The organism is Sphingomonas sp. BL-S-28 (assembly GCF_055521515.1).
Genome location: NZ_CM145483.1, coordinates 1,874,174 through 1,931,844, shown reverse-complemented (window position 1 = coordinate 1,931,844; position 57,671 = coordinate 1,874,174). Strand labels below are relative to the sequence as shown.

At 66.5% G+C, this 57,671-nt stretch carries 38 protein-coding genes and 2 riboswitches (2 of these 40 running past the window's edge); of the genes, 19 read left to right on the top strand and 19 right to left on the bottom strand.

What is annotated here, in order from left to right:
- Both ACZ1JC_RS08165 and ACZ1JC_RS08160 read right to left on the bottom strand, forming a co-directional pair.
- A protein-coding gene (locus ACZ1JC_RS08165) for a hypothetical protein (protein ID WP_465140042.1) crosses the window boundary here: on the bottom strand, window positions 1-9,193 show its 5' portion. The gene continues 8,984 nt to the left of window position 1, outside the view; 9,193 of the gene's 18,177 nt are visible here — the first part of the coding sequence; the start codon lies at window positions 9,191-9,193; its stop codon lies off the left edge, out of view.
- A 246-nt stretch (window positions 9,194-9,439) separates the two neighbouring features.
- Complete coding sequence (locus tag ACZ1JC_RS08160) at window positions 9,440-10,240, bottom strand: SapC family protein (RefSeq protein ID WP_465140043.1); 801 nt, start codon at window positions 10,238-10,240, stop codon at window positions 9,440-9,442.
- Between the two features lie 477 nt (window positions 10,241-10,717).
- Here ACZ1JC_RS08160 and ACZ1JC_RS08155 point away from each other — a divergent pair, with 477 nt between their 5' ends.
- Window positions 10,718-11,017 (top strand): hypothetical protein, encoded by a 300-nt coding sequence (locus ACZ1JC_RS08155; RefSeq protein ID WP_465140044.1) that lies wholly within the window; start codon window positions 10,718-10,720, stop codon window positions 11,015-11,017.
- Between the two features lie 9 nt (window positions 11,018-11,026).
- On the opposite strand, the gene ACZ1JC_RS08150 is transcribed toward ACZ1JC_RS08155, so the two are convergent.
- The 4 genes from ACZ1JC_RS08150 to ACZ1JC_RS08135 are packed head-to-tail and all read right to left on the bottom strand — an operon-like array spanning window position 11,027 to window position 14,026.
- Window positions 11,027-12,139 carry a DUF2235 domain-containing protein gene (locus tag ACZ1JC_RS08150; protein WP_465140045.1) on the bottom strand — a complete coding sequence of 371 codons (1,113 nt, stop codon included), beginning with the start codon at window positions 12,137-12,139 and terminating at the stop codon, window positions 11,027-11,029.
- 38 nt (window positions 12,140-12,177) lie between these two features.
- Window positions 12,178-12,690 (bottom strand): GNAT family N-acetyltransferase, encoded by a 513-nt coding sequence (locus ACZ1JC_RS08145; protein WP_465140046.1) that lies wholly within the window; start codon window positions 12,688-12,690, stop codon window positions 12,178-12,180.
- Window positions 12,691-12,749: 59 nt separating this feature from the next.
- Window positions 12,750-13,220, bottom strand: a complete 471-nt coding sequence (locus tag ACZ1JC_RS08140; protein ID WP_465140047.1) for an EF-hand domain-containing protein — start codon at window positions 13,218-13,220, stop codon at window positions 12,750-12,752.
- Between the two features lie 8 nt (window positions 13,221-13,228).
- Window positions 13,229-14,026 (bottom strand): DUF4198 domain-containing protein, encoded by a 798-nt coding sequence (locus ACZ1JC_RS08135; protein WP_465140048.1) that lies wholly within the window; start codon window positions 14,024-14,026, stop codon window positions 13,229-13,231.
- Between the two features lie 203 nt (window positions 14,027-14,229).
- On the opposite strand from ACZ1JC_RS08135, the gene ACZ1JC_RS08130 reads away from it, so the two are divergent.
- From ACZ1JC_RS08130 to ACZ1JC_RS08120, 3 genes are read left to right on the top strand one after another with little or no spacing between them, the layout of a single operon-like run.
- Window positions 14,230-16,464 carry a TonB-dependent hemoglobin/transferrin/lactoferrin family receptor gene (locus ACZ1JC_RS08130; protein ID WP_465140049.1) on the top strand — a complete coding sequence of 745 codons (2,235 nt, stop codon included), beginning with the start codon at window positions 14,230-14,232 and terminating at the stop codon, window positions 16,462-16,464.
- A gap of 27 nt (window positions 16,465-16,491) precedes the next feature.
- Window positions 16,492-17,094 (top strand): biliverdin-producing heme oxygenase, encoded by a 603-nt coding sequence (locus ACZ1JC_RS08125; RefSeq protein WP_465140050.1) that lies wholly within the window; start codon window positions 16,492-16,494, stop codon window positions 17,092-17,094.
- Between the two features lie 49 nt (window positions 17,095-17,143).
- Window positions 17,144-17,530, top strand: a complete 387-nt coding sequence (locus ACZ1JC_RS08120) for a YbaN family protein (protein WP_465140051.1) — start codon at window positions 17,144-17,146, stop codon at window positions 17,528-17,530.
- A 223-nt stretch (window positions 17,531-17,753) separates the two neighbouring features.
- Here ACZ1JC_RS08120 and ACZ1JC_RS08115 read toward each other — a convergent pair whose 3' ends face one another.
- Both ACZ1JC_RS08115 and ACZ1JC_RS08110 read right to left on the bottom strand, forming a co-directional pair.
- The gene (locus ACZ1JC_RS08115; protein WP_465140052.1) at window positions 17,754-18,353 is read right to left on the bottom strand and encodes a class GN sortase; all 600 of its coding nucleotides are present in this window, start codon (window positions 18,351-18,353) and stop codon (window positions 17,754-17,756) included.
- On the bottom strand, window positions 18,350-20,479 hold the full coding sequence (locus ACZ1JC_RS08110) for a marine proteobacterial sortase target protein (RefSeq protein ID WP_465140053.1): 2,130 nt from the start codon (window positions 20,477-20,479) through the stop codon (window positions 18,350-18,352). The genes ACZ1JC_RS08115 and ACZ1JC_RS08110 overlap by 4 nt, the downstream gene beginning before the upstream one ends.
- Before the next feature lie 161 nt (window positions 20,480-20,640).
- Here ACZ1JC_RS08110 and ACZ1JC_RS08105 point away from each other — a divergent pair, with 161 nt between their 5' ends.
- The gene (locus ACZ1JC_RS08105) at window positions 20,641-21,429 is read left to right on the top strand and encodes a helix-turn-helix domain-containing protein (protein WP_465140054.1); all 789 of its coding nucleotides are present in this window, start codon (window positions 20,641-20,643) and stop codon (window positions 21,427-21,429) included.
- A gap of 19 nt (window positions 21,430-21,448) precedes the next feature.
- Here the strand turns inward: ACZ1JC_RS08105 and ACZ1JC_RS08100 are convergent, their stop codons facing one another.
- The 3 genes from ACZ1JC_RS08100 to ACZ1JC_RS08090 are packed head-to-tail and all read right to left on the bottom strand — an operon-like array spanning window position 21,449 to window position 23,573.
- On the bottom strand, window positions 21,449-21,718 hold the full coding sequence (locus ACZ1JC_RS08100) for a DUF3325 domain-containing protein (protein WP_465140055.1): 270 nt from the start codon (window positions 21,716-21,718) through the stop codon (window positions 21,449-21,451).
- Window positions 21,715-23,265 carry a PepSY-associated TM helix domain-containing protein gene (locus tag ACZ1JC_RS08095; RefSeq protein ID WP_465140056.1) on the bottom strand — a complete coding sequence of 517 codons (1,551 nt, stop codon included), beginning with the start codon at window positions 23,263-23,265 and terminating at the stop codon, window positions 21,715-21,717. The genes ACZ1JC_RS08100 and ACZ1JC_RS08095 overlap by 4 nt, the downstream gene beginning before the upstream one ends.
- Window positions 23,262-23,573, bottom strand: coding sequence for a hypothetical protein (locus tag ACZ1JC_RS08090; RefSeq protein ID WP_465140057.1), 312 nt, complete (start codon window positions 23,571-23,573; stop codon window positions 23,262-23,264). The genes ACZ1JC_RS08095 and ACZ1JC_RS08090 overlap by 4 nt, the downstream gene beginning before the upstream one ends.
- Window positions 23,574-23,912: 339 nt before the next feature.
- Window positions 23,913-24,158: riboswitch (cobalamin riboswitch) on the top strand.
- Between the two features lie 199 nt (window positions 24,159-24,357).
- Here ACZ1JC_RS08090 and cobW point away from each other — a divergent pair.
- From cobW to bluB, 4 genes are read left to right on the top strand one after another with little or no spacing between them, the layout of a single operon-like run.
- Window positions 24,358-25,407: a cobalamin biosynthesis protein CobW gene (gene cobW / locus ACZ1JC_RS08085; RefSeq protein ID WP_465140058.1), complete on the top strand. Its 1,050-nt coding sequence runs from the start codon at window positions 24,358-24,360 to the stop codon at window positions 25,405-25,407.
- Window positions 25,407-29,201 carry a cobaltochelatase subunit CobN gene (cobN, locus tag ACZ1JC_RS08080; RefSeq protein ID WP_465140059.1) on the top strand — a complete coding sequence of 1,265 codons (3,795 nt, stop codon included), beginning with the start codon at window positions 25,407-25,409 and terminating at the stop codon, window positions 29,199-29,201. Before cobW ends, cobN begins: the two co-directional genes overlap by 1 nt.
- A gap of 2 nt (window positions 29,202-29,203) precedes the next feature.
- A complete protein-coding gene (gene cobO / locus ACZ1JC_RS08075) occupies window positions 29,204-29,809 on the top strand; it encodes a cob(I)yrinic acid a,c-diamide adenosyltransferase (protein WP_086491580.1) in 606 nt (201 codons plus the stop codon).
- A gap of 1 nt (window position 29,810) precedes the next feature.
- Window positions 29,811-30,446 (top strand): 5,6-dimethylbenzimidazole synthase, encoded by a 636-nt coding sequence (gene bluB, locus ACZ1JC_RS08070; RefSeq protein WP_465140060.1) that lies wholly within the window; start codon window positions 29,811-29,813, stop codon window positions 30,444-30,446.
- On the opposite strand, the gene ACZ1JC_RS08065 is transcribed toward bluB, so the two are convergent.
- Window positions 30,433-31,314, bottom strand: coding sequence for an ABC transporter substrate-binding protein (locus tag ACZ1JC_RS08065; protein WP_465140061.1), 882 nt, complete (start codon window positions 31,312-31,314; stop codon window positions 30,433-30,435). The genes bluB and ACZ1JC_RS08065 overlap by 14 nt on opposite strands.
- A gap of 71 nt (window positions 31,315-31,385) precedes the next feature.
- Between ACZ1JC_RS08065 and ACZ1JC_RS08060 the strand changes: the two genes are divergently transcribed.
- Both ACZ1JC_RS08060 and ACZ1JC_RS08055 read left to right on the top strand, forming a co-directional pair.
- Entirely contained in the window at window positions 31,386-32,399 is a 1,014-nt protein-coding gene (locus ACZ1JC_RS08060) for a FecCD family ABC transporter permease (RefSeq protein WP_465140062.1), read from the top strand.
- Window positions 32,393-33,175: an ABC transporter ATP-binding protein gene (locus ACZ1JC_RS08055; RefSeq protein WP_465140063.1), complete on the top strand. Its 783-nt coding sequence runs from the start codon at window positions 32,393-32,395 to the stop codon at window positions 33,173-33,175. Before ACZ1JC_RS08060 ends, ACZ1JC_RS08055 begins: the two co-directional genes overlap by 7 nt.
- A 7-nt stretch (window positions 33,176-33,182) precedes the next feature.
- On the opposite strand, the gene ACZ1JC_RS08050 is transcribed toward ACZ1JC_RS08055, so the two are convergent.
- Window positions 33,183-33,344 carry a hypothetical protein gene (locus ACZ1JC_RS08050; protein ID WP_465140064.1) on the bottom strand — a complete coding sequence of 54 codons (162 nt, stop codon included), beginning with the start codon at window positions 33,342-33,344 and terminating at the stop codon, window positions 33,183-33,185.
- A gap of 120 nt (window positions 33,345-33,464) precedes the next feature.
- On the bottom strand, window positions 33,465-34,358 hold the full coding sequence (locus ACZ1JC_RS08045) for a LysR family transcriptional regulator (RefSeq protein WP_465140065.1): 894 nt from the start codon (window positions 34,356-34,358) through the stop codon (window positions 33,465-33,467).
- A 114-nt stretch (window positions 34,359-34,472) separates the two neighbouring features.
- On the opposite strand from ACZ1JC_RS08045, the gene ACZ1JC_RS08040 reads away from it, so the two are divergent.
- The 3 genes from ACZ1JC_RS08040 (at window position 34,473) to ACZ1JC_RS08030 (ending at window position 40,885) form a co-directional block, all read left to right on the top strand.
- Window positions 34,473-35,270 (top strand): SDR family NAD(P)-dependent oxidoreductase, encoded by a 798-nt coding sequence (locus ACZ1JC_RS08040; protein ID WP_465140066.1) that lies wholly within the window; start codon window positions 34,473-34,475, stop codon window positions 35,268-35,270.
- A gap of 210 nt (window positions 35,271-35,480) precedes the next feature.
- Window positions 35,481-37,760, top strand: a complete 2,280-nt coding sequence (locus tag ACZ1JC_RS08035) for a S9 family peptidase (RefSeq protein ID WP_465140067.1) — start codon at window positions 35,481-35,483, stop codon at window positions 37,758-37,760.
- Between the two features lie 2 nt (window positions 37,761-37,762).
- Entirely contained in the window at window positions 37,763-40,885 is a 3,123-nt protein-coding gene (locus ACZ1JC_RS08030; RefSeq protein ID WP_465140068.1) for a glycoside hydrolase family 2 TIM barrel-domain containing protein, read from the top strand.
- A gap of 56 nt (window positions 40,886-40,941) precedes the next feature.
- On the opposite strand, the gene ACZ1JC_RS08025 is transcribed toward ACZ1JC_RS08030, so the two are convergent.
- The gene (locus ACZ1JC_RS08025; protein ID WP_465140069.1) at window positions 40,942-42,162 is read right to left on the bottom strand and encodes an NAD(P)/FAD-dependent oxidoreductase; all 1,221 of its coding nucleotides are present in this window, start codon (window positions 42,160-42,162) and stop codon (window positions 40,942-40,944) included.
- 254 nt (window positions 42,163-42,416) lie between these two features.
- Here ACZ1JC_RS08025 and ACZ1JC_RS08020 point away from each other — a divergent pair, with 254 nt between their 5' ends.
- The 5 genes from ACZ1JC_RS08020 (at window position 42,417) to ACZ1JC_RS08000 (ending at window position 51,564) form a co-directional block, all read left to right on the top strand.
- The gene (locus ACZ1JC_RS08020) at window positions 42,417-43,073 is read left to right on the top strand and encodes a GntR family transcriptional regulator (protein ID WP_465140070.1); all 657 of its coding nucleotides are present in this window, start codon (window positions 42,417-42,419) and stop codon (window positions 43,071-43,073) included.
- Between the two features lie 32 nt (window positions 43,074-43,105).
- A complete protein-coding gene (locus tag ACZ1JC_RS08015; RefSeq protein ID WP_465140071.1) occupies window positions 43,106-44,524 on the top strand; it encodes an amino acid permease in 1,419 nt (472 codons plus the stop codon).
- Window positions 44,525-44,608: 84 nt separating this feature from the next.
- Complete coding sequence (locus ACZ1JC_RS08010) at window positions 44,609-46,141, top strand: glycoside hydrolase family 27 protein (RefSeq protein WP_465140072.1); 1,533 nt, start codon at window positions 44,609-44,611, stop codon at window positions 46,139-46,141.
- Window positions 46,142-46,229: 88 nt separating this feature from the next.
- A complete protein-coding gene (locus ACZ1JC_RS08005; RefSeq protein ID WP_465140073.1) occupies window positions 46,230-48,374 on the top strand; it encodes a molybdopterin-containing oxidoreductase family protein in 2,145 nt (714 codons plus the stop codon).
- 244 nt (window positions 48,375-48,618) lie between these two features.
- The gene (locus ACZ1JC_RS08000; protein ID WP_465140074.1) at window positions 48,619-51,564 is read left to right on the top strand and encodes a TonB-dependent receptor domain-containing protein; all 2,946 of its coding nucleotides are present in this window, start codon (window positions 48,619-48,621) and stop codon (window positions 51,562-51,564) included.
- Between the two features lie 114 nt (window positions 51,565-51,678).
- Here ACZ1JC_RS08000 and ACZ1JC_RS07995 read toward each other — a convergent pair whose 3' ends face one another.
- The 4 genes from ACZ1JC_RS07995 to ACZ1JC_RS07980 form a co-directional block, all read right to left on the bottom strand.
- Complete coding sequence (locus ACZ1JC_RS07995) at window positions 51,679-52,731, bottom strand: threonine aldolase family protein (protein ID WP_465140075.1); 1,053 nt, start codon at window positions 52,729-52,731, stop codon at window positions 51,679-51,681.
- 60 nt (window positions 52,732-52,791) lie between these two features.
- Window positions 52,792-52,898: riboswitch (SAM-I-IV-variant riboswitch) on the bottom strand.
- Window positions 52,899-53,065: 167 nt separating this feature from the next.
- Window positions 53,066-54,064 (bottom strand): 4-hydroxyproline epimerase, encoded by a 999-nt coding sequence (locus tag ACZ1JC_RS07990; RefSeq protein ID WP_132391366.1) that lies wholly within the window; start codon window positions 54,062-54,064, stop codon window positions 53,066-53,068.
- A 10-nt stretch (window positions 54,065-54,074) separates the two neighbouring features.
- Window positions 54,075-54,989, bottom strand: coding sequence for a dihydrodipicolinate synthase family protein (locus tag ACZ1JC_RS07985; protein WP_465140076.1), 915 nt, complete (start codon window positions 54,987-54,989; stop codon window positions 54,075-54,077).
- A gap of 219 nt (window positions 54,990-55,208) precedes the next feature.
- Window positions 55,209-57,671 carry the 3' portion of a TonB-dependent receptor gene (locus ACZ1JC_RS07980; RefSeq protein WP_465140077.1) on the bottom strand. Its footprint extends 273 nt past the window's final position, so the window shows 2,463 of its 2,736 coding nt (coding positions 274-2,736); its start codon lies off the right edge, out of view; its stop codon occupies window positions 55,209-55,211.

Genomic DNA, 57,671 nt, shown 5'->3' with positions numbered 1-57,671 from the left:
CGCCGCCGCCGCCGATCGACTGGGCGACCACCGCCGCCGAGCCATTGCCCAGCGTACCGAGTGCGCCGCTGAGCGTCAGGTCCACATTGCCCGCGTCGGAACCGATGCCGCCCGCACCGCCGACCGAGCTGACCGCCGCGCCGCCGCCCAGCGCCGCCGCCAGACTGCCCGAGAAGCCGCCCGCGCCGCCGCCGCCGCCGATCGACTGGGCCAGCACCGCATTGGTGGCATCGCCCGAAGTCAGGATCTGGCCGGCCGAAACGACCGTGACATTGCCCGCCGCATTGCCCGCACCGCCCGCGCCGCCAACGCTGTCGGAAGCGCCCGAGCCCTTGGTGGCAATCGCGCCGGAGACCGAGAAACCGCCGGTGCCGCCACCGCCGCCGATCGACTGCGCCACGATGCCGCGGCTGTGATCGCCATCGACCTTGATGTTGCCGATCGAGGTCACGCTGACATCGTCGGCCGAACCGGACGATCCGCCCGCGCCGCCGGTGGAGCTGGAAACCGCGTCCGCACCCGAAAGCGCCAGGCCCGCGGAGACCGAGAAGCCGCCGTTGCCGCCGCCGCCGCCGATGGACTGGGCGACGATGCCGGTGGAATTGGCGCCGTGGGTGAAGATGTCGCCGGTATTGGCCACGTCCACGGTGCCGGCATTGCCGGCCGATCCACCCGCGCCGCCGCCGATGGTGGAGTTTGCCTCACCCTCAACGCTCAGCGCGCCGCCGACCGAGAAGCCGCCCGAACCGCCGCCGCCGCCGATCGATTGCGCCAGGATCGCGCCCGATTGCGCGCCGAACGTCTCGATGCCGCCGGTGTGGGTGACCGAAACGTCGCCCGCGTCGCCTGCCGAGCCGCCGTCGCCGCCGGTCGATTCCGCCGTGGCGCCGCCGCTGCTGGACAGCGCCGCGCCCACTGCGAAGCCGCCCGCGCCGCCGCCGCCGCCGATCGATTGCGCCAGCAGCGCCACCGATGCTGCGCCCTTGGTGACGACATTACCGTCCACCGCGACGCTGACGTTACCCGCATTGCCCGAGGAGCCGCCGGCGCCGCCGCCGGTCGCCGATTCCGCATCGCCTTCGATCGAGGCCCCGGCGCCGACGGCAAAGCCGCCCGAACCGCCGCCACCGCCGATCGACTGCGCGACGACGCCGCGCGCCTGCGCGCCGTCGGTCTGGATATCGCCGTCAACCGACACGCTGACCGAACCGGCATCGCCCGAGGAACCGCCCGCGCCGCCGGTCGAATCCGACGCCGCACCGCCCGAGGAAGAGAGCGCTGCGGAGACCGAGAAGCCGCCGACACCGCCACCGCCGCCGATCGACTGGGCCAGCACGCCATTGGCTGCCGCACCCGACGTGATCACCGTGCCGGTCTGGTCGACCGTAACGTCCGAAGCCGAACCGGCCGCGCCGCCCGCGCCGCCGCCGACGCTGGACTTCGCATCCGAATCCATCGAGGCGCCAAGGCCCACGGCAAAGCCGCCGACACCGCCGCCACCGCCGACCGACTGGGCGAAGATGCCGTTGGCCGACGCACCCGTGGTCTGGATATCGCCGTCATGGCTGACGGAAACCGTGCCCGCGCTGCCGCCCGCGCCGGCCGAACCGCCGACGCTGGTGCTGGTCGCCCCGCCTTCGAGGCTGAAGCCCGCACCGACCGAGAAGCCGCCCGAGCCGCCGCCGCCGCCGACCGACTGCGCGAAGATGCCGTTCGAATTGGTGCCGCTGGTGACGATCGTGCCCACGTCGGACACGAACACGTCCCCGCCGTCGCCGGCCGTGCCGCCTTCGCCGCCACCGACGCTCGATTCCGCATCGCCCTTCATGGATGCGCCAAGGCCCACGGCAAAGCCGCCGTTGCCGCCGCCGCCGCCCACCGACTGCGCCAGAATGCCGTTCGCATTGGCGCCGCTGGTGCCGATGTCGCCGGTGCGGTCCACGGTGACGGTACCGGCATTGCCGCCGCCGCCGCCCGAACCGCCTACGCTGTCGCTGGTCGCCGCACCGTCGAGGCTGAGGCCCGCGCCGACCGAGAAGCCGCCGTTGCCGCCGCCACCGCCGACCGACTGTGCGAAGACGCCGTTGGCCTGATCGCCGAGTGTGACGATCGTGCCGGTTCCGGTCACGGTCACATCGCCGGCGTCCGAACCGGTGCCCGCGCCGCCGCCGCCGACCTTGGAATCCGCGTCGCCCTTGATCGAAACGCCAAGGCCCACGGCAAAGCCGCCGTTACCGCCGCCGCCGCCGATCGACTGGGCCAGGATGCCGTTGGATCCGGTGCCCTTGGTCTGGATGTCGCTGTCGGCATGGACGGTGACATTGCCTGCCGTCGCACCGCCCGCACCGGCGCCGCCGACGCTGGTGGAGGACGAGCCGCCCTCGCTGGAGAAGCCCGCGCCGACCGAGAAGCCGCCGTTACCACCGCCGCCGCCGACCGACTGCGCGAAGATGCCCGCTGCCGCTGCGCCTTCGGTCCAGATCGTGCCTTCGGTGGTGACCGAAACGTCGCCCGCCGTGCCGCCCAGCGAACCGTCGCCGCCGCCAACATTCGATTCCGCATCACCCTTCAGCGATACGTCGAGGCCCACGGCAAAGCCGCCCGAGCCGCCGCCGCCGCCAACCGACTGCGCGAAGACGCCGTTGGAGCCGTCACCCTTGGTGGTGATGCCCTCACGCGCGATGACCGTGACGTTGCCGGCGTTGCCGCCCGAACCGCCGCCGCCGCCAACGCTGTCGCTGGTGGAATCGCCTTCCGCGCTGAAGCCCGCGCTGACCGAGAAGCCGCCGGTGCCGCCGCCGCCGCCGACCGACTGCGCCAGCACGCCGTTGGATGCGGCGCCTTCGGTGTAGATCGCGCCGGTGGTGTCTACGCTGACATCGTCCGAATTGCCCGCCGCGCCGCCTTCGCCGCCGCCGACGCTCGAAGACGCATCGCCCTTGATCGAAACGCCCGCGCCGACCGAGAAGCCGCCGTTGCCGCCACCGCCGCCGACCGACTGCGCGAAGATGCCGTTGGCGATATTGCCGGTGGTCTGGATCTTGCCGACGTTGACGACATCGACGGTGGACGCATTGCCGCCTGCGCCGCCGCTGCCGCCCACCTGGTTGGACGAGGCATCGCCCTCGCCCGAGAATGCGCCGCCGACCGAAAAGCCGCCGGAACCGCCGCCGCCGCCGATCGACTGCGCGAGGATGCCGTTGGAACCCGTTCCCGATGTGACGACGGAATAGTCCGCGATGCCTGCATTGGCACCCGCCGTGGCCGAGACGCTGACCGTGCCGGCATCGTTGCCGGTGCCGCCATTGCCGCCGACGCTCTGCGTATCGGAATCGCCCTTGGCCGAGAGGCTGGCGCTGATCGAGAAGCCGCCATTGCCGCCGCCGCCGCCGACCGACTGCGCGAAGATGCCATTCGCGATTTCGCCGGTGGTCTGCACGGTGCCGAGGCTGGTCACATCGACATTGCCGGCAAGGCCGCCGCTGCCGCCAGTGCCGCCGCTGCTGCTGCCGATGGACTGGCCCTCTACCGTGGCCGACGCGGTCAGGCTGAAGCCGCCGTTACCGCCGCCGCCGCCGATGGACTGGACCTGGATGCCCGCCGCAAGGTTGCCCGAAGTGTAGACGTTGCCGGTCGAGCCGAGGGTGACGTTGCCGGCCGTATTGCCGGTGCCGCCCGAACCGCCGATGCCCACGGCCACGGCATTGCCGACCGAGAGAGAGAGCGCGCCGGCGAAGCCGCCATTGCCGCCGCCGCCGCCCACGGACTGCGCGAAGAGCCCGACCGAGCTGGCGCCGCTCGTCGAAATATCGCCGGTGCTGATCAGCGAGACGTCGCCCGCCTCGCCGCCCGAACCACCTTGGCCGCCCACGGCGACCGAGGCCGAAATGCCGTCGCTGCTGGCCGTCAACGTGCCGGAAACGGCAAAACCGCCGTTACCGCCGCCGCCGCCGATCGACTGCGCCAGAATGCCGTCCGCCTGATCGCCCAGCGTGGTGATGTTGCCTGCGGAGACGACCGAAACCGCCTCACCCTTGCCGCCGGAGCCGCCCTTGCCGCCCAGCGCCAGTGCTGCAGAGGCGTACTGCGCGCCCGCAACCGCGACGGAGAAGCCGCCGTTGCCGCCGCCGCCGCCCACGGACTGCGCGAAGATGCCGTTGGACAGCGTGCCTTCGGTGTAGATGTCGCCGGTGTTGGCCAGGGTGACGGTGCCCGCGTCGTTGCCGGTGCCGCCGGTGCCGCCGAACGACAGGGCCGCCGCGCCGTACTGCGCGCCCGCAACGCTGGCGGAGAAACCGCCATTGCCGCCGCCGCCGCCGATCGACTGCGCGACAAGGCCGCTCGACTGGTCGCCCTGCGTGGCGATCTGGCCGGTGGAGGTGAGCGTTACGTCGCCCGCCGTGCCGCCCGCGCCGCCATTACCGCCGAAGCCGATAGCAACCGCGCCGTACTGGCCGCCCGCCGCGCTGACGCTCCAGCCGCCGTTGCCGCCGCCACCGCCGATGGACTGGACTTGCGCGCCCGCGCTGAAGTCGCCCTTGGTGACGATGTCGCCGGTATTTGTCAGGTCCGCGTCGCCCGCCGCACCGCCGGTGCCGCCCTTGCCGCCGAAGCCGAGGGTCGCCGCGCCGTACTGCGCGCCCGCTGCGCTGACCGAGAAGCCGCCGTTACCGCCGCCGCCGCCGACCGACTGCGCGAAGAGGCCCTGCGAATAGTTGCCCTCGGTCCAGATATCGCCGGTGGAAATGAGCGTGACGTCGCCCGCCGCGCCGCCCGTGCCGCCGTCACCGCCAAAGGAGAGGGCAACGGCGCCGAACTGGGCGCCCGATGCAGAGATCGCGAAGCCGCCGTTACCGCCGCCGCCACCGATGGACTGCGCGCGCACGCCGGCAGAGAAGTCGCCCGAAGTCGTCAGGTCGCCATCGGAAATGGCCGAAACGTCGCCCGCCGAACCGCCGACGCCGCCGGTGCCGCCCATCGAGAGGCTGACCGCACCGAACTGGCCGCCCGCCGCCGAAATCGCAAAACCGCCGTTGCCGCCGCCGCCGCCCAGCGACTGGGCGAAGATGGCATCGGCATTGTTGCCCAGCGTCTGGATGTCTCCGGTGCTGTCGATGCTGACATCGCCCGAAGAGCCGCCGTCGCCGCCCTTGCCGCCGAACGAGGCGGAGATGCCGCCGCCCTGGCCGCCCGAAGCGGCGATGGCGCCGCCGCCATTGCCGCCGCCGCCGCCGACAGACTGCGCGAACAGGCCCTGCGAACTGTCACCCTCGGTCAGGATATTGCCGGTGCTGACCAGCGTGACCTTGCCGGCCGTGCCGCCATTGCCCGCGCCGCCACCGAAGGCCAGCGATGCGCCGCCTGCCCAGCCGCCGCTGGCCGAGATCGCCAGGCCGCCATTGCCGCCGCCGCCGCCGACCGATTGCGCCAGAATGCCGGCCGCTGCCGCGCCCTGCGTCCAGATGCCGCCGTCGGAGGTGACCGAAACGTCGTCGCCATCGCCGCCGTTGGCGCCCGATCCGCCCATCGACAGGCCCGCCGCGGCAATCCCGCCGCCGGAAATCGCTGCCGAGAAGCCGCCGTTACCGCCGCCGCCGCCGACCGACTGGGCCAGGATGCCGTTGGACAGATCGCCAACCGTGGTGATCGTGCCGGTGCTGTTGACGGTGACCTTGGCGCCCTTGCCGCCGTTCGCGCCGCTGCCGCCGAAGGCCGCCGACATCGCGCCGATACCGCCAGCCGAGCCGGAGACAGCGAAGCCGCCATTGCCGCCGCCGCCGCCAACCGACTGCGCGAAGATACCGTTGGCGCTGACGCCCTCGGTCGAAAGGTCGCCCGTGGAGGAGACGGTTACGTCGTCGCCCGCACCGCCGTTGCCGCCGCCGCCGCCGAAGGTCAGGCTGGCCGCGCCCGCCGCGCCGCCGGCAAGGCCAACGGCGAATCCACCGTTACCGCCGCCGCCGCCGACGCTTTCGGCAAAGATCGCGTCCGACTGATCGCCCTTGGTCGAGATATTGCCGACCGAGACGACCTTGACGGTCGAACCGTCCGAACCCGCGCCGCCAACGCCGCCGAAAGTGGAGCTGATCGCGCCGACGCCCAGCGCCGCGCTGCCGGAAAAGCCGCCATTGCCGCCGCCGCCGCCGACCGACTGCGCGAAGATGCCGCGCGACTGCACGCCCTCGGTCGAGATGGTGGTCGCGCTTTCCACGTCGACCAGACCGCCCGCGCCGCCGGAGCCGCCGGTGCCGCCATAGCTCATCGCCAGCGACGCGCCGAGCGAGGCACTGGCCGCCAGCGAGAAGCCGCCGTTGCCGCCGCCGCCGCCCACCGAACTGGCGAAGATGCCGTCCGAAAGGTCGCCCTTGGTGGCGATGGTGCCCTGCAGGCCCACGCGCACCGTGCCGCCCGAACCGCCGGAGCCGCCGCTGCCACCGAACGCGATGGAGGCGCTGCCGCCCACGCCCACCGATGCCGACAGCGCAAAGCCGCCGTTACCGCCGCCGCCGCCGACCGACTGGGCCAGCAGGCCGGTCGACCGATCGCCGAAGGTCTCGATATAGGCCGCGCCCATGCTGGAGCTGGCCGTGGTGCAGGCGCTGTTGGTGTTGACGCAGATGTCGCCGCCGGCACCGCCGCCGCCGCCGGAACCGCCAAAGCCGGCCGAAATGAACGCGCCGGCCGCAACCGCCGATCCGCCATTGCCGCCGCCGCCGCCGACCGACTGCAGGAAGATCGCGGTCGCATCGTCGCCCGATGTGGAAACGAGGCCGGTCTGGTTGAGAACGACCTTGCCGCCCACGCCGCCGTTGCCGCCGTCACCGCCGATGGCGAGCTGGCCGCTGCTGGAGCCGCCGTTGCCGCCGCCGCCGCCGATGGACTGGGCGATGATGCCCAGCGCGCCGTCGCCCTTGGTGGTGATCGTGCCGCTGTTCGATACGGTGACGATGCCGCCGTTACCGCCGCCGCCGCCGGAACCACCGATCGAGATCAGGCCGGTCGAGCTGCCGCCGTCGCCGCCGCCACCGCCGACCGACTGCGCCTGGATGCCGATGGAGCGAACGCCCGAGGTCGAGATCGAGCCGCCGTTGCTCACCGTGACATTGCCGCCGGGGCTGGTGCCCGATCCGCTGCCGCCGATCGCGGCCAGGCCGGTGGAATTACCGCCCGAACCGCCGCCGCCGCCCACCGATTGCGCGAAGATGCCGCGCGCATAATCGCCGGTGGTCTTAAGGGCGCCGTCGTTATCGATGATCACGGTGCCGCCAAGCCCGCCGCTCGCGCCCGAGCCGCCAAGGCCGACCAGACCGACCGAGCCGGAGCCCGAACCGCCGCCGCCGCCCACCGACTGCGCGAAGATCGCATCGGCCCAGTCACCCGAGGTGGTGATCGAGCCACCAGAGGTCTGCGTCACCTGCACCAGGCCGCCATTGCCGCCGCCCGCGCCCGATCCGCCGAGCGAGACGAGGCCGCCGGTACCGGCCGCCGAACCGCCGCCGCCGCCGATCGACTGCGCGAAGATGCCCTTGCCCGAATAGCCGGTGGTCACCATCGTCGCGCCGGAGGACACGAGTACGGTATTGCCGTTGCCGCCGCCGGCACCGGTGCCGCCCAGGGCCGCGAGGCCGCCGCTGACGCCGGCATTGCCGCCGCCGCCGCCGATCGACTGGGCCAGAATGCCGTAAGAGCCGATGCCCGCCGTCGAAACGAAAGCGCCTTCGTCGATGCTGACGTTGACGGTGCCGGCGTCGCTGCCCTGGCTACCCGAACTGCCCAGCGCCACTGCGCCGATCGTCGTGCCGCCATTGCCACCGCCGCCGCCCACGGACTGCGCGAAGAAGGCGTGGGCGTAGTCGCCGGTGGTCTTGGTGGAGGAATCGGAATCGGCGGTGATCGTGGCATTGCCACCGGGGCCGCCTGCGCCGCCCGAGCTGGAATCGGCGAAAACGCCGCCGCTGGTGCCGCCGCTGCCGCCCGAACCGCCGATCGACTGTGCCAGCACGCCATGCGCGCCGTAGCCAGAGGTCTGGACGACGCCGTCCTGGTTGACGAGGACGTCACCGCCCTTGCCGCCGAAGCTGCCGCCGCCGCTGGAGGCGACAAGGCCGAAGCTGTCACCGCCGCTGCCGGCGGTACCGCCAAGGCTCTGCGCCAGAATGCCGATCGAACCGGCACCGCTCGTCGCGACGCTGCCGTTGTTGGTTACCGCTGCATTGCCGCCCACGCCCGGCGAACCGCCGCCCGAACCGCCGCCGGAAAGCCAGCCGTCGCCGCCGGCGCCGCCCTTGCCTGCCGAACTGCTGACCAGAATGCCGTAAGCATTGGTGCCGGTGGTGACGACGCTGGCATTGCTGACCAGATTGACGTTGCCGCCCACGCCGGCCGTGCCGCCAGTGCCGCCGTCGGATCCCAGATAGCCGTCGCCGCCGTTACCACCGTTGCCGCCGATGCTCTGGACGATAACCGCCGCAAGCCCGCTTGATTGCGAGCTGATCGATCCGTTGATGGTGTCGGTGATGTTCGGGCCGTTGGAGCCCGAACCGCCGTCTCCGGCGGAAACGAACAGCAGGCCGATATGCCCGTTGCCGCCGCTGCGGCCGCGCTGGACGTTGCGGTAGACACTGTCACCGGGATTGCTTGGCAGCGCGATCGTGTCCGCACCGGTGGCATTGGTCGCCGGGGCGATCGAGGTGACCGCGGAATTGTCGCTGATCTTGTCGTTGGCCGAGTTCGAGAGCTTGACCGAGGTCACCGTCCCGTCCCCGTCCTTGGTCACTTCGGTGACGGTGTACGTGGTGCCCGAAACGTCGAAGGTCTGGCCCACTTCATCGGCCAGCAGGATGACGTTATCGGCATCCGTCTTCACTTGCGCCGGGGAAAGCACTTCCGTGACGGTCTCGAACGCGCCGGTCAGCGGGTTCTTGATCTGCGCGCCGACTTGCGGCGTGACGATGGGAGCCGGCGTCGGGGTGGGGGTAGGCGTCGGCGTCGGGGTGGGCGCGGCGGACGCGGCCACCGGGACCGTGCCGCCCAGAACCATCAACGCCGCCAGAGTGGCGGCGGATGCAGTCATGCGAAGCTTTCGCGCCCCACCCGTTCCGGCGACGCGGATTGCCGCCCCGTTTTCGGTACCGGCGCGGCTGGTCGCCTCGCCTTCGGTGGAACGGCCGGCGAAAGTTTCGAAGATGTTCAAGGTAAGCCCCCCCGGCTCTGGACCGGTAATCCGCTCCGCCCGCCCTCCCCGGGGCAGGTTTTCGCTGCTGTAAGGCAGGCGCCACACAGCAGGAATCCGGAACAACACATAAAAATTCAGGAAAATTATTCTCTTACGCAAATCTGCAGAGAAGCTTTTCCGCCGTTTTCCGCCCCGTTAAAGCGCGGAAAATCACCCTGCCTTCGCCGCGGACGGGGAAAGCAGGGTGATGAATCGCGCCGAAAATCAGGGCTGGCCGGCGACCGCCGCCAGTGCTTCCCACTTCGCCTGCGAAGCGATCTGCGCAAAGATCGCCGGCAGGGCGCCGGCATCGCGCAGGCGCAGGAAAGCGTCGGCCGGCAGCGCCTCGAACCGAGCGCGGTCCACCGTGTGGTATTCCACCAACAGGCTCGGCTCGGCGGCACCCGGCGCGGTGTAGTGGACGCGCTTCACTTCGAAGAGGTCCAGTTCCTCAAGCAGGCTCACCAGCAGGCGCGTGCGCGCTTGTGCCGCTTCATAGTTCTCGCAGAACCGCAGCGCCTGCAGCGTCAGTTCGGTGGGCGTGCCGTCTTCGAACAGCGCCACCGCGCCCGCGTCATCGCCCTTGACCGCCACGCGGCCCGATGCGTGATCGAGGCACAGGATCAGCCGGTCGCTGCCCTCGTCCCGCGCGAATACGAAGGGATAGCGGCGCAGATAGGCCGGGATGTAGGCGCCGGGGCGATAGCCGCCCTCGGCAACGAACAGGTTCTTCTCCGCCTCAAGCGCGGTGACCACGTAAGGCTGGCGATCGTCACCGAAGAACAGGATCGGGTAATCGAGCGCGGCGCGCTCGAACTCGTCGACCGAAAGCTGCACCATCGGCGCGGCGGCGGCGAATCCGAAGTCGGTAGGCGCGACAATGACCGCCGCATCGGCGTGCGTGGCGGAATGCACCGGGCGTGGATCGCGATAGAGCGGCAGGCTGCCGTTCACTTGCGGGCCAGCGGCAGGCACAGCCTTGCCCGCGTCAGTTGCCTTGCGATTTTTCTGCTTCGATTCCGTCATATGCCCCACCAGTAATTCCATGTCTGTCGCTGCCCGGCCCCATCGCGCGCGATGCCCCATGGCCGGCAGATGTCCGTTAGTTCACCTGTTAGATCAGCGACTTACGCGAAGCGCCCATATGCAATGGTTTGCTAGGGTGCAAGCGCGTGTGTCGCCTTTCTTTCGCCGTGACGCCAAATTGGCGCAATCCGTTCATCTACTTATAGACGCATTCCCTGTGGAAACGGCGGTTTACACGCATTTAACCATGACCTGATGGTTGTGTTCAAAAGGGGTCATTCATGACATCGATGTCGGAGATTTATCTGATATATGTCAAAACCCGGAATAGTCGTTTTTTGACAGCGCATTAGTTGATGAATTAGGGCCTATCGCAAGCACGATTGCATAAAACGCCCCGATCACCGCCCTTGAAATTTCGCCGCTCAGGCCGCACTATGCTGCGATGCACAATGAGTTTATCCCGGACGTACGCGCATGAGCGAGACCCGAATGCAGATCATGGCGGCGATCGCGCATCAGCGCACCGTGATGACGCAGTACAATGGCGCTGCGATCAAGCTGGCGCCGCATCTGCTGTTCGAACGGCACGGCGATCTCTTCGTCAGCGCCCTGAACATGAGCAAGGCCTGGCGCACGCCGGAAGAACAGCGGCTGGGTCAATTCAAGCTGGCCGGCCTCTCCGCCGCGGAAGTGCTGGACGAGACTTTCGCGCCCCTGCCCGGCTATGAAGCCACGCTGCCGCGCGAAGGGGATACGCTGGTACTGGCGGTCTGAACAAGACCGTCAGGGGAGTTCCGAAAGCCTGATAGCGCCTTCGGGCAGGCGATAGCCCGGCACTTCCCAGGCCACGTCATGCACGATCGGCTGCGCCGGCAGGGTGCGGCGGCGGAACAGGTTCATCCGCCACTCCCACCGCTCACGCGCGAAATTCCAGTGCTTTTTTGGAATGAATTCGGCCAGCGCCCATAGCCATGGATGCATGCCGTAGTGGACCTTCGCCTCGGGACTGGCTGGCGCGTAGGGGCCGGGGGTCTCGCCAAGCACTTGCGCCAGCCGGTCCGGATCGAGCAGCAGACCGGCCTTGCGCGCTTCGGCGGCCATCCACGCCAGCGGATACTTGGACATCCCGCTCTCCGCCTCCGGCCAGCCGCCGCCGACATCGCAATGGGTGCCGGGAAACCAGACCTCACGAATGTCGCGCCGGGGATCCTCGCGAAACCAGTTGACGCGGAAGAACCCGCGCCGCTCGTCCAGCGCCTTGGCATGGCGGACAATTGCGACGTCCGGATTGAAGCGGGTGTAGGGAATGGTGAGCGGGCTGCCGATCCAGCCGACCGAATTCACGGTATCCCACACGCCCAGAAAATGCACCGGGCAATCGCGGGCGGAAATCGTGCCCTTGAAATCGCGCGCCAGTTGCGCGCGCGCCTTGTAGGGATCGCCGGGCTGGGCGCGTGCCATGGCCCAGAGCATCTTGACGGCATAGGGGACCAGGGGGTCGTTCCCCCGCATCGCCAGGCCATAGCAATGGAGCATCGCCGCCACCACGCGCGCGGTATAGGCGCCCCGGCTGAATCCAAAGATGTAGACACGGTCTCCGGGCCGGTAGGTGTCGGCCAGGTAGCGATAGGTGTCGGCTATGTCGTCCTGAAGGCCATAGCCGAATGCAAGCCCGGCCAGTTGCCCCAGCCACCGCCCGGTCTTCGTGCCGATGCCCGTCGGCGCGCGGGTGCCGATGCCGGGATGATAGTAGACAGCCTGCCTCGCCTCATCCTTCACCAGCGCGTGAAAGAGTTTGATAACGCTGGTGCGGTCTTGCGAGAACTGGTTCGAAGTACCGTCGCAGCAGACGACGATATTGCGGCCCGTATAGTCCTGCCCCTGTTCGTCCGCCATACGGCCCCCACCCAGTCGCGATAGGGGCGAGGATGCCTCTATTCGGGGGCAAGTTCCAGCGCATAGAACCGCGTGTCCACCGCCATGCGCGGAAAGCTTTGCGGTAGGTCCGCCGCGTCGATCAGGCGGAATCCGTGCTTTTCGTAAAAGCGATGCGCGGCGAGGAAACGGTCGGTCGTGCCGAGGAAGACCTCCCGCATCCCCGCCGCGCGCGAGCATTCGAGCAGCCGGGCCAGAAGCGCCTGCGCGACGCCAAACTCCCTGCCCCGGAATTCGGCCGCGACGAACATCTTGCGCAAGGCCCCGATTTGGCCCCCACTGGGCCCGCCCCCGATGTCCTTCATGGCGATCGTGCCGACGATCCGGCCTTCATGCTCCGCGACCAGGAATTCGCCCGAACCCACCTGATAAAAGGCCGGAATCGCGCGAAGATCGGGCTGGTCGTCGGCCGTGATGGCAAGGCCGAATTCCTCCCGCTGGATCGGGAGGATCACGTCGACGACGCCCTGTTCGTCCGCGGGAACGAAGGGCCGGATCACAAGGCTGCTCATGCCCGCCGATTAGGCAGCGCAGCGGATCAAGGCAAGCGATCCGCCGCGCTGCCTATCGATCAGGAATCGGCGTCCGGCTTGACGTTGGCATCGTCGGCCGAGACGAAACCATCGTGGTTGGCATCGTGGCGCAGGAACATCGCCCAGCCCGATGCGTCGAATTCGGCATGAGTGATGCCGCCGGACTTGTCGCTGTCCAGCACACCGAACCGCACATCGGCCTGGCGCATCTGGCGCGTGCGCTCTTCCTCGCGAGAGGCGGCAGGTTCGGTCAGCAGTTCCTTTTCCAGCCGCTCCCGATAATCGCCGACATATTCGTCGTGAGAGAGCACACCGTCGTGATTGCGGTCCATTCGCGAGAATTCGGCGTCGCGGCCGCGCTGGTATTCGTCCTTGCCGACTTTGCCGTCGCCGTCGAGGTCCTGCTCCTTGATGAACGTCGCGCGGTCGTGAGAGGCGGCGTGAGCGGTGCCCGTCACCGCCAATGAGGCGGCCAGAGCGAGGGCAATGCGGATCGATTTCTTGGTCATGGTTTTTCTCATTCGCTTACGGAATAGGTCAGGGCATAGGTGTAGCTGCGCGCGGGATCGGCGCCGGCGGCGTTCACGCGGTGGCGGGTCATCGCGAAGTAGAGGCCCGGCTCCGGCGCGGTGATGCTGAAGCGGCCCTGCGCGTCGCTGGTGATCAGCGGCAGGCGGCGGTTTTCCACCTCGCCGGGGCGGCCTTCCTCCACTTCGACATCGGCGTTCGCCAGCGGCTTGCCGTTGAACAGCACCTGGAATTCGGCGGGCTTTCCGGCGCGGATGGCGGCAGGATGGGTGATCGCGCGATATTCGATGCCCTTGCCGGTCGGCGCCAGCGCGGCCTGTGTGGGGGTGCCGCGGCTGACGTAAGTTTCGGCCTTGGTCATGCTCTGCATATCCACCGGCGTCACCCCGGCGGGGAGCGGGCGGCGCGGGTCGATGAATTCCCACTGGCCGTCGATCAGCGCAGCCTTGGCGACGCGGCCCTGCCGTTCGCCGCTGGTGATGCGATAGGTGCCGTCAGCCGGCGTCGGCACTTCCAGTACGGCCAGATCGCGCAGCATCACCGGCTTCAGCGGTGCCGCCTGCCCATCGGGGCCGACGACCTGATAGGCGTCGGACTGCATGGCGATGGCCGGCACGAAGACGTGCTCACTGAACGCCGCCTCCACCGTCACATGGTCAGCCTTACCCAGCGTGAAGCCGTTGGGAAGAAGGTAGGGCGAATGGGCGAGCGCCGGCGCGGCCGCGAGCACGGGAAAGGCGCAGCTGGCCAAGGCCAGCGCAAGCCGCAATCGGTTCGAACGAGTCATGAAAATCCATCCCCTGAAAAGCGAATGCGCGGCTCGTCTCACAAACTCTATTGCGAATCAATAGCAGTAGGATAAATGAGCAGCGTTGGCGCTCTTGGGGATGCGCCTGGGGCTCTCTCATTCTCGGCGGGAATTGCGCACGGTCGCGGCGCTCCTGCCTGTGCTTATTGCTATTGCCTCGCATTCGTGGAAAGGAATCATTGATGGATAAGGGTCTGCTGACAGGAACGAGCAAGGCGAGCATCGGCTGGGCCGCTGCGGCGCTGATTCTTGCCGTTCCCTGCACCCCTGCGCTGGCGCAGACTGCGGATGGCGCGTCGAAGGACGATGCCGTTCGGCTGGGCAGCTTCCCGGTCAAGGCGAAGGCAGAGACTGACGATGCCGACGCCGATCGCAGCAGCACCGGCAAGCCCCGCGTCCTCACCACCACGACCACGGCGGAAACCCTGCGCGAACGCATGGTGGACAGCCTTACCGACTATGCCCGCCGCGTCGATGCCGGGGTGAATTTCAATCCGAACAACAATTCGATCAACATTCGCGGGCTCGATTCGAACCGCGTGCTGACCACGATCGACGGCATCCGCACGCCCTGGCTGGAAGACGGCGCCCGCGGTGTGCAGGGCGGCGTCGCCTCGTTCGATTTCAACTCGCTGAGCGCGATCGACGTGGTGCGTAGCGCCGATTCCAGCTTCTTCGGCACCGGCGCACTGGCCGGCACGCTGGCGCTGCGCACGCTCGATCCCGAAGACCTGCTGGTGGACGGCAAGACCCAGGCGGGCCTTGGCAAAGTCACGTACGACAGCGCCAGCGACAGCATCTTCCTGAATCAGGCGGCCGCCGTGCGCAGCAAGGATACGCTGTTCCTGATCCAGGGCGGCTACCAGAACGGCAACGAGACCAAGAACCAGGGCAATACCGGCGGCACCGGCTCCACGCGTACCGATCCGAACCCCGCCAGCTATGACCAGCTCAACCTGCTGGTTAAGCTCCACCAGTACCTGCCCGGCGGCCACCGCCTTGGCCTGACCGGTGAGATTTTCTCGCGCGATTACAACGAGAATACGCTGACCAGCGTGGGATCGACGTACTCCACCTACATTACCGACGAGAAGACCAAGCGCAAGCGGATCTCCGGCAGCTATGACTATCAGGGTGACGGCGGCACGATCCGCGAGGCGCACCTTGTCGGCTACTGGCAGCGCAGCAATCTGCAGACCTATACCGACGGCACACGCAAGACCGTGCCGATCGGCCAGTACATCCGCGACAGCGACCTTCAGGTGGAGATGTTCGGCCTGAACGGCAATATCACCGCCGATTTCCAGACCGGATCGATCTCCCACGCCGTCACCGTGGCGGGCGAAGCCTATCGCACCAACACCAGCCAATACGCCGCCGGGCAGGACAACTGCACCGCCGCGATCTATTCCTGCTCGTTCCTCCACGTGAACCAGTCGGACATGCCGACCGTGCACGGCACCGACCTTGGCTTCGTCATTCAGGACCGCATCGGCTTCGGCGCGGCGGACTGGCTGCATGTGACGCCGGGCATCCGCTACGACTACTATCGCCGTTCGCCGCAGGACACGCCGACTTACACCGAAAACGCCGCCTACGAGGGCCTGCCCGCCAAGTCTTCCGACACGCGCTGGTCGCCCAAGGTGCTGGTTGAAGCGCAAGTGCTTTCGAAGCTGACGCTCTACGGCCAGTATTCGCAGGCCTTCCGCGCGCCTTCCGCCACCGAGCTTTACCTCACTTACGGCGGCACCGGCAGTTACGTCAGCATCGGCAATCCGGACCTGAAGCCCGAAACCAGCAAGGGCTACGAATTCGGCGCCCGCTTCGGCGATGACAAGCGGGGCCTGCGCGTGGCCTATTACCACAACAACTACCATAACTTCATCGACACGGTGACGACGACCGCCGCCGCCGCCGGGCTTTCCGGCAGCTATCCCTTCGGCGTGTTCAAGTACATGAACCTCAACCGCGTCCGCATCTACGGCGTGGAAGCCAGCGGAAACTGGGAATTCTCCAAGAACTGGCGGACCTGGGCCTCGATCGCCTATGCCAACGGCAAGAACACCGAGGACGACTACCACCTCAACTCGATCCCGCCGCTGCGCGCGGTTCTGGGCGTGGGCTACAGCCACGAAAACTTCGGGCTGGACCTGTCCGGCACGGTGGCCGCATCGCGCAACAAGGTGGAAAATCCGGCGTCGGACCTGAACAAGACGCCCAGCTATGGCATCATCGATGCAACCGCATGGGTGCGTCCTGCGTTCGCGGAGGGCTTGCGCATTCAGGTCGGTGTCTACAACCTGCTGGACAAGACCTACTATAACGCGCTCGACCTGCCCGACAGCGGCAGCATCGGCAAGCTGTTCTATTCGCAACCCGGCCGCACCGTGAAGGCGACCGCGCTGATTTCATTCTGACCCGTTCTGAAAGGCCCGTACCGGATCATGACCCAACCTGCTGACAACGCGCTGGCACCCACGCTGGTGCAATCGCTTCGCGCCGGGACGCACGACATGCATGATCGCCTGGACAAGGCGATCATGGCCGCCGATCCCTTCGCCAGCGTGCCGGGCTATGCCCGCTTCGTGGAGATGCAGTACTTGTTCCACCGCGACATCGCCGCGCTCTATTCGGTCGAGGCCCTGCAGTACGTTCTGCCGGGCCTTGCCGAACGACAGCGGATAGATCTGATCGCGGCGGACCTTGCCGATCTGGACCGCGCATTGCCGGAGGCCGATGGCCCTCCGGCATTCGCGGACGGCGCGGCAGTGGACGTGCCCACCGCGCTCGGCTGGCTCTACGTTGCCGAAGGTTCGAACATGGGCGCGGCGCTGCTGCGCAAGGAAGCCGCCAAGATCGGGCTTTCGGACAATCACGGCGCCCGCCACCTCGCCCCGGCACCGGAAGGCCCGGCGGCGCATTGGCGTGCTTTCGTGGCCGGGCTGGATGCCGCCAATCTCACTGAAGAGGAAGAAGAGCGCGCCGTGGCCGGTGCCAAGGCCGCATTCGAACGCGTCCGGTCGCTCGCCGATGCCCGCTTCGCCTGAGCGGCCCGACAATACCGACGACCTGCTCCGGCGAGGCAGGACATCGCGCATGGCCTGGCTGGTGCTGGGCCTTGCGCTGGTGGGCGTGGGCGTGATCGGGATCTTCGTCCCGCTGCTGCCCACCACGGACTTCATGATCCTCGCCCTGCCCTGCTTTGCCCGGTCTTCGCCCCGGCTGGAGGCATGGCTGCTCAATCATCCCCGCTTTGGCCCCGGCCTGCGCGCCTGGCGGGCGGAGCGGGCGATCCCGCGCCATGCCAAGTACGCCTCCTGGATCGGCATGATGATCGGCTTCACCTCATTTTGCCTGCTGGCGCGGCCGAGCCTGATAGTGGCGCTTCCCGTGGCGGGAGTGCTGCTGGGCTGCGCGATCTGGGTAGGACGGCGGCGCGAGCCTGGGCAAGTCGCGACCGAAGCCGAACCGGAAAACGCCTGACAACGCGGCTGATCTTCCGTTGCCGATGGCAGCCGCCTTCCGAGAGCGAGGGGGTAGCTACACACCCTCTCCACACCGCTCAGGCTGAGCTTGTCGAAGCCCCCTGCGGCGTGGCGTTGCGAGCGGGCTTCGACAAGCTCAGCCTGAGCGGCGTGGGATTATAACCCAGCAAGCCTGAGTAGGAGGCCCTTCCCCACACCCACTTGATTGACACGCCCCGGCCCTAAACCCGCTCCGCATGGAGGACATAGCGCCATGGCCCGCGCCGCACCGCGTCGAAGGGCCAGCAGGTGACGAGATCCAGATGTTCGCCGCTGGCAAGTTCCGACACCGCATAGCCGTCCCAGCGCACTACGTCCGATCCGGTGACGCGATAACGGCGCTGCAGCCCGTCACGCGTCTGGACGGTGATTTCATCCCCCTTGTGTAGATCGCGCAGGAAGTTGAAGTGCGTATCTCGGTGCGCGGCGACGACGGCGGTCCCGGCCTGCCCGAACGCAGCGCCGCCCGGCAGCAGCGTCGGCCCGAAGGCCAGTGCCTGCCCCGATCCGCTGTCCAGCACCACCCGCGTCACGCCCAGCCGGGGTGCGGAAATGCGGGCCACGGGGGTCATGTCCGCCCAGGCCCAGGGCTTTTGCGGAGCATGGAGGGCAAGGCTGCGATCGAAGGCGCGGTCCAGCAAGACCTGCGCGACCATGGCCTTGGCGGGGACATAGAGCCCCCGCCCCACTTCCACCACGCCCGCCAGGCACAGCGCCGAGAGCAGGAGGACCAGAAGGCCGCGCCCGCGCGCGGCCTCCTTCACCTGAGCCAGCCGGATCATGCCGCCCTCCGGCGCAGCAGGATGGCAAGGCCGGCAAGGCCCGCCAGCAGCATCGCCAGCCCCTTGCCCACCAGACCGACGAAGCCCGTGGCGGTCTGCGGCAGTTCCAGCGCGTCGGCCTGCGTCGCGGCGAGGTCTGCGCCCGGCTGTGTCTGCACCGCGTCCTTGCCGAACAGCGTATCGAAGTCCCAACCCGCAGGCAGGTTGATCGGCAATTCTTCCTTCGTCAGCCGCGCACCGGCGGGGCGTGAAGGAGTCTCGTCCACCGCAACAAGGCTGGTGCGGCTGGTGACGATGCCGTTGTCCATGCCGATCCGTTCCACTTCGGCATCGGCAGCATCGTCCTCCAGCTTGCCGAGCGCGCGATCCGCCTCGACATCGGTGATGCGGCGATGCGCCCAGAGCTTTTCGATGGCCGGGCTCGGCAGGGCGGAAGCCAGATCGACGCGCCGCTCCCAATGCTTGCCGCCGATCGTGCCGCTGACGGTCAGCGTGCCGGCAAGGTGCTCGGTCCGCCCCACCAGCACCAGCGGCCGCCCGGCATAGACGTCCGGCAGGCGCGAGGGCGTGAGATCCAGCGACCCGCCCTCGACCCGCACCGACAGGTCGCGCACCGCCGGATGGCTCAGCACGTCGAGCAGCGGCATCATCTTCGCCGCCACTTCGCCCGGCGCGCCGACATGGGTGTAGACGCCGCCGCCGATGGTGGACATGCGCTCCATCAGATAGTCGTTCGGGGCAGAACCGATGCCGACCATGAAGACGTGGCTGCGCCCGGCATCGGCGCCGATCGCGGCCATCATCTCGCGCTCGTTGGAAATCTCGCCATCCGTCAGGAACACGATCTGGCGCAGCGCGTCCGCCTCTCCCCCCGTTCCAGCGTCCTCCAGCGCCGCCTTCAGCGCCGGCAGCATCTCGGTGCCGCCTTGCGCCTCCAGCGATCCGGCAAAGCGCTTGGCCAGCGCCACCTGATCGGGCGTGGCAGCCACGCTGTGTTCGAACAGCCGCGTCATCGTATCGTCGAAGCGGATCACGTTGAAATGGTCCTGCGGGCGCAGGGTGCCCAGTGCGTGAATCAGGCTGGCCTTGGCCTCGTCCATCGAATCCCCGCCCATCGATCCGCTGTTGTCGATCACGAAGACCATCTCGCGCGGCGGCGTCGGCAGGTTGGAGAGGTCGGCCGGCGGCGTGACCGAGGCCATAACGTAATCGCCCTTTTCCGTGTGCTGCGCAAACAGGCCCAGCGTCGGGTCGGCCGAGGCCGATCGCCAGTCGAGCACGAAATCGCGGTCGGCCGACACGCTGGCATCGGCAAGATTGATGGTCCGGTTGTCGAGCGGGCCGGTGATGTTCACCTTGTGATAGCGGCTGATGAGGTTCGCCACGTCGAAGCCCGGCGCAAGATGGACCGAAATCGTCGTGGGGTTGAGAGCAGTTCCGACCTTCGGATCAAGCACCGGCGCGGCCGTCACGGCATTGGCGTCGGCCACGGCCGCCTCCGCACCCAGCGTATGCGGCGGGGTGTAGCGCGGTCCGACCACCAGCGGCAGGCGCAGCGAGAACGTGCCGTTCGCCTGCGAAACCGGGGCTTGATACTCGATCGAGATCAGCACCGTCTCGCCCGGACCGACATTGGCGACCATGGTGGTGAACATATTGGGCCGCTGCTGCTCGACCAGCCCCGCCTTGCGGCCGCTGGCCTTGGCCGCCTCGTACGTTTCGCGCGCCTTTTCGCGCGGCTGGATGTGGCCGACGATCACGCGCTGGCCCACCACCATCTTCAGCGAATCCACCGCGCCGTCCTGCGGCAGTGGATAGAGGTAGTGCGCCTCCATCCACTTGTCAGAGGTGTTGCGGAAGGCCTGCGTCACCCGCACGCGGGCGACTTGCCCGGTCACCGTCACATCCATGTCGGTGCCCAGCCGCACGGCCGGAAGGCTTTTGGCGACGCCCTGCCCGGTCAGCATCAGCGTGCCCGCCGCCGGACCATCGTCGGAGGCGGCGGCATCGTCCGCATCGTCGGCGGCAACGGCGGCAGTGGTATGAACGGCCAGCGCCACCGGGGCCGCCAGCGCGAGCATGGCGGCAGGGATCAGGGCGCGGCGGAAAGAGAGGAAGTGCGGCATGGAGAGGCTCCTTCGATAATCTGGAGCCCTCCCTCTATGCGCACGGCGGCCCGCACAGCCACGAGCAGTCTTGGCCAATTCCTGCCGCCGATGTGCGGGAAATACGTCAATGCGCACAAGCCATTGACGGCATGTGCGCATTTGTGCGGAAATAGGCAGCAATGACCATGACCGACCTTCCGGATTCCGCCCCGCCGCCCCCCGAAAGCGCCGAAAGCGCGGAAACCGCACGCCTCGTGCGCGAAGAGATCGCACGCCGCCGCATGTCCCGGCAGGCGCTGGCGGACATGGCGCGTATCAGCCTGTCCACGCTGGAAAAGGCACTGGCGGGCAAGCGCCCCTTCACGCTGGCCACGCTGCTGCGGATCGAGGAAGCGCTGGGCGTAAGCCTGCGCCCCGATACGGCGCGGCCCGGCACCGTGCCCACACCGCAAGGCGGCGACGTGGCGAGCGAGGCGCTGGGCGCCTACGCACACTCCGCCGTGGCGTGGCTGGAAGGCCGCTACCTGACGCTACGCCCCAGCTTCGGCACGCCCGGCTGCCTGTTCGCCTATCTGATCACAATCCGCTGGGATGCGACCGGTGCCTGTCTCGCCTATGCCGAATCCGGCCGTTCGGATGGGCGTTTCGAACAGAGTGGCCACGTGTCGCTGCCCAATCTTTCCGGGCACATCTATCTCGTCACCAACGAACAGGGGCAGTACCGGCTTGCCATCCTTTCACGCCCGACGATCGACGGCGGGATGTTCGGCATCCTGACGACGCTGGAGGTGGGCAAAGGATCGCAGCTGGTCCCCGCGGCCACCCCGCTCGCCCTGCGCAAGCTGGCAGAGGGCGAGGATCCGGTGCTGGGTCTGGTGACGCCGGACATGCCCGATTTCGCAGCCTATCGCGCGATACTGGGCCGCGCGGTGGAGGAGGATTTCGCCCGCCTGCACGCCCCGGTCTAACCGACACGGGGCCGGCTTATCAGCCCTTGCGCCAGTGCAGCAGCGCGATGGTCAGCCAGGCGCCCACCGACAGGTGGGCACACCAGGCTACCGTGCCATAGCCGCCGCCGAACGCCATGGCATCCACCACGAAAGCCAGCGTCAGCAAGGCATATCCGGTAGCCCGGATCGCATGGGCCTGACTTTTGGCCAAGGTGCGCCCGGCAAAGTCCCGCTGATGGCGGGACATTGACAGCGCCAGTGCGACGAAACCGCCAAGCGCCAGCAGGATCGCAAGAATGTGGATCATGCCCGCACCGCCCGGTCTCGCCCTGTCGCACCCTCGGTGGCCGCCTTGCGCGACCGCGCCGAAAGCTTCGCAGCGCCCAGCGCGAACAGGGCCGCCAGGGCCAGCATGACCAGATCGAACGCAATGAACAGCCAGTCGCCGCGCACGATGCTTATCGGCAGGCCGCGGCTGGTGGTGAAGGCATTGACGACCGGTACGGCAGCATAGAGCACCGCCGCAAGCGTCAGCCCTTCAACCCAGGCACGCGCGGCAGGCCGCACCAATGCCCAGAGCAGGACCCCCAGCCAGACGGCGAACAACGTGTGGATTTCCCAATCCGGCCGATCTGCCAGGCCGCTGGGTATTAGGCGATTGGCCAGGAAATAGGCGGGAATACCCGCACCCAACCCGGCCACGGCGGCGATATTGAGCCGCTCGACAAGGCGGAAGCCAAAGTGCGGACGCTGCGGATCGGGCAACCGCTGGCGGCGCTTGACCGTCCACAGCACCAGTCCGGTGCCCACCATCGCCGTGCCCGCCAGTCCGCTGAGGAAATAGAGCCACCGCAGGCCCATTTGCGCAAAGCGGCCGGAGTGCAGGCCGATCATCACGCTTTCGGTCTCAAGCGCCGCGCCCTTGGGCAGGCTGCCATTGAGAACGCGGCCGGTGGCCCCTTCGAAAGTCAGCACTTCGCCGCGCGATCCCATGGCCTCTCCCGGTCCGCGCGTCACCGCCACGGTCGCTTTCGCGTCACCGGGATTATCGATCCGCACGTAGCCCACCTCGCGGCCATCCCACTGCGCGGAAGCCGCCCGCATCAGCGGCCCGATATCGACGAGCGGAGCCTTGGTGCCGCTACGCTCGGGCGCGGCGGCTTCTCCGAAGACTTGCGCCTGAAAGGTATCAGGCGATGCGTAGTTCGCCAGAATTCCCCAGGGCACGTACATCGTCATCAGCGTGACCAGCCCGGTGAAGGTGATCATCAGATGAAAGGGCAGCGCCAGCACGGCCGTCACGTTGTGCGCATCCAGCCAGGATCGCTGCCCCTTGCCGAAGCGCAGCATGAAGAAATCGGCAAAGATCTTCTTGTGCGTGATCACGCCGGAAAGGATCGCCACCAGCATGAACATCGCCGCGATGCCGACCAGATAACGCGCCCAGAGCACCGGCATGTAGTGCAGGTCGAAATGGAAGCGATAGAGGAAATAGCCGCCCCGCGTCTCGCGCGCGGTAACCTCGTCACCGTTCTGATCGACCACGGCTTCGGTCTGCGCGTTGGCGCCGGTGCCGGGATACCAGAACAACTGCGTGGTCGCGCTGCGTCCGTTGGGCAACGACAGATACCAGAAACCGGCGTCGGGCGCCTTGCGCTCCAGATAGCGGATCGCCCCTTGCGCCGATTTGACGGGATCGGCATCGCCCACAACCTCTGGCTGCATCCAACGCGTGATCTCGTCCTGGAAATAGGCGGAGGTACCCGTGGCGAACATGGCGAACAGCAACCAGCCCAGCACGAGGCCGGACCAGGTGTGCACCAGCGCCATCGATTGCCGCAGGCTATCCTTCACAACCGGCCCCCCGCTTGCAGGGAAAACCATAGCCATAGGGCCATGACGCCGCCCGAAACGGCCATCCACAGCCACACGCGCGCGATCGAGCGCATGCCGAACGCGATCAGCGCCACTGTGGCGAAGATTGCGAACGACAGCAGAGTGCCCGCCACGCTCGCCTCTGCCGGCGCGACGCCCATGCCGTGCGCCAGCCCGCGCGCGATGCAGGCCGTGGCCAGTGAAGACAGCGCATAGTTGGCCGGTATCGCCGCCAGCAGCCTGGCTGCTAGGTTCGTCCTGGTAATGCCGGTTGCAGAAGATGCCATGGCGCCTGTTCTGCCTGTTACCGAGCGACGCGCGCCAAGCGCAGCACCGCCGCGAAATCGGCCGGACTCGGGCCGAATGGTTTGCCGGATGAAGTCGTTGTTTTCACGCGTAGACCACCTTCCGACATGCTATTGCGAGCCATTCGCACAAATTCGGCTGCTAGGCGTTGGCGGTGGTCGAGTCAATCGCCCGAAGCCTAAAACTGACGTGGAATAGCCATGCATCGCCGGAACGCCGGTGCGGAATGATGCCGCAGCCGAATGCGCCGTCCGGATGCAGGCTTGCGGGCCATGGTCGCGAAGGCTAGGAGCCTGCCTGTCTGCTGCCGCTCCAACGGCGGCGGGCAAGATCGCGCCGGTGCCTCGCAAGAGGCTTAATACGGGAACACGGTAAGAGCGGGTTTTGCGCTCAATTCCGGGGCTGTCCCTGCAACTGTAAGCGGTGAGCGCGATGCACATTCGCGGCGGGACGACGATTTCCGCCGCAGCCACTGGGCCGGACGCTAAATCATGCGGGGCCTGGGAAGGCCGTGCATCGCGTGATGACCCGCGAGCCAGGAGACCTGCCGGCGCGATGTCGCTCTTGCCGCGGCCCAGGGAATGGCCAAGGCACGGTAACTCTTCCGTCTGAGCGACGTGATGCATGCGGCCGGGGCCGCAACGGCATGCCACGTCGGGCGCGCGCGCCTGTCCGTCGTCGCAGGCCGGGCGTCGCGTTTCGGGCATCCGGACGCGGCGAGACGCTCCGCCCGTTTTCGAGTTACCGGCGCGCGGGAGAAGACCGTTGAGCAAAGTTCCCACCACCGTCATCACCGGCTTCCTTGGCGCCGGCAAGACCACGCTGATCCGCCACCTGCTGCAGAACGCCAAGGGCCGCCGCCTCGCCCTCATCATCAACGAGTTCGGCGATGTCGGCGTCGACGGCGAACTGGTGAAGGGCTGCAATGACGAAGCCTGCCCGGAAGACGATATCGTCGAACTGGCCAATGGCTGCATCTGCTGCACCGTCGCCGACGACTTCCTGCCGACCATGCAGAAGCTGCTCGACCGCGAGAACAAGCCCGATCACATCATCATCGAGACCAGCGGCCTTGCCCTACCCAAGCCGCTGGTAAAGGCCTTCCAGTGGCCCGACATCCGCACCCGTGCCACCGTTGACGGCGTGGTCGCCCTGATCGACGCCGATGCCGTCGCGGCCGGCCGCTTCGCCACCGACGAGGCAGCGCTGGCGGCGGCCCGCGCGGCCGATCCGATGCTGGACCACGAAAGCCCGCTGGAAGAACTGTTCGAGGAACAGCTGGGCTGCGCCGACATGGTCGTGCTCAACAAGACCGACCTCGTCGACGCCGATGCCCTCGCCCATGTCGAGACGCTGGTGCTGGCCGAGACACGCCCCGGCGTGAAGATCGTGCGCGCCGATCACGGCGCTGTCGACATCGCCGCGCTGCTGGGCATCACTGCCGCGGCCGAGGACGATCTCGATTCCCGCCCCTCCCACATCGATGGGTTGGACGAGGACCACGACCATGACGATTTCGACAGCTTCGTGGTTTCTGGCGGCGATGTAGCCGATCTCGACGCACTTCTCGCCCGCCTGAAGGACCTGATCGCGGAACACGACATTCTGCGCGTGAAGGGCATGGTCGCGGTCGGCGGCAAGCCCAGCCGCCTTGTGGTGCAGGCCGTCGGCCCGCGCATCCAGCACTTCTACGACCGCGCCTGGCTGCCGCAGGAAGTGCGCCGCACCCAGCTTGTCGTCATCGGCCAGAAGGGGCTGGACCGCGCTGCCATCGAGGCGGGGCTGGCCGGGGTTCTCGGTACTGTAGACGCCTGATGCACCTGCTGTCCGCCACACCGGGGACGATCTCGGGCGGCGAGGAGGCGATCGACCTCGACCAGTCTCCCGGCGACATGGTGATCCTCACCGTGGCGGACAGCGAACTCGCCTGCTTCGCGGGCGCTGCGGCGCGAATGCCGGAAGGCGCACCCAGCATCCGCCTCGCCAACCTGCTGCAATTGCGCCACCCCTACTCGATCGACCTCTATGTCGAAAAGGTGATCGCCAAGGCCAAATTCGTCTGCGTGATCCTGCTCGGCGGCAAGAGCTACTGGGGCTACGGCATCGACGAGATTGCCCGCGTCGCGCGCGAGAACGGCATTGCCTTCGCCGCCATTGCCGATGGGAGAGAGGCCGATCCCGCACTCGACCGCGCCTCCACCCTGCCCGCCGAACTGCGTGAGCGGATGCGCGACTATCTGCGGCAGGGCGGCACCGCCAATGCCCTGTCGTTCCTGCGCACCGCCGCACGCACCATCGGCCATGACGCGGGCGAACCGGACGATCCGGTGCCGGTGGCCGATGCCGGGCTCTATCTTGCGGGCACCGAGCGTGCCGGGCTTGCCGAAGTGCAGGCGGTGTGGACCCAAGGCCGCCCGCTCGCACTGCTGGTGTTCTACCGCGCACTGATGATCGCGGGCACGCTGGACGCCATCGACGCGATGATCGCGGCGCTGCAGGAGCGCGGCTTCAACGTCGCCGCCGTTCACGTCCGCGCCCTGCGGGAGCCTTTCGCCGTGGATTGGCTGGGCGGATTGCTGGGCGAGATCGCGCCCGACGTGATCGTCAATGCCACCAGCTTCGCCTCCTCCTCCGCAGGCGATGATCGCAAGCCGGGCATTCTGGAAAAGGCCGACTGCCCGATCTTGCAAGTCGCCTTCGCCGGCGTCGAGGAAAGCGAGTGGCAAGGCGCCGCACGCGGCCTTGGCCCGCGCGATCTCGCCATGAACGTGGCGCTGCCCGAAGTGGACGGCCGCCTGTTCACCCGTGCCGTCGCCTTCAAGGCCGCCGAGCGTTTCGACGAAGTGACCCAGTGCGGCATCGTCGTCCCCCGCGTCGCACCGGACCGGGTGGCCTTCGTTGCCGATCTCGCCGCCAATTGGGCGAGCCTGCGCCGTACGGCATCCGCCGAACGCCGCGTCGCACTGGTGCTGGCGAACTACCCCAACCGCGACGGTCGCATCGGCAACGGCGTCGGCCTCGACACCCCGGCCAGCACTGCCGCGATCATCGCCGCTCTGGTCGAGGCGGGCTACGACACCGGCCATGCGCCAAGGGACGGCGCCGCGCTGATGCACGTGATGACCGGCGGCGTAACCAATGACCTGACATCGCTGGAGCGCGCGGGCGAAGTTTCGCTGCCGCTTGCGGCCTACCAAGCCGCTTTCGCAGCAGTACCCGAAAGCGCGCGCAGGACCATGGTCGAGCGCTGGGGCGAGCCGACGGCCGATCCCTTCGTGCGAGGCGGTGCGTTCCGTCTGCCGGTGCACCGCTTCGGCAATCTCGCCGTCGCCGTGCAGCCCGCGCGCGGCTACAACATCGATCCCAAGGCCAGCTATCACGATCCGGCCCTGCCGCCACCGCACGCCTACCTCGCCTTCCACGTCTGGCTCGCGCAGGACTTCGGCGCGCAGGCAGTGGTCCATGTCGGCAAGCACGGCAATCTGGAATGGCTCCCCGGCAAAGCCATCTCGCTCTCGCGCGAGTGCTTCCCGGAAATCTGCGCCGGGCCGCTGCCGCAACTCTACCCCTTCATCGTCAACGATCCCGGAGAGGGCACGCAAGCCAAGCGTCGTATCGGCGCGGTGGTCGTCGATCACCTCACCCCCCCGCTGACCCGCGCCGAAACCCATGGCCCGCTCAAGCAGCTTGAGGCGCTGGTGGACGAATACTACCTCGCCGCCGGGATGGACCCGCGCCGTCTCGATCGGCTGCGGCGCGATATTCTCGATCTGGCGCGCAGCCATGGCCTCGACCGCGATGCCGGGGCCAGCGGCGACGATGACGATGCGCTTTCGGCCATCGACAATTACCTCTGCGAGTTGAAGGAATTGCAGATCCGTGATGGTCTGCATGTCTTCACCCAGTCGCCCGAGGGCCGCTTGCGGCGTGACCTGCTAGTGGCGCTGGCCCGCACGCCGCGTGGGTATGACCATGCCGGACAGGCTTCGCTGCTGCGGGCGATGGCGGAGGACTTCGGGCTGGAGTTCGACCCGCTCGACTGCCGGATGGGCGACCGCTGGGACGGTACGCGGCCAGAAGCGCTGGCGGCGATTTCGGAAGATCCATGGCGCACGCATGGCGATACCGTCGAGCGGTTGGAACTGCTGGCAGCGGATTGGGTGAGCGAAACAACCCCACTCCCGCTCGTCCTGAGCTTGTCGAAGGACCACAGCACAGCGCCAGCATCCTTCGACAAGCTCAGGATGAGCGGAGCGGGGGACAGGACGCTGGCCGTTCTCGACGCCATCCGCACCGACCTCGCCCCCCGCATCGATCTGTGCGGCCCGCGCGAGGCCGAAGCCTTGCTGGCCGGACTCGACGGGCGCTTCGTGCTACCCGGCCCCTCCGGCGCCCCCACGCGCGGACGGCCTGATGTACTTCCCACGGGGCGCAACTTCTACTCGGTCGACACCCGCGCCGTGCCCACTGCCGTCGCCTGGGAACTCGGCCGCAAGTCCGCCGATCTGCTGGTGGAGGACTACCTCCAGCGCGAGGGCGAATACCCCAAGGCCGTGGCCCTTTCCGCATGGGGCACCGCCAACATGCGCACCGGCGGTGACGATATCGCGCAGGCCCTTGCGCTGATGGGCGTGCGCCCGCGCTGGGACTGGACTTCGGGCCGCGTGGTCGGCTTCGAGGTGATGACCGTGGCCGAACTCGGCCGCCCGCGCGTGGACGTGACCTTGCGCGTATCCGGCTTCTTCCGCGATGCCTTTCCCGAACAGATCGACCTGATCGACAGTGCCGCACGCGCGGTGATGGCGCTCGACGAACCACTGGGCGACAACCCCGCCGCCGAGCGCCACCGCGCCGAAACCGCCAAATTGGTCGAAGATGGCGAGGCCGAAACGCAGGCCACCCGCCGCGCCGGTGCGCGCGTGTTCGGCTCTAAACCTGGTGCCTACGGCGCCGGGCTTCAGGCCATGATCGACGAGAAAATCTGGCACGAGCGTGGCGATCTGGCCAATGTCTATCTCGACTGGGGCAGCTACGCCTATGGCGGCGGGGTGGAGGGCGATGCCGAGCGCGGACTCTTCGCCGCACGCCTCGCATCGGTCGATGCCGTGGTCCAGAACCAGGACAACCGCGAGCACGACCTGCTCGACAGCGACGATTACTATCAGTTCGAAGGCGGCATCGCCGCTGCCGTCGAGCACCTGAAGGGCCGCGCCCCGATCAGTTATCACAACGACCACAGCCGACCGGAACGCCCGGTAGTCCGCACGCTGGAAGACGAGATCGGCCGCATCGTGCGCGGGCGCGTCACCAATCCCAAGTGGATCGCGGGCGTCATGCGCCACGGCTACAAGGGCGCGTTCGAGATCGCCGCCTCGGTCGATTACCTCTTCGCCTTCGCCGCCACGACCCATGCGGTGAAGGACCACCATTTCGACGCCGTCCACGCCGCCTTCATCGAGGACGAGGCGGTGCGAGACTTCATGGCGCAGGCCAACCCCGCCGCCTTGCGCGAAACCGCCGCGCGCCTTGCCGAGGCGCTGGAGCGCGGCCTCTGGAAACCCCGATCGAACAGTGCGGGCCTGACGCTCGCGGCCCTCTCAGGAGCATGACCATGGTGCAACGTACCGACGAACAGCACGCCGAGAAGATGAAGAAGAAGCAGGCCGCACATGACAAGATCATGGCCGGAAAGACGGTCGAAAAGGGCCTGCTGATCGTCCACACCGGAAAGGGCAAGGGCAAGACCACCGCCGCCCTCGGCATGGTGGTGCGCGCCATCGGCCACGGCAAGAAAGTGGGCGTCGTCCAGTTCGTGAAGGGCGCGATGACCACCGGCGAAAAGGTGGTCTTCGATGCCTTCCCCGATCAGGTCGAATTCAAGCCGATGGGCGAAGGCTTCACCTGGAACACGCAGGACCGCGCACGCGATATCGAACTCTCGCGCGAGGCTTGGGAAGAAGTGAAGCGCATGGTTGCCGATCCGGCCTATGACATGGTGCTGGCGGACGAACTCAACATCGTGCTGCGCTACGATTACCTGCCGCTCGACGAAGTGCTGGAAGTGCTGACCGCGCGCGGGGAGATGAAGCATGTGCTCGTCACCGGCCGCAACGCCCCGGAAGCGCTGATGGAGGCGGCCGATCTCGTCACCGAAATGACGCTGGTGAAGCATCCGTTCCGTTCGGGTGTGAAGGCACAGGCCGGCATCGAATTCTAAGATGCCGCCGCAGTTCGGCCCCGACTTCCAGCACGAACTGGCGCAGCTGCTGGCCTGGCGCCGGGACGTGCGCCATTTCCGCAGCGATCCGCTGGGTGAAGAGGTCGTGGCCGAACTGCTGGCCACGGCCCAACTCGCCCCCTCGGTGGGCAATTCGCAGCCCTGGCGCTTCGTGCGCGTGCGCTCGGGCGAACTGCGCGAGGCGCTGGCCGTTCATGCCGATGCGGAAGTCGCCCGCGCGGGTGAGGCGATGTCCGAAGACCGGCAAACGACTTATTCCGCGCTAAAGCTCCACGGCATGCGCGAGGCGCCCGAAGTCATCGCGGTGTTCTGCGACGATGCCACGCCGATCGGCGGCGGCCTCGGCGCGGCGACGATGCCGGAAACGCGCGGCTATTCGGTGGTTCTGGCGATCCACACGCTCTGGCTCGCCGCGCGGGCGCGGGGACTGGGGCTCGGCTGGGTTTCGGTGGTGAAGCCGGACTATGTCGCCAAGCTGCTGGACGTGCCGCAGGATTGGCGCCTGATCGGCTTGCTCTGCCTTGGCCGCCCGCTGGAACCCGATGTGGTTCCCGAACTCGAACGGCGCGGCTGGCAGGCCCGGCTGGACTGGCGCACCAATGTCAGCGAGCGCTGACCTGCTGCGCCAGCGACCTTGCGGCCTTGACGTAGGCCGGCCCGCCGCAGACCGTCCAGGCCTGCGGAATGGCCACGCGCGGAATGTCCGCCAGGATCGGGTGCTGCATCATCTCCGTGCCCTGATCGGCCACTTTCAGCGTGGCGCTGTCCACCACGATGAAGTCGGGGTGAGCCATGGCCATTTCCTCAAGGCTCATCTGCGAAAGCGAGGGTTTGCCCAGCTTTCCGGCCAGATTGACAAGGCCCACACGGGTCATCAGGTCATCCACCAGCGTGCCCGTGCCGGTCAGGTACCCGCGCCGCTGGTAATAGGCGGCCACGCGGCCATGGCCGACGCTGCGCAGGCCCGCCAGATCCGCATTCATCCGCGCGATCATCGCCTCTCCGCGATCCGGATGGCCGACGGCGCGGGCAACGTCGCGGATCGAGGCGAGGATGCTGGCGTAGTCATGCGCGGACTTGAGATCCAGCGAGGGGTAATGCTGGCCCTTCAACACCGCGATGGCGGGATTGCGACGCGCCGGCATGCCGATCACAAGGTCGGGATCGGCCGCCAGCACTTCCTCCGCAGCGCCGCCGAAGACCGGCAGGCCGCGCGCCGCTGCCGCAACGTCCGACATGTTCGGATCGGTGGCATAGCGCGTCAGCCCGGCGATCTGGTCCCGGTCCGCCAGGGCGACGATCAACTGGTCAGCGCAGAGGTTGAGCGAGACGATCCGATGCGGACGCGCGCCGCTGGAATGGAGTGCTGCACCGGCCGCCTGCGCCGGACGGGTGGCCGCGCTTTCCACCGCCATGCCGGGCAGCACCGCAAGGGCGATGCAAGCGGCAAGACGCAGACGATGATGTATTTTTCCAAAGCCCATGGCATGGGCTCCATACCAACACGGACCCGGGACACAAGCGTGACGGGTAGCCGATCCAATGCGAGGTTTTCGTGCCGTCGTTCAACAGTTCACTTCCATCTCGCCATCCGGCGCTGATCCCGGCGCTTGCCTGCGCCGCGATCGCGATCGCGATCGCCTCTCTGGCGCTGGGGCCGGTATCGCTGGCGCCCGGCCGCATTCTGGCAGCGCTGACCGGCGACGGTGACCACGTTGCCCGGGCGATCCTGCTGCAACTGCGGCTGCCCCGCACGCTGATCGGCCTGATGGTCGGCGCGATCCTTGGCCTCTCCGGTGCGGTGCTGCAGGGCTATCTGCGCAATCCGCTGGCGGAACCGTCGGTGCTGGGCGCATCCAATGCCGCCGCGTTGGGGGCGGTGATCGCGCTCTATTTCGGGCTTTCCGAATGGCATACGGCGGTGCTGCCGCTGATGGCCATCATCGCGGCCATCGGCGCGATCGGCCTGCTGTTCGCGCTGGCGGGTCGATCCGAAAGCCCGCTCAGCCTGATCCTTGCCGGTATCGCCGTGGCGACGCTGGCGGGCGCCGGGATCAGCCTTGCGCTCAACCTCTCGCCCAATCCGTTCGCGGCGATGGAAATCATGTCCTGGCTGCTGGGTTCGATCGAGAACCGGGCGATGGAGCACGTGTGGATCGCCCTGCCCTGCGTGGTGATCGGCGGCGCCCTGCTGCTGGCCGATCCGCGCGCGCTGGATGCGCTGTCGCTGGGTGAGGACGGCGCCCGCTCGCTGGGTGTGGACCTGCGCCGCACGCGCCGCCGGCTGATGCTGGGCCTTGCCATCGGTGTGGGCGGCGCGGTGGCAGTCTCTGGCGCCATCGGCTTCGTGGGCCTGATCGTGCCGCACCTGATCCGCCCGCTGACCGATCGCAGCCCCTCTGCCCTGCTGGTCCCTTCGCTGCTGGGCGGCGCGGTGCTGCTGACCGGCGCGGACATTCTCGTGCGCCTGATCCCCACCGATGCCGAGCTGAAACTGGGCGTGGTCACCGCGTTCCTGGGTGTTCCGGTCTTCCTTGTCCACCTGCTGCGGGAGCGCCGCCTGTGGTGATGATCGCTATCGAGGATCTTGCCGTCCGCCTTGGCAAGCAGGAGGTCCTGCACGGGATCGACGCGCGGTTCGAACCGGGCACTTTAGTGGGCGTGATTGGCCCCAATGGTGCCGGCAAATCGACGCTGGCGCGCGCGTTGCTGGGTCTGGTGCCCGCGCATCGCGGCACGGTGACGCTGGACGGGCAGGACTTTTCCGCGCTCCCCGCGCGTGAGCGGGCCCGCCGGATCGCCTATCTGCCGCAGGGCCAGACGCTGCACTGGCCGCTGACGGTGGAGCGGCTGGTCTCGCTGGGCCGCTTGCCGCATCTCGGCCCGATGTCGCGGATTTCCGCAGAGGATCAGGCCGCGATCGACGACGCCATGGACCGCGCCGACGTGCGCCAGCTGGCCGTGCGGGACGCGACCCAGCTTTCCGGCGGCGAACGCGCCCGCGCCTTGCTGGCACGCGCGCTGGCAGTGGGGGCGGAGGCGCTGGTGGTGGACGAGCCGCTGGCCTCGCTCGATCCCGGCCATCAGATCGATGTGATGGAAATGCTGTCGCGCGAGGCGAAAGGCGGGGCGCTGGTGCTGGCCGTGCTGCACGACCTCAATCTCGCCGCGCGGTACTGTCACCGCCTGTTGGTGATCGACGAGGGGCGGCTGGTGGCCGATGGCCCGCCGGCCGAAGTGCTGTCTGAGGAACTGTTGCGGACTGTCTACGGCGTAACCGGCTTCAGCCGCATGTTGGACAATGCGCCGCTGATCGTGCCGCTGGCGCGCTGTCCGAAGCGATAGCGGCGGTTCAGTGCGTGCGACGGCGACGCAGTGCGCGGTCGGCAAGCATGCCGATAGCGGCCATCGTGCCGCCGGTAAGGCCGGCGGTGCCGATGGCGACGATCACGGGCTGCGCCATGTCCGCGAAAGGGCGGGCGCGGTCGTTGAAGGCTTCGATCATCCGGGTCATGGCGCTTCTCCTGCTGGTGCGCCGGAGAGGCCGGCTGCGTTGCAGTGGGAATGCGCCTTTGCCGCTTATCGGAACAGCCGGATAAACTTGCGGCAACTGTTCGATTAATTAGAAAAGCCTTCACGGCAGTCGCAAGTCCGCCTCCAGAAAATCGAGGAAGGCCCTGATGCGGGAGGCCAGCCTTCGGTGCCCCACATAAAGGGCATGGATGTCTTCCCCATCCCCCGGATTGTAATCGGCCAGCACTTCCACCAGCCGCCCCGCCGCCAGATCGGCGGCGACGTGAAACCGGCCCAGACGCGCGATCCCGCCGCCCGCCACGGCCATCATCCGCACGACTTCGCCCGAATTGCCCAGGAATGCGCTTTCCACGGCGCGTTGATGCAGGGCTCCATCGATCCGGAACGGCCAGGTGTCCATCGATCGCCGGAAGCTGAATTGCAGGCAGGCATGGCGGGCAAGATCGCGCGGATGGGCCGGGGTTCCGCGCGCGGCAAGGTAAGCGGGGCTGGCCACCAGCGCCATGGCGCTGCGACCCAGTTTCTTCGCCTTCAGCCCGGTATCGCGCAGCGGCCCGATGCGGATGGCGACGTCCGCCCGCGATTCCACCAGATCGACCAGTTCGTCCGACAGCGCCAGATTGACCTGCACCGACGGATAGCGCCCGGTGAAGCGCGGCAGGATCGGCAGCAGGCATTGCGTGCCGAAGGGGACTGAGCTGTTGATCCGCAAGGGCCCGCTCGGCATGTCCGGCGCGCCGCCAAGGTCGCGCTCCACATCGTCGACTTCGGCGATCAGCCCGGCCACGCGGTCGCGGTAGACTTCCCCCTCCGCCGTCAGTGAAAGCGCACGGGTGGTGCGCGCGATCAGCTGCACGCCCACGCGCGCCTCCAGCCGGGCAAGCGCGCGGCTGACGGCAGACGGCGTCAGCCGCAGCGCCCGCGCCGCCCCCGCCAGACTGCCGCTTTGCGCCACCGCCAGAAAGATCTGCATTTCGCCAAAGCGGTTGTCCATCGCGCCACTCGTGATTTCGATGCAATTCTGAGATGCCTTGATCCGCTCTAATCATCAATCCCCGATCCGCCTATCTTGCGACTGTTCCAACCTCTCCCCCGAAGGAATTCTCGCATGGATCTGAAATTGAACGGCAAGACTGCCCTCGTCACCGGCTCCACCGCCGGCATCGGCCTTGCCATTGCCGAACGACTGGCTGCCGAAGGCGTCGATGTGATCATCTCCGGCCGCAATCAGGAAAAGCTGGACGCCGCCGTCGCGAAAGTGGCAGCCCTTGCCGCAAATGGCGGAAAAGTGCGCGCCGTGCTGGCCGATCCGGCCACGGCGGAGGGCGCCGAAACGCTGATCGCCGCCGCGCCGGAGGTCGACATTCTGGTCAACAACCTGGGCATCTACGAAGCCAAGCCCTTTACCGAGATCACCGATGCCGACTGGCACCACTTCTTCGAAGTCAACGTGGTCAGCGGCGCGCGCCTTGCCCGTCATTACTTCCCGAAGATGCTGGAGCAGAACTGGGGCCGCGTGATCTTCATCGCCAGCGAAAGCGCGCTGGTGATCCCCGGTGAGATGATCCACTACGGCATGACCAAGACCGCCCAACTGTCCATCGCGCGCGGGCTTGCCGAACAGACGCGCGGCACCGGCGTCACGGTCAATTCGGTAATGCCGGGGCCTACGCGTTCGGAAGGGATCGTGGAGTTCATCCGCTCCGTCGTCGACAACAAGGACGCGCCCGAGGCCGAGCGTGAGGCGGAATTCTTCGCCAAGCTGCGCCCGCTCTCGCTGATCCGCCGCCTGATCGAAGCGGACGAGATCGCTGCGCAAGTCGCCCTGCTGGCCAGCCCGCTGGGCGCGATCACCAATGGCGCGGCGATCCGCGTCGAAGGCGGCATCGTCCCGACCATCGCCTGACCTGCCGGAGACCCGGTGCGCAGCGCGCGTGCCGGGTCTCCCGTCAATATCCCGGTTGCCGATATTGAAATATAGTATACGATAACCCGGTCACACTGCCGGGGTCTCTCAACCATCATCGAAGGCGCGCGCGTTTCGCACCCATGCGGGTGGCGGACCGACAGCGCCGGTCGGACGGGAATCCCGGCAAAAGCCGAGGTATCGCTTCCGATGAAATCCCCCCCGCGTCGCTCCCGTCTTGCCGCCATGCTGCTGGCCTGCACCGCCGTGCTGTCGCCGATCGCTGCCACGGCCGCACCGAGCGAGGCGGAGATCGCGCGGTCGGTTTCCCTCCGCGCGGACTGGCAATACCTGACGCGCGAGATTGCCTGGCCCGCAACCTGGACGCCGGACGGCAACGCCTTCTCCTATCGCAAGACGGTCGAGGGCGGCTTCGCCTTCGAGACCTATGACCTGAAAACGCAGGCCAAGTCGGCGGCGTTCGACCAGCAACGGCTTGCCAAGGCGCTGGGCGATGCCATGGGCAAGGCCATCGATCCGCTGCGCCTGCCGTTCGAGCAGTTCTCCTATGCCGGTGACCGCCAGACGATCGCCTTCGAGATCGACTATGCGGGCTGGACCTGCACGCTGACCGACTATCGCTGCACCGCGCAGAGCGATCCCCGTCGCCCGCGCGGCTTCGGCGTGGTGCGCGATCTCTCGGTGCCTGCCGACAATCACCCGCGCCCCTCGCCCGACGGCAAGTGGGAAGCCTTGGTGGAGGACAACAATCTTGTCGTCCGTCCTGCGGGTTCGAAGGACCTGACACGCCTCAGCAGCGACGGCACCGAAGGCAATTTCTACGATCCCGAAACCATCGAGTGGTCGCCCGACAGCCGCCATGTGATGATCTACCGCGTGCGCCCCGGCTATGCCCGCCACGTCCTGCGCGTCGAGGCAGCGCCCGATGGCCAGCTTCAGCCCGCGCTGCGCAGCCAGCTCTACCCCAAGCCCGGCGATGCGGTCGATCAGGAACAGCCCGTGCTGTTCGACGTGGCAAATCGGCGGCAAACGGTCGTCGGTCCCGCGCTGTTCCCCAATCCCTACCAGCTTTCGCAGGCCCGCTGGCGCGCAGACGGCAAGAGCGTCGAGTTCGATTACGACAAGCGCGGCTTCGGGCAGGCGCGGATCATTGCCGTCGATGCCGAGACCGGCGTCGCCCATGCCGCCGTTACCGAAGATGCCAAGACCTTCTTCTACGCCGACCGCCGCTTCGCGCATGACGTGAACGGGCTTGGGGGCGAAATCGTCTGGGCCTCCGAGCGCGATGGCTGGAACCATCTCTACCTGATGGACGGCAAGACCGGGAAGGTGAAGAACCGCATCACCACCGGCGCCTGGGTCGTGCGCGAAGTGGTCAAGGTGGACGACAAGAAGCGCCAGATCTGGTTCGCCGCCAGCGGCATGAACGCGGGCGAGGATCCCTATTTCCGCCACTACTACCGCATCGATTTCGACGGTCGGAACCTCACGCCGCTCACCCCCGAGCGCGCCGATCACACCGCCCGCTTCTCGCCCGACATGCAGTTCTACGTCGATACCTATTCGCGCGTAGACATGCCCACCGTCAGCGAACTGCACCGCGCCAGCGACGGCACCGTGGTGGCGACGATCACCAAGGGCGATATCAGCCGGCTTACTGCTGCCGGTTTCCACGCCCCCGAAGTGTTCACCGCCAAGGCCCGCGACGGCAAGAGCGATATCTGGGGCCTTGTCGTGCGCCCGCACGACTACGATCCGGCCAAGAAGTACCCGGTGATCGAGAATATCTACGCCGGCCCGCACGACAGTTTCGTGCCCAAGACCTTCTGGCCCTTCGGCTACCACTCGGGCGGCGACAAGGTGATCGGCATGCAGGCGCTGGCTGACCTGGGCTTCATCGTCGTGCAGATCGACGGCATGGGCACGGCCAACCGTTCCAAGGCGTTTCAGGACGTGGCCTGGAAGAACCTGCAGGATTCCGGCTTCCCGGATCGCATCCTGTGGCACAAGGCCATGGCCGCCAAGGATCCGTCCTACGACATCAGCCGTGTCGGCATCTACGGCGCTTCGGCAGGCGGGCAATCGACGCTCAATGCGCTGCTGTTCCACGGCGATTTCTACAAGGCCGGCGTCGCCATGGCGGGCTGTTACGACAACCGCATGGACAAGATCAGCTGGAACGAACAGTGGCTCGGCTGGCCGGTGGACAAGAGCTATGCCGATGCCTCGGGGGTGGACAATGCCGCCAAGCTGCAGGGCAAGCTGTTCCTGATCGTGGGTGAGCAGGACAGCAACGTCGATCCTGCCTCGACCATGCAGGTGGTGAATGCGCTGGTGAACGCGAACAAGGATTTCGACCTCCTTGTCGTGCCCGGCGGCGAGCACACTGTGGGCCGCTCTACCGGCCCGATCGACTACGTGACGCGCCGCCTTTCCACCTTCTTCGTCCGCAGCCTTCAGGGTCAGTGATCATGCGATATCTTCTTCAGGGCTGCGCCATCGGCAGCCTCGCACTTGGCCTCATGCTGGCACCGGCTTATGCCGAAACCACGCCCCAAAGCACGCCGCCAGAATGGGAACAGCCCGAAGTCATCCGCCAGGGCGCGGAGCCCATGCACACGACTTTCGACGGCTTCGAAACCCGTGCCGGGGCGCTTTCGCGTGACGTGACGAAGTCCCGCTATCACCTCTCGCTCGATGGCGACTGGAAGTTCCACCTCTCGCCCAATCCCGAGGCGCGCCCGGCTGACTTCTACAAGCCCGGATTCGACGTGAGCGGGTGGGAGACGATGAAGGTTCCCGGCATCCTTCAGGCCGAAGGGCACGGCCGCCCGGTCTTCGTCGGCAGCGGCTATCCGTTCCCGCGCAACCAGCCGTGGATCGAGCACGACCTCAACGAAGTCGGCTCCTACCGCCGTGAGTTCACGGTTCCGGCCACTTGGTCGGGTCGCAAACTGCTGCTGACGGTCGGCGCGGCGGGCGCGGCCTATTACATCTGGGTCAACGGCCAGCGCGTCGGCTATTCGGAGGATTCCAAGCTCCCCGCCGAGTTCGACGTGACGCGCTATGCCCATGCCGGCACGAACACCGTCGCCATCGAACTCTATCGCTTTGCGGATGGCAGCTATCTGGAAGATCAGGACTTCTGGCGCGTCAACGGCATCGAGCGCAGCGTCACGCTCTACGCGGCCCCTGCCACGCATATCCGCGACCTCAATGTCGATGCGGGGCTGGAGAACGACTACCGCGACGGCAAGCTGGAGTTGAAGGTCGACCTATCCGGGCAGCCCACCGCCATGCGGGTGCGGGCGACCGTGCTGGACGGCCAGCGCGAGGTTCTGACGCGTGAGGGCACTGCGGAAGGCGGCACGATTTCGCTGAACGGCGCAATCCCCGCCGTGCGCACATGGTCGGCCGAAGATCCGCAGCTCTACACGCTGCTGGTGGAACTGGTCGATGCCAACGGCAAGCTGGTGGAGGCGACCAGCCGCCGCATCGGCTTCCGCACGGTGGAGATCGCCGGCGGCGAAGTGCGCGTGAACGGCAAGCGGGTGATGATCCGAGGCGTCAACCGCCACGAACACGATCCCAAGACCTTCCACGTCGTTTCCGAAGCGACGATGCGCCGCGATATCGAACTGATGAAGGCGGCCAACGTCAATGCCGTGCGCACATCGCACTATCCCAACGATCCGCGCTGGTACGATCTGGCCGACGAATACGGCCTCTACGTCATGGACGAGGCCAATATCGAGAGCCACGGCTATCTCAGCCTCTCGCAGGAACATGGCAACGATCCCAAGTACCTGCTGGCGAACGATCCCAAGTGGCAGGCCGCGCACCTCGACCGCGTGGAGCGCATGGTGCAGCGCGACCGCAATCACCCCTCGATCATCTTCTGGTCGCTCGGCAACGAGAGCGGCGTGGGCGCGAATTTCGAGGCGGCGGGCAAGTGGGTGCGCGCGAACGATCCGACGCGCCTGATCAACTTCCTCGGCTGGAGCATGAGCAACTGGCGCCATCCGACCAACAGCTACGTCGATATCTTCGCGCCGATGTATGACGACGTGCCGAAGATGATCGACTACGCCAAGGACCCGAACTTCACCCAGCCGCTGATCCTCTGCGAATATGCCCATTCGATGGGCAACAGCCTGGGCGATCTTCAGGGCTATTGGGATACGATGCGCGCCTATCCCAAGCTGCAGGGCGGCTTCATCTGGGACTGGGTGGACCAGACCATGGAGCTGAAGGACAAGCAGGGCCGCACTTACTGGGGGCAGGGGCTCGACTACGATCCCGATCCCAAGGCGCCCGGCGTCCATGGCGACGACAGCCCGGTGGGCGACGGCGTGATCCAGTCGGACCGCACGCCCGATCCCGAATACTACGAACTGGCCAAAGTGCAGGCGCCGATCGCCTTTACGCATGACGCCAGCGGCTACCGCGTGGTCAATCGCCACGACCATATCGACCTTTCGCGCTTCACGCTCGACTGGACGGTGATGGAGAACGGCAAGGATGTCGCTAGCGGTACATTGGCGACACCTAACGTTACACCGGGAGCATCTGCCCCGCTCACCGTGCCGATCCCGGCAGCGAAGAACCCGTCGGCCGAACGCATCCTGGTCCTGCGCGCCCGCGCCAAGGCCGGGGCGGTGCCGACCCAGCCCGCCGGGCATGTCGTCGGCTGGGAGCAGTTCGAGCTTTCCGCCCCCGCCGTGGTGCCGGTTGCGGCCGGCGCCGTCGCGCCCAGCGAGACCGCCTCGACCCTTCGCCTCGCCTCGGGCGATGCGGTGCTGGAGATCGACAAGGCCACCGGCCTCGTCACCCGTTACGAGCGCGGCGGCAAGCTGCTGCTAACCGGCGGCGCGCCAAACTTCTGGCGCTCGCCTACCGACAATGATGTGGGCGCGGGCGTGCCCAAGAGCCATGCCATGTGGCAGTATTTCTCCGATCATCGCCGCGTCGAGGGCATCGAGCGGGACGGCAATGCCATCGTCGTTCACCACGACATGGGCGTCGGCTCGGTCAAGACCGAGACGCGCTGGACCATGGCCGCCGATGGATCGGTGGGCGTCACCGTCCATTTCGAACCGCTGCGCGATACCCTGCCCGATCCGCTGCGCGTCGGCCTCGCTTTCGAGACGCCTGCCATGCTCGACCATGTTCGCTGGTTCGGACGCGGGCCGCAGGAGACTTATGCCGATCGCAAGACCGGCGGGCTGATCGCCCAGTGGCAGGGCGCGTTGGCGGACCAGTTCCACGACTACGCAAGGCCGCAGGAATCGGGCAACAAGACCGATGTGCGCTGGATCGAACTGACCGGCGCTAAAACCGGCCTGCGCGTCACCGGCGCGCAGCCGCTTTCGGTCAATGCGCTGGCGTTCCCTTATGCCGATCTGGCGATGAAGCCGCCATCGCAGGCGCATAGCTCTGACATTCGCCCGCACGGCAACGGCACGCTGCTGATCGATGCCGCGCAGGCGGGCGTGGGCGGCGATACCGGCTGGAATCTCGATGGCCGGGCGCACATGCCCTATCGCATCGCGCTGAAGCCGATGACCTATTCGTTCACCATCGGCGCACCCTGACACGAAAAAGGGCGGCGGTTCCGCACCGCCGCCCTCGATTTCCCGCCGCCCGGTTTTCAGCCGAACCGGCGAATGTCGAACGGTTCCAGCGGCACTACCGGCTGCTCGCCCGCCATCATCGCGGCAACCAGCTTTCCGGTAATCGGCGCCAGCGTCAGCCCCAGATGCTGGTGCCCGAACGCGTAATAGAGATTGTCCGCCTTCGCCGAACGGCCGATCGCCGGCAGATAGTCCGGCAGCGTTGGGCGGCAGCCCATCCAGCGGCGGAACGGCCCGCTGACGGGCAGGCCCAGTTCGGCGACATGGCGCTCCAGCCGTTCCCACTTGCGCGGATCGGCGGGCGCATCGACCTTGCCCAGTTCCACGAAGCTCGCCGCCTGCAGGCTGCCGCGATAGCGGGTGACGATCATCGATCGTTCCTCGAACACCACCGGTGGCATGTCCTTCGGCCAGCCCGCGGCATCGGCGCGGATGTGATAGCCGCGCTCCGCGATCATCGGCGCCTTGTGCCCCAGCGCCTCCATGATCGCGCGCGATCGCACGCCCGCGCAGACCACCACGCGGTCCGCTTCCACGCCTTCGACTTCTACGCCGGATCCGGTCCGCAGCAGCTTCGCGCTGCCCGAAACCATCGCGCCGCCCCGCGCCGCGAAAGCAACGCGCAGCGCATCGCGCAAATCCGCAAGGTCGGCGATCTGGCCGCTCCCCGAAAAGCGGATCGCACCAGCCACCTTGAAGGCGCCCAGCTTGCCCAGCATCTCACGCTCGGCCGGAGTCGCCGCCTGAACCCGTGCCACGCCGGTATCGGCCGCTTCCCACGCTGCCTTGCCGGCAATCGCCTTGCGCGGCTCGTTCCAGAGCACGAAATGACCATCCTGCTTCAGCAGGTCCGGCGCGCCGATCCGCTCGGTCAACGAAACCCACGCCGGCATCGCCGCTTCCATCAGCGGGCGCAGCGCCGCACAGCCCTTGCGGAACCGCGAAGGCGCCGATGCAGCCAGCAATCGCAGGCCGAACGGCAGCCAGGCATCGACAGCGGAAGGCGGAAACGCCAGCGCCCCGCCGCGTAGGAACAGGCGCTGCGGCATCGACCGCACGGCCTCCAGCGAGGCCAGCGGCTCCACCTGCTCCACCGCGATATGGCCGGCATTGCCCCAGCTTGCCGCCTGCCCGGCATCATCGGCATCGATCAGGACAACCGTGTTTCCGGCCTCCAGCAATTCGATGCCGACCGATAGGCCGACTACCCCTCCGCCGACCACTGCTATGCGCGACACAAAAACTCCATTGCAAAGCTGAAATGAGATCGTATACGATATAAACGCATTCCAGAATCCACGCAAGGCAGACCATCACCCATGCTTCCGGTTTTCCCCGGTTCGGACAGCCAATACGCACAAGGCCTTAGCCCGGTGCAATGCTTTGCACCGTGGACGGCGAGATTGCGGGCCTGTGATACATCATCTACCGTATACGTCAGCCCTGACGCGGCATCGCGCCGCATGGGGGCGATCTATATGGAGACCCTCTGGTGACAATCGTCGTCCGCACGCTTGCCGAACGTATTTTCGACGTGATCCGCGAAAGGATCGTCGAAGGGAAGCTGCCTGTCATGGAGCCGGTCAGGCAGGATGCGCTCGCCGCCGAACTGGGCGTGAGCAAGATCCCGCTGCGCGAAGCGCTCGCGCGGCTTGAACATGAAGGCCTGCTGACCAGCCAGGCCAATCGCGGCTGGTTCGTCCGCCCGATGTCCAGCGACCAGGCAGAAGAAATCTATCAGCTGCGCCTGTCGATCGAGCCGGCTGCGGCCGCCTATGCCTCCACCCTGGCGGAAGAGGCCGACAAGGAAGCCGCGATCAAGGCGTTCGAGGTGCTGGACGCCGCCGCATCGGGCAATCTGAACGACGTGGCCGTGCGCAACCGCGAATTCCACGTCGCGCTCGTCCGCCCGGCCAAGCGCCTGCTGACCACCCAGCTGGTGGAACGGCTTGAGGTTCTGGCCGAACGCTACGTGCTGGCCCATCTGGAGCCGGCCGGCCGCGGGGACCGCGCGCATACCGAACACCGTGACTTGCTCGAAGCCTGGCTCGCCGGAGATGCGACCAAGGTGAAAGGCCTGCTCACGCAGCACATCGCCAGCACGCTTGACGACTTGCGTGCCCATTTCACCGCCGAACAGACGGGCTGACCAAGCCGGTCGACTAAAACCTGGGGGACCGAATGCTCGGACCGCGTAAATCCATAGAAAAACTGTCGCAACGCGATTCCGGACATTCCCTGGCCAAGACGCTGAGCTGGCCGCACCTGATCGCCCTGGGCGTCGGCGCGATCGTCGGCACCGGTATCTACACGCTGACCGGCGTCGGCGCGGAACGTGCCGGCCCCGCCGTGATCCTGGCCTTTGCGGTTGCCGGCGCGGTCTGCGCCTGCGCCGCGCTGGCCTATGCCGAAATGGCGACGATGATTCCGGCCGCGGGCAGCGCCTATACTTTCTCCTACGCCGCCATGGGCGAGACCATCGCCTGGGTGGTGGGCTGGAGCCTGATCCTCGAATATTCGCTGGCCTGTTCCACCGTGGCGGTCGGCTGGTCGGGCTATCTGGTGGGCTGGATCCAGTCCGCCGGGATCCACTTGCCCCATGCCTTGCTGGTCGGCCCGCATGGCGGCGGCGTGATCAACCTGCCCGCCGTAATGGTGGCGCTGGCCGTCATGGGCATGCTGATCGCCGGCACGCGTGAAAGCGCCACGCTGAACATCATTCTCGTCATCATCAAGCTGGTCGCCCTGTCGATCTTCGTGTTCATGGCGGCACCGGCCTTCAATGCCGACAACATGCATCCCTTCATGCCCTATGGCTTTGCCAGCACCGAAGTGGGCGGCATGCAGCGCGGCGTGATGGCGGCGGCGGCCATCGTGTTCTTCGCCTTCTACGGCTTCGACGCGGTTGCCACTTCGGCAGAGGAAGCCAAGAACCCGGGCCGCGATCTGACCATCGGCATCGTCGGTTCGATGGTGGTCTGCACCGCGATCTACATGGCCGTGGCGATCACCGCGATCGGCGCCCTGCCCTTCCAGCAGCTTGCCAACTCACCCGAGCCGCTCGCCCTCGTGCTGCGCCAGCTTGGCCAGCCGGTTGCCGCACACCTGATCGCGCTTGCCGCTGTGCTGGCGCTGCCTTCGGTCATCCTCGTGATGATGTACGGCCAGAGCCGCGTGTTCTTCGTGATGGCGCGTGACGGCCTGCTGCCGCGCAGCCTTGCCAAGATCAGCCCGCGGACCGGCGCGCCCACCCGCATCACGCTGATCACCGGCATCTCGATCGCCCTCGTCGCCGGTATCTTCCGCCTCGACGAGATTGCCGAACTGGCCAATGCCGGCACGCTGATCGCCTTCATCTCGGTCGGCGCCTGCCTGATGATCCTGCGCCGCCGCGCGCCGCAACTGCCGCGTCTGTTCAAGTGCCCGCAGCCCTACGTGGTCGGCACGCTGACGATCCTGGGCTGCGCCTACCTGCTGTTCAGCCTGCCCTCGACCACGCTGGTCCGCTTCGGCGCCTGGAACGTCATCGGCCTCGTTGCCTACTGCCTCTACGGCCGCACCCGCAGCGAAGCCGCTCTCGAAGCGCAGACTGCCGCGTAAGCTTTTCGGGGGATGCCCGGCCGGCATCCCCCACCCCTTCCCGCTCCACCTTTTCCGAATGCGACACGGTCCAAGGAGATCGCGATGAAACACGCCTTTATCAAAGCTGCAGGGATTGCAACTGCACTGCTCGCCGGCACCTCGCCGGCGCTCGCCAAGACTGCCTATGACGGCGTCTGGCTGTTCGACGATACGCCGCCCACCCCCGGCGTGACGATGATGGAAGTCACCTCCAAGGGCGGCAAGATCGCCGGCTCGGTGACGACCAAGTGGTACGGCCCGGTCGAGATGATGAACCCGCACATCGAAGACGGCATACTCAAGTTCGAGGCGCGCAACCTCAACGACCGCGACCACCTCACCCGCCAGTGGAGCGTCGCCATCGAAGACGGCCGCGCCCATCTGAAGGGCCAGATCTGGGAATCGGAAATCGACAGCACCGGCCGCCCCGGCACGGCGAAGGATGCCAAGGCCCGCGCCTTCCAGTTCTCGGCGCTTCCCGCACTGGGCGCACCGATCCCCAGCAAACTGGCCGCCACCCCGCCGATGGGCTGGAGCAGCTGGAACAAGTTCGCCGATCATATCGACGACAAGACCGTGCGCGCCATGGCCGATGCCATGGTCTCGTCCGGCCTGCGCGATGCCGGTTACATCTACATCAATATCGACGATGGCTGGCAGGGTGAGCGCGACCCCAAGGGCGTGCTCCAGCCCAATGCCAAGTTCCCGGACATGAAGGCACTGACCGCCTACGTCCATTCGAAGGGGCTGAAGATCGGCATCTATTCCTCGCAGGGGCCGAAGACCTGCGCGGGCTACATCGGCAGCTATGGCCATGTGAAGCAGGACGCCGATACCTATGCCGACTGGGGCTTCGACTATCTGAAGTACGACCTCTGCTCGGGCGAATGGTTCTACGCCGATGCCGATACCGTGAAGCGCAGCTACTACGAAATGGGCAAGGCGCTACAGGAGGCCGGCAAGCGGACCGGGCGCGATATCGTGTTCTCGCTCTGCGAATATGGCCGCTTCGACGTGGGTAGCTGGGGCCGCGACGTGGGCGGCGTGCTCTGGCGCACGACTGGTGACATTACCGACGATTACCCGACGATGGCGAAGATCGGATTCGACAAGAACGGCAATCCCGCCTGGGCCGGCCCGCATGGCTGGAACGATCCGGACATGCTGGAAATCGGCAACGGTGGCATGAGCGCGGACGAATACCGCACCCACATGTCGCTCTGGGCGATGTCCGCCGCGCCGCTGATGATGGGGCATGACCTTCGCGAGATGAGCCCGGAAACGCTGGCCATGCTCACCAACCGCCGCGTGATCGCCGTCGATCAGGATACGCTGGGCGTGCAGGGAAAGCCCGTGCGCAAGGCGGGTTCGATGGAAGTCTGGGCCAAGCCGCTGTCCGATGGCCGCGTGGCACTGGCGCTGTTCAACCGCGGCGATGCGCCTGCGCCGCTGTCGCTGACGCCGGCCGACGCGGGCCTTGCCTCGGTCGATGGGGTCGAGGACCTGTGGAGCGGCGCCAAGGCAGGCGCACTGCCCGCCGGCTATCAGGTGCCCGCGCGCGGCGTGGTGATGGTGGCGGTGAAGGGCCGCAAGTAAGATGCAGGACGGCGGGCCTGCTTGCCCCTGACGGCAAGACCCGCCGCCCGGCCTTTCCTATGAGCGCGGACGGTCGCATCGCTGGGCGATGGAGACCGTCCGCACCTTCTGCCGCAATTGCAGCGCCTCATGCGCGATGGCGATCGATGTCGATCAGGGCCGTATGCTGGGCGTGCGGCCTGACGGCGCGGTTTCTCCCTACGGCGCCTATCTCTGCCCTAAGGGCCTTGCCTCGGTGGAGTTTCATAACGGCGCGGAAAACCGCCTGCTCCAGTGCCTTGCGCGCGGGGCGGATGGCACGTTCGCACCGATAGAGTCCGACGCCGCGCTGGACGTCATCGGCGCGAAGCTGGCCGCGCTCGTGGCCGCACATGGGCCGCGATCGGTGGCGGTCTATCACGGCACCGGCGCCTATCGCAGCACATTGGGCGGGCTGATGGAGCGGGCCTGGGTCTCCGCGCTCGGCACGCCCAATTTCTTCTCGACGATGACCATCGACCAGTCGGCGAAGTGGGTGACGATGGCGCGGATGGGCACGTTCGCCAGCGGCCGCCACGCACTGCGTGATCTTGACGTTGTGCTGCTGGCGGGCGGCAATCCCGTCGTCACGCATCAGGGCGCACCCTTCGCGCTGGTGGAAAGCGGCGCGCCGGGCCGCGCGCTGGAAACGGCGCGGGCGCGGGGCATGAAGCTGATCCTGATCGATCCCCGCCGCACCGAAACCGCGCGCTATGCCGATCTGCTGATCCAGCCCCTGCCCGGCCACGACGCCGCGATCTTCGCCGCCATCGCCCACGTCCTGCTGCGCGATAATGGCTATGACAGCGCCTTTGTCGAACGCTGGTGTTCCGGACTGGACGACGTGCGCGCGCTGGTAGCCGAAGCAACCCCCGAATGGGCCGCGCACCGCGCCGATGTGCCGGCCGGGCAGATCGAACTGGCGGCAAAGTGGCTGGGGGAAGCGCGCAAGGTCGCGGTGGGCAGCGGCACCGGGCCTTCGTTCTCGGCCCATTCGAACCTGGCCGATCACATGATCGAACTGGTGAACGTGCTCTGCGGCGGATATCGCCGCGCGGGTGACCGCGTGCGCAATCCCGGCACGCTGCGCCCCCGCACATTCTTCGAGATGGCCGTTCCGCCCTCCCGCAATTTCGAGCGTGAGCCAAAATGCCTGAGCGCCGACACCGGCCAGCTTCTCGGCGAGTTTCCCTCCGCCCTGCTACCCGGCGAGATCACGGCGGACTCGCCCGACCGCATCCGCGCGCTGATCGTCTTCGGCGGCGATCCGCTGAAGGCCATGGGCGACCCTGCCCTTGCCAGCGCCGCGTTCGACAAGCTGGACCTGCTCGTGTCGCTCGACTCCCGCGTGAACGAGACCGGCAAGCGCGCGCACTACCTGATCGCCGCCAGCCAGCCTTTCGAACGCCACGACCTCACCCTCGCCGCCGACGCATTGTTTCCCGAAGCTTTCGCGCAATATGCCCCGCCCATCGTCGCCAAGCCACCGGGCTGCCTGCACGACTGGGAGTTCTTCTGGGAAATCTCGGCCCGCATGGGCCTGCCGCTGACGTTCAAGTCCTGGAGCTATGGCCAGCGTTTTGAAGACATCCCGCGCGGCCTGCCGCTGAGCACGACCGAAAAGCCCGATCCCGAAGCGCTCTGCCGCTTTCTGGCGGGCGAGGGCAGAGTCGATTTCGACAGCCTCGCCGCCCATCCCGAGGGACTGTGCCCCGAGAGCGAGCCGGCCTTCGTGCAGCCCGCGCCCAATCCCGGCGGCAAGCTGCAGCTCATGCCCACGGACGTCGCGGCCGAATTCCGCGCCTATGCCGAGGAACCGCGCGACGACGGCTATCCGCTGCGCCTCGTCAGCCGCCGTACGCTGCATACGCTCAACGGCGCGTTCCGCGATTCCCGCGCGGCCCGCAAACGCTATCCGGTCAATCCCGCCTGGATGAACCCGCTCGACATGGCCGCGCTGGGGCTGGAGGACGACGCGCTGGTGGAGATCGCCTCCCCCCACGGCACGATCCGCGCCCTCGTCCGCACTGAGGAACGGCTGCGGCGCGGCGTCGTCTCGATGTCGCACATGTTCGGCCCGCTGGTCGGGTCCGGCGATCCGGTTGCCGATGGCGGCTCGAATCCGGGCGAACTGACCTCGCTGGTCGAGACATTGGAGCCGATCAACTTCATGCCGCGCTTTTCCGGCATACCGATCCGCATCACCGCGGCCTGACCGGCACCGCACGCCGCTACCAATAGTCGGACGATTCGGTTTGCCCTGCGCAGGCCGAAACGGGCTTTCGATGTCCCGCGTAGAGACTCCCGCTTCCCCTTCGCTGCCCATCCAAAGCCCGGAAAACCGCGCAACCGCGTGCCATTGCGGCATTTTTACGACAGATAACTTATTTCGTATACTATATTTGACATGACGCGAAATGTGTCGCAACACTGGCGCATTGAACAAGGGAGTCATGCCCATGAGGGGTCGTAACCAGACACTTTATTGCGCTGCAGCAATATCGGCGCTCATCGCCGGCACTGTCAGCACCACCACGGCGTTCGCGCAGGATGCAGCCGAAGCGGCCCCCGCCGCCGACATCGTCGTTACCGGCACCCGCATCAAGCGCGCCGACCTGGAAAGCAACAGCCCGCAGACGGTCGTCGGTTCCGACGAGTTCAAGTTCCAGGGCGCGACCTCGGTCGAACAGGTGCTGAACCGCCTGCCGCAGTTCACTGCCGACGCCAACGAGAACGTCTCGAACGGTTCGGATGGCACGTCCAAGATCAACTTGCGCAACCTCGGATCGAACCGCGTTCTCACGCTGATCGACGGCCAGCGCATGATGCCTTCGCAGGCGATCAACCTTGCCTTCATCCCCAGCGCCCTGATCGAGCGTGTCGATGTCATGTCGGGCGGCGCCTCGGCGGTCTATGGTTCGGACGCGCTTTCGGGCGTGGTGAACTTCGTGTTGAAGAAGGACCTGGACGGCGTTCGCGTCGATGCCCAGACCGGCTTCTCCCAGCACAATAACAACAACAGCTCGCTCCGCGCGCTGCAGAGCGCCTCGGGCTACGACACGGCCCCGTCCTCGGTCGCCGACGGCGGCAAGCAGGACATCACTATCGCAGCGGGCAAAAATTTTGCCGACGGCCGCGGTAACATCACCGTCTATGGCGGCTATCGCCACATCAGCCCGGTCCGCCAGTCCAGCCGCGACGTTTCCGCCTGCGCCCTGCAGGATCGTGAATCGGTTGTCGGCTCCGGCAATTTCGACCAGCTGTTCTGCGGCGGTTCGAGCAACACGCCCTACGGCTCGTTCATTCCGCTCTCGGATCTCAGCCCCTACAAGGGCCAGACCCTCATCAACAACCGCGACGGCAGCGGCACGCTGGTGCCGTACGACAATTCGTATGCGTACAACACCTCGCCGGACAACTACCTCCAGCGCTCGGACGAGCGTTACACGGCGGGCGGCTTCGCGCACTTCCAGTTCAGCAAGGCAGCCGAAGTCTACGGCAGCTTCATGTACATGAAGGATCAGACCTTCTCGCAGGTCGCGCCTTCGGCAGTGTGGTTCGGCACGGCCTTCGACGTTTCCTGTAACAACCCCTATGCCAGCGCCGCGCAGCTTAGCGCCATCTGCGGCTCGGCAGCGGGCACGGACGCCACTGCCCCGACCAACGTCGGCTACCGCGTGGTCGGCCAGCCGCGCCGCGACAATCTGCGCTTCAACGACTATCGCTATTCGGCAGGCGTGCGCGGCGATATCGGCAGCGGCTTCAGCTACGACGTCAACTACATGTACTCGCTGGTGAAGTACAAGGAGACGTACCTCAACGACGTGAACCAGACCAAGGCCGGCCTCGCGCTCAATGCGGTCAACGTCAACGGCGTGCCGACCTGCCGCTCGGTCATCGACGGCACCGATCCGAACTGCATTCCGATCAACGTCTTCACCCCTGGCGGCGTGACGGCAGACCAGGCCGCCTACATCTTCGGCGAGAGCAACACCGCTTCGCGCAACTCGCTGGGCGTGATCTCGGGCTCGCTGAGCGGCGATCTCGGCCAGATGGGCGTGACCCTGCCCTGGGCCGAAAAGGGCGTCGGCATCGCACTCGGCGTGGAACGCCGCCGCGAAACGCTGAACTTCACGGCTGACGAAGTCGCCCAGCAGAACGGCACGCTGCCTTCCGACGGCATCATCGCCGTGACCGAGGCCTTCGGCGAAATCGAAGTTCCGCTGATCGAGGACAAGCCGTTCTTCCGCTCGCTGACGATCAACGGCGGTCTGCGCTATTCGTCCTACGACAACAAGCAGAACTCCACCGGCCTGAAGTCGGGCTACAACGTGTGGACCTACAAGGGTGAACTGTCGTGGGCGCTTGTCGACGACCTGCGCATCCGCGCCAGCTACAACCACGCGATCCGCGCGCCCAACGTGGCCGAACTCTTTGCCGCCCAATCGGTCGGCAACGTCAACGGCACCGATCCGTGCGCCGGCAGCAGCCCCAGCGCCTCGTTCGAGGTCTGCCAGGCGACTGGCGTGACGCAGTCGATGTACGGCAGCATTCCGAATTGCCCGTCCGACCAGTGCTCCGCGCTGGGTGGCGGCAACGTCGCGCTCAAGCCGGAAACCGCCGACACCTACACGCTTGGCGTCGTCATCACGCCGAAGGCGCTGCGTCGCTTCTCGGTTTCGGTCGACTACTACAACATCAAGGTGAAGGACTACATCGGCTCGATCGCGCCTTCGCTGATCATGGGCCAGTGCGCCTCGACGGGTGATCCGTACTACTGCGGATTGTTCGTGCGCGATCCGCGTTCGGGCCAGGTCTTCGGCCAGAACTCGGGCTATATCATCTCGACCACGATGAACACGGGCTACCTCAAGACCTCCGGCCTCGACGTGAATGCCGATTACACGTTCAACATCGGCAAGCTGGGCAGCATGAACCTCGGCGTGGTCGGCACCTACCTGATCGAACAGGTTTCGCAGCCGGTCCCCGGCGGCGGCTCGTACGATTGCAAGGGCCTGTTCGGGTACACCTGCGGCCAGCCGACCCCCGAATGGCGCCATGTCGCGCGTCTTTCGTGGATGACGCCGACCGACACGACCGTCTCGCTGTCCTGGCGCTATATCGGCGGCACCAAGCTTTCGAGCCTGACCGACAACCCGCTGCTCTCGGCCGACCAGACGACCGTGAACCGCAAGATCGGCGCCTACAACTACTTCGACCTGTCGCTGACGCAGGCGATCGACAAGAACTTCACCCTGCGTGCAGGCGTGAACAACATGTTCGACAAGGACCCGCCGGTCCTCGACTCGGGCCTTCTGCAGTCGTTCGGCAACGGCAACACCTACCCGGGCGTCTACGACTCGCTCGGCCGTACGATCTTCGTGGGCTTCACCGCGAACTTCTGATCCCGTCCCGCACGGCGGCTTTTCGTTCCGTATCCGAAAGCCGCCGTGTCCCCCCGTGGGATCTGTGCGAGGCCCGTCCGGTCACAAGACCGGGCGGGCCTTTGCACATCCTGATCAGGCCGGGACCACTTGCGCGGCGGCAATCTCGTGGATGTCGCGGGCCAGTTCCTGCACGCGGGCAAGATCGCTGTCCCAGGCGAACATGAAGCGGGCGCTGCCGCCGATGAAGGTATAGAAGCGCCAGCCGCGTTCGCGCAGATCGTCCAGCACCCGCGTCGGCGCTTCCAGGAAGACGGAGTTCGCCTGCACCGCGAACTTCAGCGAAAGGTCCGGCAGATCGCCCACCAGTTCGGCCAGACGGCGGGCGCAAGTGTTGCCGTGCTCGGCATTGCGCAGCCAGGCACCGCTTTCGATCAGGCCGATCCATGGCGCGGAGAGGAAGCGCATCTTGGAGGCGAGCTGCCCCGCCTGCTTGCAGCGATAGTCGAAGTCCGCCGCCAGCGCGCGGTCGAAGTAGAGGATCGCCTCGCCCACGGCCATGCCGTTCTTGGTGCCGCCGAAGCAGAGCACGTCCACCCCGGCCTTCCATGAGATGTCGGCCGGCGCGCAGCCCAAAGCGGCGCAGGCGTGGGCGAAGCGGGCGCCGTCCATGTGCAGCTTCAGCCCGAGTTCGCGGCAGACGGCGGAGATCGCCTTGACCTCTTCGATCGAGTAGACCTGCCCGGTTTCGGTCGGCTGGGTGATGGTGACGACGCGCGGCTTGGGGAAGTGGATGTCCGACCGGCTGGCGGCGAGTGCGCGGATCGCCTCGGGCGTCAGCTTGCCGTCCACCGACTGGGCGACCAGCAGCTTCGATCCGTTAGAGAAGAACTCCGGCGCGCCGCACTCGTCGGTTTCGACGTGGGCCGAGGAGGAGCAGATCACGCTGTGATAGGACTGGCAGAGCGAGGCCAGCGCCAGCGAGTTGGCCGCGGTGCCGTTGAAGACGAAGAACACCTCTCCATCCGCCTCGAACAGGCTGCGGAAGCTGTTGGCGGCGCGCAAGGTCCACTCGTCGTCGCCATAGGCCACGGCAGAACCCGCATTCGCCTCCATCATCGCGGCCAGCGCTTCGGGACAGATGCCGGCGTAATTGTCACTTGCGAACTGCTGGGGGTGCTGTGTCATGGCTGCGTTTCCTCGGGTATCTTGCGTGGCAAGATCCGGATCGACGTATGACAGTGGCGAAAGGTCCCGTTTAGTTGCCGGTCCGGCCACATCCCTCCCTGCGGAGGCACCACCTTGCTCGGGGAGCAGGTTGGCGTCGAACGTCGGTCCGACTCTTGATGCTGGGATGGCTGATAGCCGTGCCGGCGCGGCTGCGCAAGAGTGTTGCGGCAGGGCGCACGAACATTACCGCACAAAAAAGCCCCCGCCGGCAGTCCGGCGGGGGCTAAAAAGTGATCGGCGGAGAGGGAATGCAGACCCGCCGATCGGGTGGGTACTGTAATCAGGTAAGCTATCAGGTTACTTGGAAGCCGGCCCAGAACGGGTCTTCGCGGTCGATCCAGATCGTGTTGAAGCCGGTGGCGATGGCCGAGCCTTCGATCGAGGGAATGATCGCCGGCTTGTCACCCAGCATGACTTCCTGCTCCACGCGGCCGATGAAGCGGCTGCAGATGTAGCTCTCGTGCACGAAACGCTCACCCACCTTCAGGCGGCCGGTGGCGTGCAAGTGCGCGATGCGTGCCGAGGTGCCGGTGCCGCAGGGGCTGCGGTCGATCGCCTTGTCGCCGTAGAACACCGCGTTGCGGCCATCGGCGCCTTCATGCTTGGGCTTGTCGGCCCAGAGGATGTGGCTGACGCCGCGGATCGTGGAATCGAGCGGGTGGACCGGCTCGTACTTCGCGCGCACGGCTTCGCGGATGCGGCCCGAAAGCTCGATAATGCGCGAAGCGCCGAGATCGTCGAGGCCGGTGTAGTTCCCCTGTGGCTCGACGATGGCGTAGTAGTTGCCACCATAGGACACGTCGATCGAGAGCGGGCCGATGCCTTCCACGTCCACCTCAATGCCGCGTTCGGCGACATAGGCGGGGACATTGGTGATGCGCACCGAAGTGACCTTGGGGCCGTTAGTTTCGTAGGCGATCTCGATCACGCCCGCCGGAACCTCGACGCGCAGCTTGCCCGGCGTCGCCGGCTGGATCAGCCCATGCTCAAGGCCGAAAGTGACCATGCCGATCGTGCCGTGGCCGCACATCGGCAGGCAACCGCTGGTCTCGATGAACAGGATGCCGATGTCGTTGGCCGGATCGCAGGGCGGATAGAGGAAGCCGCCAGACATCATATCATGCCCGCGCGGCTCGAAGCAGAGGCCGGTGCGGATCCAGTCGAAGCGCGACAGGAAATCCTGCCGACGCTCGGACATCGAGGCGCCCTTCAACAGCGGAGCCCCGCCCGCCACAAGGCGAACGGGGTTACCGGCTGTGTGGCCGTCGATGCAGAAGAAAGTGTGCCGCATCGACGCTCCCTTATGCTGCTGCCGCGACCGTCAGGTCGGGACGGGTGGCGGCGGCCTTTTCGACCATCGCGATCACTTCCGCACGGCGCTCGCCCTCAAGGACGTAACGCGGAGGCAGAACGCGCTCCGAACCGCGGCCCATCACCTGCTCGGCCAGCTTGATCGACTGGACAAGGTCATGCTCGGCATCGAGGTGGAGGAGCGGCATGAACCAGCGATAGATTTCCATCGCCTTGGCATGGTCGCCACGCTCGAAAGCCTTGACCAGCTCGACCGATTCCTTCGGGAACGCGTTGGTGAGGCCCGAAACCCAGCCCTGCGCGCCGAGGTAGAGACCTTCCAGAGCCACGTCGTCGAGGCCGGCGAACAGCGTGTAGCGATCGCCGAAGGTGTTGCGGAAATCGGTGAAGCGGCGGGTATCCGGCGCGGATTCCTTGACGGCGACGATGTTCTTCACATCGATCAGCGCGGTCAGCACGTCCTTGTCGATCACCGTGCGGTAGGCCGGCGGGTTGTTGTAGAGCATGATCGGCAGACCGGTCTGGTCGGCCACGCCCTTGAAGTGCGCGACGAGTTCCTTGGCCTTGGGCACGTAGACCATCGGCGGCAGCAGCATCAGGCCGTCGGCGCCGATCTTTTCGGCAGCCTGCGCGTAACGCACGGCGCGGCGGGTATCGAATTCCGAAACGCCGGTGACGACGGGAACGCGGCCGTTCACGGCTTCGACGATCGCGGTGAGGACCTGAACCTTCTCGTCGAATTCGAGCGAGTTGTTTTCACCAACGGTGCCGAGCGCGATCACGCCGGTCACGCCGTCGTTGATGAGATCGTCAACGACGCGCTGGGTGTCAGCGAGATCGAGGGAGAGGTCTTCGCGCACCTGGGTCGTGACCGCGGGGAACACACCCTTCCAACCAATTGCCATAATGAGAATCGTCCTGCGATGTTTCTGGTTAATCTAGATATCGTATACGATATTACAAATTAACCTGCAATTGCATTATTCGCACCACCAGGTGCGTGCGGAGTCAAACGAAATCCGGGGCTTGCCGCCAGAGAGGGGAAACCCCGATGGCGCAAAACGAAAAGGGGGCGCCGAGCACGATGCCCGCCGCCCCCCTCTCCGGTCACGCCGAAAGGAACATCAGAAACGGAACCGGACGCTGCCCTGAACCGTCCGCGCCATCGTGCGTACGCCCAGCGGCAGAAGTTCCTCGCTGCCGTGGTAACGGTAGATATCGTTACCGAGAATGTTCGAAGCTTCCAGCGAAAGCGTCATGAAGACGACCGGGGTATAGTTGATGGCCGCATCAAGCTTGCCGGTATCGTCCTGATAGGGCGAGTATTCCGGATTGTCGGTAAACACGCCGATACGATACTTGGAACGCCAATTGTATGCCACGCGCGCACTGAACTTGGGCGTATCGTAGAACAGCGTGGCGTTGGCAGTCCACTTCGAGGTGTTTGGCGAATCGAACGCGCCGGGGAAATCTTCAGGGTACGGATATTCGATGCGAGCCTTGAAGATGTGGCTGGCATTGAAGCTCGCCCCGAAGTTGCCGAGCACACCCGGCAGGAAGTCGAAGAACGACTGTACCGTGCCTTCCATGCCGATGAACGTGCCGTCGCCAGCGTTACGCAACTGTTCGACATAGCCGATGCCCGAAGCGTAGTTGGACAGGTCCACGCCATAATTGGCAAGTTCCTGAGCGCTCACCTGATTGCGGCTGTAGTACAGGAAGCCAGTCGCCTTCTTGTAGTAGCCTGCCAGCGAAATCTGCCCGCCCCGGCCGAAGTAGTATTCGGCGCTGGCGTCGAACGAATGTTCGCGTTGAGCCTTCAGGTCGGGGTTGCCGGCATATATCACTGGCGATGCACCACGCGTCTCCGCGTAGTAGTACGGCCGCATGTCGTAAAAGCCCGGGCGTTGCACGTTGGTCGTGTAGGACAGACGCAGCTGGGTCTTCGGGTTGAAATGGATCACCGAGGTGAAGCTGGGCAGCACGTCGAAGTAGTTGCCATAGCCCGGCGAGATCTGGACGATGTCCTGATAGCCGTTAGTCACGTCGCCAGGGTGGTAATTATAGCTGAGCGACTTGCCCCAGGTGTTGGTGTAGCGCACGCCGGCAAGGCCATCGACCTTGATCGTGCCCACGTCGAACGCATAGTTCACTTGCGCATAAGCGGCGAAGTTGTGCTCGGTAGAGTTGAACGTCTGGCCGTTGTCGCTGGGCGGATAGAGGCTGGCGAAGCGCGCCGCGTCTGCCGGGTCATACTGCTGGATATATTCGCGGATGTCCGCGATGTTGGACATTACCACGGAACCCGGAATGCGATACCATTCCGTTGACGAACCGCTGAAGTCCGGACCGACCAGCGAAGCTGAATCATATCCAGGGAAAGTGCCGAACGGCGCATAGGTGCCGTTCACGCGCGGGAAGCCATCGCGATAGCCGTAATATTTGCTGGTCACGCGGCGATTGAAACGGGCACCGACCTGCAGATTGCGCAGCAAGCCTTCGGGCATGATGTCCAGCGTCAGGTCGGCCTGCGCCGCGAATTCCCTGTTCTTCGAACCGCCATGGTTGTCCTGGAAGCGATCCACCACGTACTTCGAGATGTCGGAGAGGTCGACATTGTTGAAGGTGATCGAAGGCGCGCCCTTGCTGTATGCATCGGATGCAAAGTCGATATTCGCAGAGGTCAGCGTGCCCGGCCGGATAATGGTTTCGACGAAGTAGTTTCCTTCGTTCGACCAGTTGTACTGGGCACTGGCATTGAGGTGCATGATGCCAGAGTTGTAATGGGCCACAAAGTTGGTGGTATAGAGATTCGAGTGGAAATTGTTGTACTGGCTATCAATGCCGGCTCCAATGCCATTGGCATTGCTGTAAGTGGCCGACTTTACCGTGCGCCCGTCGGGCATGAGGACGATGTTACTGAGTTCGCCGACGAACGGCATGTCCTGCACGTAGAGGCGTTCCACCGAACGCTTCTCGCGCGAGCCCAGGTAGCCGCCCTCGAACACGAAATCGAGCTTGTCGTTGGCGCGCCATTGCAGCGACGCATTGATCGAGGGGCGCTTCACGCTGCCCTGTTCGAGCCCGGTGTAAGCTCGGTAGGGAATGACCACCTGCGAACCATCGTCGAGGTTGACCTCGTAAGGTGACTCACTCTCGATGTAATTTTCGCGATAGTTGGTCTTGGTGTAAGACGCGTTGATCAAAAAGCCGATCTCACCGATGCCGGTATCGAAACGGTTCGCGACCAGAAGGCTGCCGAACGGGCTTACCTTCTTCGAAATATCGTCATAGGCGCCACGAAGACTGCCTGCGATCGTCCACCCCTTCTTGAGATCGAAGGGCCGGCGCAGTTCGACATTGACGGTGCCGGCGATGCCGCCTTCCACCTGATCGGCGGTCCGCGTCTTGTAGACATCCACCTGCTTGAGCAGTTCGGCCGGAATATCGGCGAGATTGAGCGAGCGGTCCTCACCCAAGTTGGTGTTGTTGCCGTTTACCGTGGTCTGCACTTCGGCAAGGCCGCGAATGGTCAGGCTCTGGCCCTGGCCGCGGGCGCGGTCGATCTGCACGCCGGTAACGCGCGC

What these genes read in the sequence shown, in the direction of transcription:
- ACZ1JC_RS08010 (WP_465140072.1), top strand. Translation starts at nt 44,609, where the DNA reads ATGAAACACGCCTTTATCAAAGCTGCAGGGATTGCAACTGCACTGCTC.
- ACZ1JC_RS08005 (WP_465140073.1), top strand. Translation starts at nt 46,230, where the DNA reads ATGGAGACCGTCCGCACCTTCTGCCGCAATTGCAGCGCCTCATGCGCG.
- ACZ1JC_RS08050 (WP_465140064.1), bottom strand. Translation starts at nt 33,344, where the DNA reads ATGACCCGGATGATCGAAGCCTTCAACGACCGCGCCCGCCCTTTCGCG.
- ACZ1JC_RS08120 (WP_465140051.1), top strand. Translation starts at nt 17,144, where the DNA reads ATGGCCTGGCTGGTGCTGGGCCTTGCGCTGGTGGGCGTGGGCGTGATC.
- ACZ1JC_RS08145 (WP_465140046.1), bottom strand. Translation starts at nt 12,690, where the DNA reads ATGAGCAGCCTTGTGATCCGGCCCTTCGTTCCCGCGGACGAACAGGGC.
- ACZ1JC_RS07990 (WP_132391366.1), bottom strand. Translation starts at nt 54,064, where the DNA reads ATGCGGCACACTTTCTTCTGCATCGACGGCCACACAGCCGGTAACCCC.
- ACZ1JC_RS08140 (WP_465140047.1), bottom strand. Translation starts at nt 13,220, where the DNA reads ATGACCAAGAAATCGATCCGCATTGCCCTCGCTCTGGCCGCCTCATTG.
- ACZ1JC_RS08030 (WP_465140068.1), top strand. Translation starts at nt 37,763, where the DNA reads ATGCGATATCTTCTTCAGGGCTGCGCCATCGGCAGCCTCGCACTTGGC.
- ACZ1JC_RS08090 (WP_465140057.1), bottom strand. Translation starts at nt 23,573, where the DNA reads ATGGCATCTTCTGCAACCGGCATTACCAGGACGAACCTAGCAGCCAGG.
- ACZ1JC_RS08000 (WP_465140074.1), top strand. Translation starts at nt 48,619, where the DNA reads ATGAGGGGTCGTAACCAGACACTTTATTGCGCTGCAGCAATATCGGCG.
- ACZ1JC_RS08045 (WP_465140065.1), bottom strand. Translation starts at nt 34,358, where the DNA reads ATGGACAACCGCTTTGGCGAAATGCAGATCTTTCTGGCGGTGGCGCAA.
- ACZ1JC_RS08155 (WP_465140044.1), top strand. Translation starts at nt 10,718, where the DNA reads ATGAGCGAGACCCGAATGCAGATCATGGCGGCGATCGCGCATCAGCGC.
- ACZ1JC_RS08110 (WP_465140053.1), bottom strand. Translation starts at nt 20,479, where the DNA reads ATGCCGCACTTCCTCTCTTTCCGCCGCGCCCTGATCCCTGCCGCCATG.
- ACZ1JC_RS08130 (WP_465140049.1), top strand. Translation starts at nt 14,230, where the DNA reads ATGGATAAGGGTCTGCTGACAGGAACGAGCAAGGCGAGCATCGGCTGG.
- ACZ1JC_RS08040 (WP_465140066.1), top strand. Translation starts at nt 34,473, where the DNA reads ATGGATCTGAAATTGAACGGCAAGACTGCCCTCGTCACCGGCTCCACC.
- bluB (WP_465140060.1), top strand. Translation starts at nt 29,811, where the DNA reads ATGCCGCCGCAGTTCGGCCCCGACTTCCAGCACGAACTGGCGCAGCTG.
- cobN (WP_465140059.1), top strand. Translation starts at nt 25,407, where the DNA reads ATGCACCTGCTGTCCGCCACACCGGGGACGATCTCGGGCGGCGAGGAG.
- ACZ1JC_RS07995 (WP_465140075.1), bottom strand. Translation starts at nt 52,731, where the DNA reads ATGACACAGCACCCCCAGCAGTTCGCAAGTGACAATTACGCCGGCATC.
- ACZ1JC_RS08105 (WP_465140054.1), top strand. Translation starts at nt 20,641, where the DNA reads ATGACCATGACCGACCTTCCGGATTCCGCCCCGCCGCCCCCCGAAAGC.
- ACZ1JC_RS08100 (WP_465140055.1), bottom strand. Translation starts at nt 21,718, where the DNA reads ATGATCCACATTCTTGCGATCCTGCTGGCGCTTGGCGGTTTCGTCGCA.
- ACZ1JC_RS08035 (WP_465140067.1), top strand. Translation starts at nt 35,481, where the DNA reads ATGAAATCCCCCCCGCGTCGCTCCCGTCTTGCCGCCATGCTGCTGGCC.
- cobO (WP_086491580.1), top strand. Translation starts at nt 29,204, where the DNA reads ATGGTGCAACGTACCGACGAACAGCACGCCGAGAAGATGAAGAAGAAG.
- ACZ1JC_RS08065 (WP_465140061.1), bottom strand. Translation starts at nt 31,314, where the DNA reads ATGGGCTTTGGAAAAATACATCATCGTCTGCGTCTTGCCGCTTGCATC.
- ACZ1JC_RS08150 (WP_465140045.1), bottom strand. Translation starts at nt 12,139, where the DNA reads ATGGCGGACGAACAGGGGCAGGACTATACGGGCCGCAATATCGTCGTC.
- ACZ1JC_RS08160 (WP_465140043.1), bottom strand. Translation starts at nt 10,240, where the DNA reads ATGACGGAATCGAAGCAGAAAAATCGCAAGGCAACTGACGCGGGCAAG.
- ACZ1JC_RS08135 (WP_465140048.1), bottom strand. Translation starts at nt 14,026, where the DNA reads ATGACTCGTTCGAACCGATTGCGGCTTGCGCTGGCCTTGGCCAGCTGC.
- ACZ1JC_RS08115 (WP_465140052.1), bottom strand. Translation starts at nt 18,353, where the DNA reads ATGATCCGGCTGGCTCAGGTGAAGGAGGCCGCGCGCGGGCGCGGCCTT.
- ACZ1JC_RS08125 (WP_465140050.1), top strand. Translation starts at nt 16,492, where the DNA reads ATGACCCAACCTGCTGACAACGCGCTGGCACCCACGCTGGTGCAATCG.
- ACZ1JC_RS07985 (WP_465140076.1), bottom strand. Translation starts at nt 54,989, where the DNA reads ATGGCAATTGGTTGGAAGGGTGTGTTCCCCGCGGTCACGACCCAGGTG.
- ACZ1JC_RS08015 (WP_465140071.1), top strand. Translation starts at nt 43,106, where the DNA reads ATGCTCGGACCGCGTAAATCCATAGAAAAACTGTCGCAACGCGATTCC.